At 73.1% G+C, this 43,767-nt stretch carries 41 protein-coding genes, 1 pseudogene and 1 riboswitch; of the genes and pseudogenes, 12 read left to right on the top strand and 30 right to left on the bottom strand.

From position 1 onward, the window contains the following. Positions 1–62: 62 nt before the first annotated feature. Positions 63–1,031, bottom strand: coding sequence for a M23 family metallopeptidase (locus ABTY59_RS35575; protein ID WP_352023283.1), 969 nt, complete (start codon positions 1,029–1,031; stop codon positions 63–65). Positions 1,032–1,033: 2 nt separating this feature from the next. Continuing rightward, a riboswitch (cyclic di-AMP (ydaO/yuaA leader) is annotated at positions 1,034–1,201 on the bottom strand. A gap of 373 nt (positions 1,202–1,574) precedes the next feature. Between ABTY59_RS35575 and ABTY59_RS35570 the strand changes: the two genes are divergently transcribed. After that, positions 1,575–2,396: a tyrosine-protein phosphatase gene (locus ABTY59_RS35570; protein ID WP_352023282.1), complete on the top strand. Its 822-nt coding sequence runs from the start codon at positions 1,575–1,577 to the stop codon at positions 2,394–2,396. Between the two features lie 16 nt (positions 2,397–2,412). On the opposite strand, the gene ABTY59_RS35565 is transcribed toward ABTY59_RS35570, so the two are convergent. From ABTY59_RS35565 to ABTY59_RS35480, 18 genes are all read right to left on the bottom strand, one after another. Beyond that, complete coding sequence (locus ABTY59_RS35565) at positions 2,413–2,568, bottom strand: DUF6126 family protein (protein WP_352023281.1); 156 nt, start codon at positions 2,566–2,568, stop codon at positions 2,413–2,415. A gap of 33 nt (positions 2,569–2,601) precedes the next feature. Beyond that, positions 2,602–3,231: a helix-turn-helix domain-containing protein gene (locus tag ABTY59_RS35560; protein WP_352023280.1), complete on the bottom strand. Its 630-nt coding sequence runs from the start codon at positions 3,229–3,231 to the stop codon at positions 2,602–2,604. A gap of 74 nt (positions 3,232–3,305) precedes the next feature. Next, positions 3,306–4,691, bottom strand: coding sequence for an aspartate aminotransferase family protein (locus ABTY59_RS35555; RefSeq protein WP_352023279.1), 1,386 nt, complete (start codon positions 4,689–4,691; stop codon positions 3,306–3,308). Next, entirely contained in the window at positions 4,688–5,713 is a 1,026-nt protein-coding gene (gene hpnH, locus ABTY59_RS35550) for an adenosyl-hopene transferase HpnH (protein ID WP_352023278.1), read from the bottom strand. The genes ABTY59_RS35555 and hpnH overlap by 4 nt, the downstream gene beginning before the upstream one ends. A gap of 7 nt (positions 5,714–5,720) precedes the next feature. Then, positions 5,721–6,371: a phosphorylase family protein gene (locus tag ABTY59_RS35545; RefSeq protein ID WP_352023277.1), complete on the bottom strand. Its 651-nt coding sequence runs from the start codon at positions 6,369–6,371 to the stop codon at positions 5,721–5,723. Continuing rightward, complete coding sequence (gene shc / locus ABTY59_RS35540) at positions 6,371–8,353, bottom strand: squalene--hopene cyclase (RefSeq protein ID WP_352023276.1); 1,983 nt, start codon at positions 8,351–8,353, stop codon at positions 6,371–6,373. The genes ABTY59_RS35545 and shc overlap by 1 nt, the downstream gene beginning before the upstream one ends. 107 nt (positions 8,354–8,460) lie before the next feature. Beyond that, on the bottom strand, positions 8,461–9,561 hold the full coding sequence (locus ABTY59_RS35535) for a polyprenyl synthetase family protein (protein ID WP_352023275.1): 1,101 nt from the start codon (positions 9,559–9,561) through the stop codon (positions 8,461–8,463). Continuing rightward, positions 9,558–10,886 (bottom strand): hydroxysqualene dehydroxylase HpnE, encoded by a 1,329-nt coding sequence (hpnE, locus tag ABTY59_RS35530; RefSeq protein ID WP_352023286.1) that lies wholly within the window; start codon positions 10,884–10,886, stop codon positions 9,558–9,560. The genes ABTY59_RS35535 and hpnE overlap by 4 nt, the downstream gene beginning before the upstream one ends. A 355-nt stretch (positions 10,887–11,241) precedes the next feature. After that, positions 11,242–12,189, bottom strand: a complete 948-nt coding sequence (gene hpnD / locus ABTY59_RS35525) for a presqualene diphosphate synthase HpnD (protein WP_352023274.1) — start codon at positions 12,187–12,189, stop codon at positions 11,242–11,244. After that, positions 12,186–13,094 (bottom strand): squalene synthase HpnC, encoded by a 909-nt coding sequence (gene hpnC / locus ABTY59_RS35520; protein WP_352023273.1) that lies wholly within the window; start codon positions 13,092–13,094, stop codon positions 12,186–12,188. The genes hpnD and hpnC overlap by 4 nt, the downstream gene beginning before the upstream one ends. Positions 13,095–13,396: 302 nt before the next feature. Then, on the bottom strand, positions 13,397–14,044 hold the full coding sequence (locus ABTY59_RS35515; RefSeq protein WP_352023272.1) for a TetR/AcrR family transcriptional regulator: 648 nt from the start codon (positions 14,042–14,044) through the stop codon (positions 13,397–13,399). Between the two features lie 113 nt (positions 14,045–14,157). After that, positions 14,158–14,943 carry an ABC transporter ATP-binding protein gene (locus tag ABTY59_RS35510; RefSeq protein ID WP_352023271.1) on the bottom strand — a complete coding sequence of 262 codons (786 nt, stop codon included), beginning with the start codon at positions 14,941–14,943 and terminating at the stop codon, positions 14,158–14,160. Continuing rightward, entirely contained in the window at positions 14,936–15,865 is a 930-nt protein-coding gene (locus ABTY59_RS35505) for an ABC transporter permease (protein ID WP_352023270.1), read from the bottom strand. Before ABTY59_RS35505 ends, ABTY59_RS35510 begins: the two co-directional genes overlap by 8 nt. A gap of 48 nt (positions 15,866–15,913) precedes the next feature. Further along, on the bottom strand, positions 15,914–16,759 hold the full coding sequence (locus tag ABTY59_RS35500; protein ID WP_352023285.1) for a glycosyltransferase family 2 protein: 846 nt from the start codon (positions 16,757–16,759) through the stop codon (positions 15,914–15,916). Between the two features lie 47 nt (positions 16,760–16,806). Next, positions 16,807–17,586, bottom strand: coding sequence for a CDP-alcohol phosphatidyltransferase family protein (locus ABTY59_RS35495; protein WP_352023269.1), 780 nt, complete (start codon positions 17,584–17,586; stop codon positions 16,807–16,809). Positions 17,587–17,596: 10 nt separating this feature from the next. After that, complete coding sequence (locus ABTY59_RS35490) at positions 17,597–18,658, bottom strand: iron-containing alcohol dehydrogenase family protein (RefSeq protein ID WP_352023268.1); 1,062 nt, start codon at positions 18,656–18,658, stop codon at positions 17,597–17,599. Further along, entirely contained in the window at positions 18,646–19,398 is a 753-nt protein-coding gene (locus tag ABTY59_RS35485; RefSeq protein WP_352023267.1) for a phosphocholine cytidylyltransferase family protein, read from the bottom strand. The genes ABTY59_RS35490 and ABTY59_RS35485 overlap by 13 nt, the downstream gene beginning before the upstream one ends. Further along, positions 19,395–21,209 (bottom strand): DUF5941 domain-containing protein, encoded by a 1,815-nt coding sequence (locus ABTY59_RS35480; protein ID WP_352023284.1) that lies wholly within the window; start codon positions 21,207–21,209, stop codon positions 19,395–19,397. The genes ABTY59_RS35485 and ABTY59_RS35480 overlap by 4 nt, the downstream gene beginning before the upstream one ends. A 390-nt stretch (positions 21,210–21,599) precedes the next feature. Between ABTY59_RS35480 and ABTY59_RS35475 the strand changes: the two genes are divergently transcribed. The 3 genes from ABTY59_RS35475 to idi all read left to right on the top strand — a co-directional run bounded on the left by ABTY59_RS35475 (position 21,600) and on the right by idi (position 24,757). Next, positions 21,600–22,541 (top strand): cation diffusion facilitator family transporter, encoded by a 942-nt coding sequence (locus tag ABTY59_RS35475; RefSeq protein ID WP_352023266.1) that lies wholly within the window; start codon positions 21,600–21,602, stop codon positions 22,539–22,541. A 198-nt stretch (positions 22,542–22,739) separates the two neighbouring features. Then, complete coding sequence (locus ABTY59_RS35470; RefSeq protein ID WP_352023265.1) at positions 22,740–23,984, top strand: bifunctional class I SAM-dependent methyltransferase/N-acetyltransferase; 1,245 nt, start codon at positions 22,740–22,742, stop codon at positions 23,982–23,984. Between the two features lie 152 nt (positions 23,985–24,136). Then, complete coding sequence (gene idi, locus ABTY59_RS35465) at positions 24,137–24,757, top strand: isopentenyl-diphosphate Delta-isomerase (RefSeq protein WP_352023264.1); 621 nt, start codon at positions 24,137–24,139, stop codon at positions 24,755–24,757. A gap of 88 nt (positions 24,758–24,845) precedes the next feature. Here the strand turns inward: idi and ABTY59_RS35460 are convergent, their stop codons facing one another. After that, positions 24,846–25,298 (bottom strand): ATP-binding protein, encoded by a 453-nt coding sequence (locus ABTY59_RS35460; protein ID WP_352023263.1) that lies wholly within the window; start codon positions 25,296–25,298, stop codon positions 24,846–24,848. 247 nt (positions 25,299–25,545) lie between these two features. Between ABTY59_RS35460 and ABTY59_RS35455 the strand changes: the two genes are divergently transcribed. Beyond that, positions 25,546–26,289, top strand: a complete 744-nt coding sequence (locus tag ABTY59_RS35455) for an enoyl-CoA hydratase/isomerase family protein (RefSeq protein WP_352023262.1) — start codon at positions 25,546–25,548, stop codon at positions 26,287–26,289. Positions 26,290–26,307: 18 nt separating this feature from the next. Here ABTY59_RS35455 and ABTY59_RS35450 read toward each other — a convergent pair whose 3' ends face one another. Both ABTY59_RS35450 and ABTY59_RS35445 read right to left on the bottom strand, forming a co-directional pair. Next, positions 26,308–26,952 carry a DJ-1/PfpI family protein gene (locus tag ABTY59_RS35450; protein ID WP_352023261.1) on the bottom strand — a complete coding sequence of 215 codons (645 nt, stop codon included), beginning with the start codon at positions 26,950–26,952 and terminating at the stop codon, positions 26,308–26,310. 13 nt (positions 26,953–26,965) lie between these two features. After that, positions 26,966–27,937 carry a GlxA family transcriptional regulator gene (locus ABTY59_RS35445; RefSeq protein ID WP_352023260.1) on the bottom strand — a complete coding sequence of 324 codons (972 nt, stop codon included), beginning with the start codon at positions 27,935–27,937 and terminating at the stop codon, positions 26,966–26,968. A 126-nt stretch (positions 27,938–28,063) separates the two neighbouring features. Here ABTY59_RS35445 and ABTY59_RS35440 point away from each other — a divergent pair, with 126 nt between their 5' ends. The 5 genes from ABTY59_RS35440 to ABTY59_RS35420 all read left to right on the top strand — a co-directional run bounded on the left by ABTY59_RS35440 (position 28,064) and on the right by ABTY59_RS35420 (position 33,338). Further along, on the top strand, positions 28,064–28,930 hold the full coding sequence (locus tag ABTY59_RS35440) for an SCO6745 family protein (protein WP_352023259.1): 867 nt from the start codon (positions 28,064–28,066) through the stop codon (positions 28,928–28,930). A gap of 130 nt (positions 28,931–29,060) precedes the next feature. Next, positions 29,061–31,478: a Tex family protein gene (locus tag ABTY59_RS35435; protein WP_352023258.1), complete on the top strand. Its 2,418-nt coding sequence runs from the start codon at positions 29,061–29,063 to the stop codon at positions 31,476–31,478. Positions 31,479–31,690: 212 nt separating this feature from the next. Next, on the top strand, positions 31,691–32,146 hold the full coding sequence (locus ABTY59_RS35430) for a DUF2690 domain-containing protein (protein ID WP_352023257.1): 456 nt from the start codon (positions 31,691–31,693) through the stop codon (positions 32,144–32,146). Between the two features lie 188 nt (positions 32,147–32,334). Beyond that, positions 32,335–32,784: a DUF2690 domain-containing protein gene (locus ABTY59_RS35425; RefSeq protein WP_352023256.1), complete on the top strand. Its 450-nt coding sequence runs from the start codon at positions 32,335–32,337 to the stop codon at positions 32,782–32,784. A gap of 101 nt (positions 32,785–32,885) precedes the next feature. Next, on the top strand, positions 32,886–33,338 hold the full coding sequence (locus tag ABTY59_RS35420; RefSeq protein WP_352023255.1) for a DUF2690 domain-containing protein: 453 nt from the start codon (positions 32,886–32,888) through the stop codon (positions 33,336–33,338). 72 nt (positions 33,339–33,410) lie between these two features. Here the strand turns inward: ABTY59_RS35420 and ABTY59_RS35415 are convergent, their stop codons facing one another. From ABTY59_RS35415 to ABTY59_RS35400, 4 genes are read right to left on the bottom strand one after another with little or no spacing between them, the layout of a single operon-like run. Then, a complete protein-coding gene (locus ABTY59_RS35415) occupies positions 33,411–33,812 on the bottom strand; it encodes a hypothetical protein (protein WP_352023254.1) in 402 nt (133 codons plus the stop codon). Continuing rightward, positions 33,809–34,537: a 2-phosphosulfolactate phosphatase gene (locus ABTY59_RS35410; protein WP_352023253.1), complete on the bottom strand. Its 729-nt coding sequence runs from the start codon at positions 34,535–34,537 to the stop codon at positions 33,809–33,811. The genes ABTY59_RS35415 and ABTY59_RS35410 overlap by 4 nt, the downstream gene beginning before the upstream one ends. A 28-nt stretch (positions 34,538–34,565) precedes the next feature. Further along, positions 34,566–36,203: an ABC-F family ATP-binding cassette domain-containing protein gene (locus ABTY59_RS35405; RefSeq protein ID WP_352023252.1), complete on the bottom strand. Its 1,638-nt coding sequence runs from the start codon at positions 36,201–36,203 to the stop codon at positions 34,566–34,568. A 13-nt stretch (positions 36,204–36,216) separates the two neighbouring features. After that, the gene (locus tag ABTY59_RS35400) at positions 36,217–36,666 is read right to left on the bottom strand and encodes a hypothetical protein (RefSeq protein ID WP_352023251.1); all 450 of its coding nucleotides are present in this window, start codon (positions 36,664–36,666) and stop codon (positions 36,217–36,219) included. A 42-nt stretch (positions 36,667–36,708) separates the two neighbouring features. On the opposite strand from ABTY59_RS35400, the pseudogene ABTY59_RS35395 reads away from it, so the two are divergent. Then, positions 36,709–36,907 (top strand): annotated as a pseudogene (locus ABTY59_RS35395) (FAD-binding protein); the annotation flags it as partial. A gap of 64 nt (positions 36,908–36,971) precedes the next feature. On the opposite strand, the gene ABTY59_RS35390 reads toward ABTY59_RS35395, so the two are convergent. The 3 genes from ABTY59_RS35390 to ABTY59_RS35380 all read right to left on the bottom strand — a co-directional run bounded on the left by ABTY59_RS35390 (position 36,972) and on the right by ABTY59_RS35380 (position 40,777). Next, positions 36,972–37,274: a hypothetical protein gene (locus ABTY59_RS35390; protein WP_352023250.1), complete on the bottom strand. Its 303-nt coding sequence runs from the start codon at positions 37,272–37,274 to the stop codon at positions 36,972–36,974. Positions 37,275–37,392: 118 nt separating this feature from the next. Then, positions 37,393–38,706 carry a M14 family metallopeptidase gene (locus ABTY59_RS35385; RefSeq protein ID WP_352023249.1) on the bottom strand — a complete coding sequence of 438 codons (1,314 nt, stop codon included), beginning with the start codon at positions 38,704–38,706 and terminating at the stop codon, positions 37,393–37,395. Positions 38,707–38,743: 37 nt separating this feature from the next. Then, positions 38,744–40,777, bottom strand: a complete 2,034-nt coding sequence (locus tag ABTY59_RS35380; protein ID WP_352023248.1) for a Xaa-Pro dipeptidyl-peptidase — start codon at positions 40,775–40,777, stop codon at positions 38,744–38,746. Between the two features lie 225 nt (positions 40,778–41,002). Between ABTY59_RS35380 and ABTY59_RS35375 the strand changes: the two genes are divergently transcribed. Continuing rightward, positions 41,003–42,574 (top strand): M1 family metallopeptidase, encoded by a 1,572-nt coding sequence (locus ABTY59_RS35375; RefSeq protein ID WP_352023247.1) that lies wholly within the window; start codon positions 41,003–41,005, stop codon positions 42,572–42,574. Between the two features lie 183 nt (positions 42,575–42,757). On the opposite strand, the gene ABTY59_RS35370 is transcribed toward ABTY59_RS35375, so the two are convergent. Further along, complete coding sequence (locus ABTY59_RS35370; protein ID WP_352023246.1) at positions 42,758–43,642, bottom strand: oxygenase MpaB family protein; 885 nt, start codon at positions 43,640–43,642, stop codon at positions 42,758–42,760. Between the last annotated feature and the right edge of the window lie 125 nt (positions 43,643–43,767).

The following is a 43,767-nucleotide window of genomic DNA, read 5'->3' as shown; positions in this document are numbered from 1 at the left end:
CCCGCGCCACTCCCCGGGGGCCCCCCCCCGCCGGGCGCCCCCCCCCGGGTGCTGAAGCGGCGTCAGATGCTCACGCCGTGCTGGCGCAGAGCGGCCAGCGGGTCGATGTCGGAGCCGTACTCCGGGCCGGTACGCATCTCGAAGTGCAGGTGCGGGCCGGTGACGTTGCCGGTCGCGCCCGAGAGGCCGATCTGCTGGCCGCCGGTCACGGTCTCGCCGGCGGAGACGGAGATCGAGGACAGGTGGGCGTACTGCGAGAAGGTGCCGTCGGCGTGCTGGATGACGACCTGGTTGCCGTACGCGCCGCCGTCGCCGGCGGAGTAGACGGTGCCGGGGCCGACAGCGACGACGGTGGTGCCGGTGGAGGCGATGAAGTCGACGCCGGTGTGGTAGCCGGAGGACCACATGGAGCCCGAGGCGCGGTACGGGGTGCCGATGCCGCCGCTGACCGGGGCGACCCAGCCGGAGGAGGAGGTCGTGCCGGCCGAGGAGGAAGAGGAAGAGGAGGAGGACGCCGGGGCGGACGTGGCGGTGTCGGCGGCGGCCGGGGCGCGCTCGCTGCTCCGGGACGCGCGCGTGCTGTCGCCGTTCTTGCCGGAGCCCTGCGTGCTCTTGTGCGTGGCCTTCGGCGCGGCGGCCTTGGCGGTGCTCTTCGCGCCGAGGGTGAGCTTCATGCCGGGCAGGATGAGCGAGGGGTTCTCGCCGACGACCTGGCGGTTGTCCGCGTAGAGCTTGTGCCAGCCGCCCGCTATGTGGTGCTCGGCGGCGATCTTCGACAGGTAGTCGCCCCGGACGACGGAGTACGTCTTCGGGGCGGCCTTCGCGGTGGCGGGCGCGGCCTGGACGGCGGCGGCCCTCACCTGGGCGACGGCGTGGGCGGGAGCGGCGGCCGGGGCGGCCTGCTCGGCGGCGTGGGCGCCGGTGGCTCCGAGGAGCGGGAGGGCGACGACGGCGCCGCCGGTACCGGCGGCGGCGATGCCGCGGGTGAGGCGGCCGGACTTGACGCGACGGTGCTTACCCTTGGCGGGCATGGCGAATTCCTCTCCGGCGCCTACGAGGTGAGCTGTCGGGTTCGGACTGGAGATGTCCGGCCGCGTTCTCACGCGGCTTCACCCCGAGCCGTCCTTCTTCGAACTTCTTCGAAGGGATCGGCGTACTACCTGGGTCCCCCGCTCCTGCCTCGTTCGGGTGAGTGCGGATTCCGGTCGGTGGCAGGATTCGGCGGTCCGTCCGGAGTGAGCGCGACGCTAGACGAGTGGGGTCGGCGCGAACAAGCCACGGTTTTCGGGTGCTCCGGGATTCCCTGATATCCGCCTGGAATTCCGGTCACCCTCCGTGGATGACGGTCCCTCGATCCCCTTTTCCCGGGGGGTATTTGGAAAAGACGATCAGGCACGGTCCGTCACGGTTATGACGCTGCTCACGCGCGGATCCCCATCTCCCCTGCAACCGGGGCGGGTTATGCCGAACCCCTCAATACGGACAGATCACCCATTCCCGTCCGAGGGGGTGCGCACCACGGCCCGGGACCGAGATGATTGCCCCAGGAACCGATCTACAGAACAGGAGCAGCCGTGACGCAGCAGCTGCCGCAGGTCCCGCCCGCCGAAGCCGCCGAGCCCGAGCTGACGGAGGTCCGCAACTTCCGGGACGTGGGCGGCCTGCCGACGACGGACGGGCGCGCCGTCCGCTCCGGCCGCCTCTTCCGCAGCGGTCACCTCGCGCACGCGACGGAGGACGACGCCGCCTTCCTCGCCTCGCTCGGCCTGCACACGGTCTTCGACTTCCGGAACGAGTCCGACCGGCGCGTCGAGGGCGCGGACGTCGAGCTGCCCGGCGTGCGGAACGTGAACATACCCCTCAACGACCCGGCCGACGGCAAGGAGTTCTGGAAGCTGGTGCGCGACGGAGAGACCGCGCAGTTGCGGGAGATCCTCGGCGACGGCAAGGCGGCCGCGCGGATGGCCGACTCGTACCGGAAGATGATCGTCGAGCGGACCCCGGAGCACAGCCGGATCCTCCACTCGATGGCGGAGGAGAGCGTCCCGGCCCTGATGCACTGCGCGGCCGGGAAGGACCGGGCCGGGCTCGCCATCGCGATCACCCTGCTCGCGGTCGGCGTCGAGGTCGAGGCGATCGAGGCCGACTACGTGAAGTCGAACGACCCGCACCGCCGCTACAAGGTGCGCCGCAGCTCCACCTCCCCGGACGCGATGTCGCCCGAGGTGATGGAGCTGCTGAGCCCGCTCTTCGACGCGCGGGTGGAGTACCTGCGGGCCGCCTTCGAGACGATCGAGGCGACCTGGGGCTCGGTGGACACCTACCTCGCCGAGGGCCTCAAGCTGGCCCCGGAGACCCGCGAGCGGCTGCGGGAGCGCCTGCTCACCGAGGCGTAGCCCCCGGGGGCACCCCCTACTGGTTCTGGCCGCCCAGCGTGAAGAGCAGGTAGAGGAAGCCGGCGAAGAGGTGGCCTGCGACCAGATAGGCGAAGAGGCGGAGCACGAGCCCCTTGGGGAACTTGCCTTCACCGCGCTCCTCGCCGGTGACGGGTGCGGACTTCTCGGACATGTCGGTCCTTTCCTGAAGAATCGTCACGGAACATCAGCGCCGGTGCGGGGTCCCGTCGCCGAGGCACAGCTCGGCGACGGGGCTCTGCATCAGAGTGTGGACGAAGAGCAGCTCGGCCCCGCCCGGGGTGGCCGCTCCGATCCGGTGCGGGGTCAGCGAGTCGAAGTGCGCGCTGTCCCCGGGGTCGAGGACGTGGACGGCCTCGCCGAGCGCGAGCCGCACCCGCCCCTCCAGGACGTGGATCCACTCCTCGCCGGGATGGACGCGCACGATGTCCGCCCGGGTGGCGTAGGGCACGTGGACCCGCAGGCACTGGAGGGCCCGGCCGGCGCCCCCCGCCTGGCGGTAGATCCAGCCGTCGGCCTCGACCGGCTCGGAGCGGCCCGCCCGCACGACCGGGTCGCGCTCGGGCGGCGCCTCCCCCAGGAGCTCGGAGACCGTCGTACCGTAGATACGGGACAGGGCGAGCAGCATCGGGAGCGAGGGCTGCCGGTTCCCGGTCTCCAGGCGCGAGAGGTGGGCCGGCGAGAGGCCGGCCCGCTGGGCGGCGGCCTCCAGGGTGAGTCCCCGGCGGCGGCGCAGGGCGCGCAGCTGCGGGGCGACGTCGGGCAGGACGCCGGGAGCGGCGGGGTCCGGGGAGGTCTCCCCGGGGACGTGGTCCATGGGTCCATTCCGCCAGGATCGTGCCTCTGAGGCAAGTTTCTTGCCTCAGAGGCAAAACCCTCGTCGAGATCCGGTCAGCGCTGCGCGACCGCCTGTCTGACCAGCGTCTTCCCGAAGTCCCACATCAGCCCGCCACCACCGTGGGCGTCGTCCATGACCGCGGTGAAGGCGGTGACGAACCGGTCCACGTCCGCCTCGTCGATGACCAGCGGCGGGATCAGCTTGATCACCTCCAGGTGGTCCCCGGAGACCTGGGTGAGGATCCTGTGCCGCTGGAGCAGCGGGACGACCACCATCTGGGCGAAGAGGCCCTTGCGGGCCGCCTGGAGCATCGTCCAGCGCCCGCGCAGCCCCAGCGAGGACGGCCGTCCGAACTCGATCCCGATCATCAGGCCGCGCCCGCGGATCTCGTGCAGCAGCTCGTACCGGGGCACCAGCTCCCTCAGCCGGCCCGCGAGCAGGTCGCCGATCCGCCGGGCGTGGGCGACGGTGCCCTCGTCCTCCATGACCGCGAGGACGGCGAGCCCGGCGGCCATGGCCTGCGCGTTCGATCCGAAGCTCGCCGAGTGGACCAGGACCCGGTCCATCGACGAGTACACCTTCTTGAAGATCCAGTCCTTGCCGAGGGTGGCCCCGACCGGCACGTAGCCGCCGGAGAGCGCCTTGGCGACGCAGACCAGGTCCGGCTCGACGCCCTCTTCGTGCTGGTAGGCGTAGAAGTCCCCGGTCCTGCCGAGGCCGGTCTGCACCTCGTCCGCGATGAGCAGCGCCCCGTGCCGGTGCAGCAGCTCCTGGGCGCCCCGGAGGAACCCGGGGGGCGCCTCGTGGACGCCCTTGCCCTGGATGGGCTCGACGACGAAGGCGGCCACGTCGCCCGCGCGCAGCTCCCGCTCCAGGGCGCCGAGGTCGCCCAGCGGGATCGCGGTGTCCGGCAGGAGCGGCTCGAAGCCCTCACGGAAGCCCTGCTCGCCGTTGACGGAGAGGGAGCCTGTGGTGAGCCCGTGGAAGGCGTGGGAGCAGTAGAGGACCCTCGGCCGCCCGGTGGCGTACCGGGCGAACTTGAGGGCGGTCTCCACGGCCTCGGTGCCGCTGTTGCCGAAGAAGACCCGGTCGAGGTGCGGGCTGTGGGCGAGCAGCCGCTCGGCGAGGAGTCCGGGCAGCGGCGGGCAGTCGAAGCGGGTGAGGTCGGCGAGCTGGGCGTCCAGGACGTCGTGCAGGGCCTTGCGGACGACGGGGTGGTGCCGTCCGAGGCCCATCACGCCGAAGCCGGCGAGCATGTCGAGGTGGTCGACGCCGTCGGCGTCCCAGAAGTGGGCGCCCTCGGCCCGCTCGTAGACCTTGTCGAAGCCGATGGTGTGCAGCATGCGGGGCAGCTGGTGGTTGAGGTACCTGGCGTGCAGCTCGTACCGCTCCGCGCCGCGCTCGGAGAGCAGCGCCCGCAGGTCGAACCCGCCGGTCATGACGTGGTGTTCCCGGAGACCGTCTCCCGCATCGCGCGCAGCGACTCCTTGAGGGAGCCCATGGTGGCGAGGACGGCTGTGGGCTCGTAGCCGCAGTGCGCCATGCAGTTGGCGCAGCGGGGGTCCTTGCCGCGGCCGTACTTGTCCCAGTCGGTCTCCTCGACGAGTTCGCGGTACGTGGGGACGTATCCGTCGCTCATCAGATAGCAGGGGCGCTGCCAGCCGAAGAGCGAGTAGTTCGGAATGGCCCAGGCGGTGCAGGGGAAGTCCGCCTTTCCTTCCAGGAAGTCCAGGAAGAGCGGCGAGTGGTTGAGGCGCCAGCGGCGGCGGTTCCCGCCGGCGAAGGCCTTCTTGAAGAGTTCGCGGGTCTGCTCGACGCCGAGGAAGTGCTCCTGGTCGGGGGCCTTCTCGTAGGCGTACGCGGGCGAGATCATCATTTCGTCGACCTGGAGGTCGTCGTTGAGGAAATTGAGCACCTCGATGATCGTCTGCGGGGTGTCGGTGTTGAAGAAGGTCGAATTCGTGGTGACCCGGAAGCCCCGCCGCTTCGCCTCCTTGATGGCCGCCACCGCCTCGTCGAACACGCCCTCCTTGGCGACGGACTCGTCGTGGCGCTCGCGCAGGCCGTCGATGTGGACGGCGAACGCGAAGTACGGCGACGGGGTGAACTTCTCCAGCTTCTTGCGCAGCAGCATCGCGTTGGTGCAGAGGAAGACGTACTTCCTCCGGGCCACCAACTGGCGCACGATCTCGTCGATCTGAGGGTGCATCAGGGGCTCGCCGCCGGCGATGGACACCATGGGGGCGCCGGACTCCAGGACGGCGCCGACCGCCTGGGCGACCGGCATGCGCTGCTTGAGGACACCCGCCGGGTGCTGGATCTTGCCGCAGCCCTCGCACTTGAGGTTGCAGGCGTAGAGCGGCTCCAGCTCGACGATCAGCGGGAACTTGTCCCGCTTGCGGAGCTTCTGTTCGAAGAGGTAGGTCCCGACGCGGATGGACTGACGGAGCGGCATGGCCATAACTCGTTCACCTCCTGGGGAGCAGCGAAGAACGGTGCCATTCGAGAAATGCGGGAAGGACGGCACGAAGAACACGGAAGGCTGATATTCCCCCGCGTACCGTGCCGATCCGCACCAGTTCATGTTCCGGAGCGTCCACGACCACCCGGACGGCCGCAACCGGGCGGGGTCCGAGGGACGTCGCGGTACGGAGCGTGGCGGCGGACTCCATGTCGACGGCGATCGCGCCGCCGGTCCGCAGGGCGGCCCGCTCGGGGCCGCGCACCACGTGGTCGGAGCCGATCAGCGGCCCGGTGTGGACGGCACGCCCGGGCACCGCCCGCTCCAGGGCCTTCACCAGGAGCTCGGTCCCGGTGCACGGGGTCGTGCCGTCGGCGGCCCGGGTCTCGTCCGCGACGATCAGGTCCCCGGGATGCATGCCGGGGGCGAGGCCCGCGCAGAAGCCGGAGGCGATGACCGCGGCGTCCCGCCACCCCTCCTCGCCGAGGACCCGCGACACGGCCCGCCGGGCCTTCTCGGGCCCCATGCCGGTGCGGAGCACGGTCACCGGCCCCGGTGCGCCGTCCAGGTCCCCGCGGCGCAGGGCGAACCGCTCGATGCCGAGCGCGCAGGCGATCAGCAGCGGCGGGGCGGCGCCCGGACCGGGTGCGAGGTCCATCAGTCCTCCTTGCGCGGCGCGGGGTCCCCGTACACGTAGCGTCCGAGCGCCGTGAGCGGGAACACCTGCCGGTACAGGTGGTAGTTGATGGAGAAGTCCCAGGGGAACCCGGTGCCGGTGAACTGGGGCTCGTCCCAGGAGCCGTCCTCCCGCTGGGTCGCGGTCAGCCAGGCGACGCCCCGCCGGACGGGCCCGGAGTCGCGCTCCCCCGCGGCGAGGAGGGAGATCAGCGCCCAGGCCGTCTGGGAGGCGGTGGAGGCGCCCCGCCCGACCCATCGCTTCTCGCGGTACGAGCGGAGGTCCTCGCCCCAGCCGCCGTCCTCGTTCTGCACCGAGCCCAGCCAGTCGACGGCCCGGCGGATCGCCGGGTGGGAGCCGGGCAGCCCGGCGGCGGCGAGCGCGGGGAGCACCGAGCCCGTGCCGTACAGGTGGTTGACGCCCCAGCGGCCGAACCAGGCGCCGTGCGGCTCCTGTTCGGCGAGGAGCCACTCGATGCCGCGGCGGGCGCGCGGGTCGTCGGCCATCCCCTCGTACCCCATCATCTCCACCACGTGGGCGGTGACGTCGGCGGAGGGCGGGTCGACCACCTCGCCGAAGTCGCAGAACGGCAGCCGGTTGGGGAACGGGCTGGTGTTGTCGGCGTCGAACGCGCCCCAGGCGCCGTTCCTCGACTGCATGCCGAGGGTCCAGCGGGCGCCCCGGGCGACGGCCGCCTCCACGCGCTCGGGGTCGGGGTGACGCACCCGGCGCAGGGCGAGCAGCACCTCGGCGGTGTCGTCGATGTCGGGGTAGTTGTCGTTGTGGAACTCGAACGCCCAGCCGCCCGGCGGGAGTCCGGGCCGTCGCACGGCCCAGTCCCCGGTGCGGGTGATCTCCTCGTCGAGCATCCAGTCCACGGCCTTGACCAGCGCCGGGTGGTCGGGGCTCAGCCCGGCGTCGGCGAGCGCGATGGTGGCGAGGCAGGTGTCCCAGACCGGCGACTGGCAGGCCTCGATCATCCGCGAGCCGTCCTCGCGCCAGATCGCGAACCGGTCGAGGGACTCCAGGCCCGCGCGCATGACCGGGTGCTGGAGGTCGTAGCCGAGGAGGTGGAGGGCGATGACCGAGTAGACGGCGGGGGGCTGGATGCCGCCCCAGCAGCCGTCGTTCTCCTGGCGCTCGACGATCCACCGGGCGGCGATGTTCATGGCCGTCCGGCGCAGCCCGCGCGGAGCGAGACGGTGGTAGACGTGCAGGGCCTTGTCGAGCCGCTGGAAGATCCCGTCCCAGCCGGTGGCCGGGGCGAGCGGCCGGGGCGGGTTCGGGCGCGCCGGGTCGGTGTGCAGCTCGTCCAGCGGGAAGGGCGCGGGCCGGACCGGGCGCTTCGCGGAGACCACGGTGAGCGGCACGATCGTCTGCCGGGCCCAGCAGCCGAAGTCGTAGATGTTGAGCGGGAACCACTTCGGCAGGAACAGCAGCTCGGGCGGCAGCTCGGGCAGGTCCTCCCAGCGCCACCAGCCGAAGAGGGCCAGCCAGATCCGGGTGAAGACCCGGGCGGCGGCGATCCCGCCGCGGGCGCGGACCCAGGCGGAGGCGCGGGCCATGTGCGGGGCATCGGGCGGGTCTCCCGCGAGGCGCAGGGCCACATAGGCCTCGACGGTGGCGGAGAGCTCGCCGGGCCCGCCGTAGAAGGTGGCCCAGGCCCCGTCCTCGCGCTGCTCGCGGCGGATGTGGAGGGCGGCGGCGCGGGTGGTGTCGGCGTCGAGGATGCCCAGGAACTGGCGGAGGAGCAGGTCCTCGGCGTCCATGGTGACGTTGGTCTCCAGGTCGCCCTTCCACCAGCCGGCCGCGTCCTGCCGGGCGAGCAGGTGCTCGGCGGCCCGGCGGGCGGCCCGCTCGGCGCGCTCGTCGAGCTCCTCCGGGGCGGTGGTGTCGTGCGTCGTGCTGGCCGAGGCCGCTCGGGGGCCCACGGCCCCGGCGCTTCCGTCGGTCGTCGCTGTCATGGCTTCCCCTTTGCGCAGTCGGTTCCTTCTGCTTCTACGGGTCTGCCGTCGGCCGGCGCCGGAGGGCGCCGGCCGGCGACCGCGAACTCATATCAGGGTGATGGTGATCATCTCTTCCGTACGACCACGAAGTCGGCCAGCGCGACGAGCTGGTCCCGCACGCGGGCGGGCATGTCCACCTCGTCCAGGGCCGCGATGGCGATCGCGTGCTGGCGGCGGGCCTCCTGGGAGGTCCACTCGCGTCCTCCGGCCTCCTCGATGAGGGCCGCGCGGGTGGCGAACTCCTCCTCGGAGAAGGTGTCGAAGTCGTTGGACTTGGCGTCCGCGGCGAGCAGCTCGCCGAGCCGCTCGGACGCCGGGCCGCCCGCGGCGAGGGCGGCGACGACCGGGAGGGACTTCTTGCGCTGGCGCAGGTCGCTCCAGGTCTGCTTGCCGGTGGCCACCGGGTCGCCCCAGATTCCGAGGAGGTCGTCCACGGCCTGGAAGGCGAGCCCGAGGTGGTAGCCGTACTCCTCCAGCTTGTCGGCGGTGCGGTCGTCGGCCCCGCCGAGGACGGCGCCGATGGAGACGGCGCAGGCGAGCAGGGCACCCGTCTTGTTGCCCTCCATCTCCAGGCACTCCTCGACGGTGACCCGCTCGCGGTGCTCGTAGGAGATGTCCTGGGCCTGCCCGTCGATGAGCTTGCGGCTGGCCGTGGTCAGCCGGCGCGTGGCGCGGCCGGCCTCGACGGTGCCGAGTTCGAGCAGGATCTCGTTGGCGAGGGCGAAGAGGGCGTCGCCGACGAGGATCGCCTGCGCGGGACCGTGCACCTTCCACACCGTGTCGCGGTGGCGGCGCTGCTCGTCGCCGTCCATCAGGTCGTCGTGGAGCAGCGAGAAGTTGTGCACGAGTTCCACGGCGACGGCACCAGGGACGCCGACCTCGGGCGCGGCGCCCGCGGCCTCGGCCGACAGCAGGGCGAGCGCCGGGCGGACGGCCTTGCCGCCGTCGCCGTCGGCGGGGTTGCCCTGGGCGTCGATCCACCCGAAGTGGTAGGCGGCCACGGTGTCCATGGGCGGCGCGAGGCGGTCGACGGCCGCCCGCAGCACGGGGGTGGACAGGGTCCGCCCCCGTTCCAGCAGTGCGGACACGTCCGCGGTGTCGACGGCCGGATGTTCCGGCTGCACTGTCGGCACGGTCTCTCCTCTTGTTCCGGTACTCACACTCATACCGCCTCCTGCAGCGGGTGGTCGTGGCGGCGGCCGAGGGCGGAGAGCGCGGCGCCCGCGGCGCTGAAACCACTGCGGACGGCACCCTCCATGGTCGCGGGCCAGCCGGTGGCGGTCCAGGCCCCGGCCAGATACAGCCCCGGGGCCCCGGTGCGGGCGCCGGGCCTGAGCCGGCCGACGCCCGGGGTGGGGGCGAACGTGGCCGTCCGCTCCCTGGTGACGAAGAAGTCGCGGATCCCGGCGCCGCGGGCGGCGGGCAGGAGCCGTTCCAGCTCGGGGAGGTACTTCGCGCGCAGGGCGGCGACGGGCTCGTCGATCTCGTCCTGGGCGGCGGACTGGGACACGGCCAGGTACTGGCCGCCGCCGGTGAGTCCGGAGGAGTCGGTGCGGTCGAAGACCCACTGCACCGGGGAGCCGAGCGCGGTGAAGAACGGCCGCTTCAGCACCTTGCGGTCGTAGACGACGTGCAGGTTGAGGATGGGCGCGGTGGCGATGTCGAGGAGCCGGTCGGGGTCGTCGAGGGCGCCTTCGGGCAGCAGGCCGTGGGTCTCGTGCTGCGGTACGGCGAGGACGACCGCGTCGGCCTCGATCCGCTCCCCCGGTACGTCGACGGCCCAGCGACCGTCGTCGGTACGGGAGATCCGCTCGGCCTTGGTGCGGAGCAGGGTGCGGACGCCGAGGGCGTCGAGCTCCTTCGCGGGCCGGGTGTCGTGCAGCTCGCCGAGCGGGACGTGCGCCCAGCCGATGTCGGCGGCGCCGGGCTCGGAGAGCAGGCCGGTCTTGAAGACCATCGCGGCGAGCCCCATGGAGGCCTGCGGGGCGGGGGCGTTGAGGGTGGGGATGCCGACGAGGTCCCACAGGGCCTCGACGGCCCGCGGGGACTGTCCGTGCCGGCCGAGCCAGGTGGCGAAGTCGATGCCGTCGAGCGCGGGGTCCGCGGGGTCGAGCTTCTTCAGGGCGAGCGCGGCGCGGCCGACGGAGGCGCGTTCGGCGAGGGAGAGGTGCGGGTAGGTGGCGAGGCTGCGCGCGAGGTGCAGCGGGACGGGCAGGTCGTCGCGGCGGATCCGGCCGAGCCGGGGGCCGCGGGGGTGTGCCACGTCGAGGACGGGGACGTCGAGGCGGTCCTGGAGGGGGGCGAGCCGGGCGGCGTCGACGCGGTCGAGGAACCAGCGGTAGGCGGTGCAGCAGCGCAGGTAGACGTGCTGGCCGTTGTCGACGGTCAGGTCGCCGCGGCGGAAGGAGAAGGCGAGGCCGCCGAGCCGGGGCCGTCCTTCGAGGAGGGTGACGTGGACGCCGCTCTCACCGAGCTGGAGCGCGGCGGTGATCCCGGCGAGCCCCCCGCCGACGACGACGGCACGGGGCCGCGAGCCCCCGCCCGCACCGGAGCCCGCGACGGTGCGGGAGTCCGCGCCGGAGCGGGAGTCCGCGTCCGCGCCGGTGCCGGAGGCCGCGCCCGCGCCGGACGCCGACCCGGTGCCGAACGCCGACCCGGTGCCGAACGCCGACCCGGTGCCGGACGCCGACCCGGTGCCGGGTGTGCCCGGCGGAGTGTTCCGATCGGTTGCTTCGTGGGTCACGCGGCCTCCGTTCGGGTCGGCGCGGTCGGATTGCGGGGTGCCTCGGGCAGGGACGCCGGAGCGGCGTCCCGGGTTGCCCGGCGGCTCAGGGCGCGGGGGCGCATCAGGCGCGCCCCCTCGTGCGGCGGGCGATGTGGCGGGTGTCGAGGCCGGAGAGCCCGCGCACCGCCACGTACGCCTTCTCCCGGCCCGGCAGCGAGACGCGGCCGCGGAGCACGGCCTCGGGGTCACGCTCGATCCGGTCGAGGAGGCGCCGGTAGATGCCGGCCATGGCGGCGACACAGGCGCCGCTGCGCCGGTCGAGCATGGGGAGGAGCCGGTAGCCCTCGGCGAACAGGGCGCGGGCGCGCCGCACTTCGAAGTGGACGAGTCCGGCGAAGTCCGCGCCGGGGGCGGGCGTGGCGCTGCCGAAGCCGTCCGAGCAGCCGAACTTGGCGAGGTCGTCGGCGGGGAGGTAGGTGCGGCCGTTCCCGGCGTCCTCGCGTACGTCCCTGAGGATGTTGGTGAGTTGCAGCGCGAGCCCCAGGGTGTCGGCGTACTCGGGTGCGCGGTCGGCGCCGTGGGCGCCGGGCTGCGTGCCGAAGACGCCGAGCGAGAGCCTGCCGATCGCGCCGGCGACGCAGCGGCAGTAGACCTTGAGGTCGTCCCAGGTCTCGTAGCTGGCGCCGCGCACGTCCATGAGGACGCCGTCGATGAGCTCGTCGAGGCCGTCGAGCGGGATCGGGAAGCGGCGCGCGGAGTCGGCGAGGGCGACGGCGACGGGGTCGGTGTCGTCCTCCTCGACCAGGCCCTTGCGGATGCGGTCGAGGACGTCACGGGTGGCTTCGAGCCGTTCCCGCTTCTCCCCGGGCGCGAGCGTGCCGTCGCCGATGTCGTCGACGCGCCGCGAGAAGGCGTAGAGCGCGGACATCGCGTGCCGCTTCTCGGCCGGGAGCAGGCGGATCCCGTAGGCGAAGTTGCGGGCCTGCTGTCCGGTGACCGCCTCGCAGTAGCTGTAGGCGGCCTGGACCGGTGCGGACGGCTGGTGCTGTGCCTCCACGGTCGCGCTCACCCCTCTTTCCGCGCCCGGAGCAGTACCGCTCCCGCCTGGCGCATCAGGCTCGGCTTGGTGGACTTCGGTGGGCCGGCCAGCACGTCGTACCCGGCGTCGGTGACGGCGTCGAGTGCCGCGAGCCCTCCGGCGGTGAAGCCGGCGAGGAGGAGGCGGAGCCGCCCGCGGACGCTGCCGACGAGCGGCGTGCCCGCGTGCAGGAGGGCGCGGGCCCGCTCGGCCTCGAAGGCGATCAGGGCGCGCACGGAGGCGCCGGCGGTGGGCGCGGCGAGGTCCCGCTCGGTGACCCGGAAGCGGTCGAGGTCCTCGGCCGGGAGGTAGATCCGGTCGCGGGCGAGGTCCTCGGCGACGTCCTGGAGGTGCTCGACGATCTGGAGGGCGGTGCAGATCTCGTCGGAGCGGCGGATCCGCTCGGGGGTGGCGGTGCGGGTGATCCCGAGGACGAGCCGGCCGACGGTGTTGGCGGAGAGCTCGCAGTACGCGAGGAGGTCGTCGTACGTCTCGTAGCGGCGGACCAGCTGGTCCTGCCGGTTGGCCGCGATGAGGCCGAGGAAGGGGGCCGGGGTGAGCCCGCAGCGGTCGACGGTGGGCTGGAGCGCGCGCAGCAGCGGATGGCGGGGGGTGGAGTCGAAGACCCGGTGGAGGTCGGCCTCGAAGGCGTCGAGGAGGGCGAGCCGGTCCTCCGCGGCCGCGGGGTCGACGCCGAGGTGGCGGGCGTCGGCGCCGCCGGGGGCGAGGTCGCCGTCGCCGATGTCGTCGACGAGCCGGGCGAAGCCGTAGACGGCCATGAGGTCGTCGCGCCAGGCGCGGGGCAGGAAGAAGGGGGCCACGGGGAAGTTCTCGTCCGCGGCCTTGCCGAGTGTGGCACGCGAGGAGGCGTCGGTGCGCGCCTGGGTCTCCGTCACTGGGCGCTTCCCGACGGAGGGACGGCGACACCCTCGTGGAGCTGGAGATTCTGCGTCATGGCCGTCACGTCTCCCGTTCTACACTGCCGATCCAATCCATCCTATTTCGGACACGCCGCCGAGCCCCTGCCCGTAGGGCCGCCGACCGGGGCCCGATGGCCGCGGGGTATCGCCCTACTTGCCGCGAAACAGACCGGTCCAGCTTACGTTGTACGACGACCTTCGCCATTCCGGGGTGCCGGGCGTCGCGCACCCGGTCCGTACGGGCGGTCAACTCTCCCGTACGACAGGGGAGTTCGGATTCAGCCGGCGCCCGAACCGGAGACGACCATGGCGAGGGTCGCCTCGACGGCGACGCTCCTGCCCTGGGCGGAGAGGCGACGCAGCGGGCCGTCGACCAGGAGGAGTGACAGTCCGTGCACGGCCGACCACGCGGCGGCGCCGGTGGCGGGGCGGGTGCCCGGCCGTGCGCCGCCGAGCGCGGCGAGCGCTTCGAGCGCCTCCCGGAGCAGGGTGAACGCGCGGATCTCGGGCTCGGCGGCCGGCCGGTCCGGCTCGGGGCAGCTGGCCGGGGCGGGGCGGGGGACGCAGAACGCGGCCCGGTAGAGGCCGGGCTTCTCGACGGCGAAGCCGACGTAGCCCCGGCAGAGGGCGGTGACGCGGCGCTCGGCAGCGAGGGCGGGGTCGTCGGCGCCGGGCTCGCGGGCGGCGGTCCGCTCCATGGACGCGGCCAGCTCCCGCCGGGCGTGCGCCTTGACGGTGCGGAGGAGTTCGCCGCGTCCGTCGAAGTGCCGGTAGGCGGCGGTGGGCGAGACGCCGACCCGGCGGGCCGCCTCGCGCAGGACGACCCGCTCGGGGCCCCCTTCGGTGGCGAGGTCGACGGCCGCGCAGATCAACGCGTTGCGCAGATCGCCGTGGTGGTAGGTCTTTCCCGCCGAGCTCGCTGCCATGGGCTCATCCTGCCCGAAGTTAACCGCATGAACATCCAGGGTGGGGGGTGCGACGCGCGGAAAACGGAAGAACCCCTACCGGATGAAATCCGGCAGGGGTTCCTCCCTCGGGCTCAGCGCGCGGTCTCGCGCTCGTACGCCTTGAGGACCTCGTCCGTGGGGCCGTCCATCAGGAGCTGCCCCTTCTCCAGCCAGAGCACCCGGTCGCAGGTGTCCCGGATGGACTTGTTGCTGTGGCTCACCAGGAAGACCGTGCCGGCCTCCTTGCGCAGCTCGCGGATCCGCTCCTCGGAGCGGATCTGGAACTTGCGGTCACCGGTCGCCAGCGCCTCGTCGATGAGGAGGACGTCGTGGTTCTTGGCGGCCGCGATGGCGAAGCGGAGCCGGGCGCCCATGCCGGAGGAGTACGTCCGCATGGGCAGGCTGATGAAGTCGCCCTTCTCGTTGATGCCGGAGAAGTCGACGATGTCCTCGTAGCGGGAGCGCACCTCCTCGCGGCTCATGCCCATGGCGAGGCCGCCCAGGATCACGTTGCGCTCGCCGGTGAGGTCGTTCATGAGGGCCGCGTTGACGCCCAGGAGCGAGGGCTGCCCGTCGGTGAAGACGCTGCCGCTCTCGGTGGGGAGCAGACCGGCGATGGCGCGCAGCAGCGTGGACTTGCCGGAGCCGTTGGAGCCGATGAGGCCGATGGCCTCGCCCCGGTAGGCGGTGAAGGTCACGCCGCGGACCGCGTGGACCTTGCGGACGCCCCGGGTGACCTCGGCCTTGCCGCGCCCGACGATGCGGCTGAGCGCCGCCGTGGCGCTGCCCTTGCCGCCGCCCCCGGTGTTGACCCGGTAGACGATGTGGACGTCGTCGCAGATGACGGTGGGGACGCCGCCCTGGTTCGTGTCAGCCACGTCCGTACCTCTCCTCGGCCTTCCAGAAGTAGACGAAACCGCCGATGCCGAAGAGCAGGGCCCAGGCGAGCGCGGTGATCCAGACGTGGTCCGGCAGGTTCTGCGCGCTGTAGCCCTCGATGAGGGCGTAGCGCATCAGGTCCATGTAGACGGCGGCCGGGTTGTACATGAGGATGTCCGCGATCCACGCCGGCTTGTCGGCGAGCATCGTCTGGATCGAGAACATCACGCCCGACGCGTACATCCAGGTGCGCATGATGAACGGCATCAGCTGGGCGAGGTCCGGCGTCTTGGCGCCCATCCTGGCCACGATCATGGCGAGGCCCGTGTTGAACACGAACTGCAGGACCAGCGCCGGGATCACGAGCAGCCAGCGGAGCGAGGGGTAGCTGCCGAAGAAGACCGCGACCGCCACGAGCACGATCATCGAGTACAGCAGCTGCTGGAGCTGCTGGAGCGAGAAGGAGATCGGGAGGGTGGCGCGCGGGAAGTGCAGGGCCCGGACGAGTCCGAGGTTCCCCGAGATCGCCCGGACGCCCGCCATGACCGAGCTCTGGGTGAAGGTGAACACGAAGATGCCCGTGACCAGGAAGGGGATGTAGACCCCCTTGGACATGCCCCGGCCGGCGTCCAGGATGAGGCCGAAGATCAGGTAGTAGACCAGGGCGTTCAGCAGGGGCGTCGCCACCTGCCACACCTGGCCGAGCTTCGCCTGGCTGTACTGGGCGGTGAGCTTCGCGGAGGAGAAGGCCAGGATGAAGTGGCGGCGGCTCCACAGCTCACGGACGTACTCGGCGAGACCGGGCCGGGCACCGCTGACCGAGAGGCCGTACTTCGCGGCCAGCGCGGCCGAGGACAGGCCCTCGTCGACGGACGGAGGCGCGCTCGTCGCGACCGCCCCGCCCTGGTGTGTGTCACTCACAGTCGAAACTTTCGTGTTCAAGATGCGCGGCACGTCGGTACCACGATGTCAGACGACCGGGGGGCGTCCCAGCCGGGTCAGCCGCCACACCGTACGCCACCTCATGGGGCGGCGCGGTCCGCAGGGGGTCGTCCAGCCGGCGCGGAAACCGCCGAGCCACGCCTTCAGCGCGGAGGGCGAGGGCCGCCGGGCCAGGGTGAGCAGGAGCCAGACGCCGAGATAGACCGGCACCAGGGGCGCGGGCAGATTGCGACGTGCCAGCCACACTCGGTTGCGGGCCACGTTGAAGTGGTACGAGGCGTGCCGGGACGGGGCTGTGGTGGGGTGCAGCAGCACCATGTCGGAACGGTAGTCGATCATCCAGTCGGCGTCGAGCGCGCGCCAGGCGAGGTCGGTCTCCTCGTGCGCGTAGAAGAACTCGTCGGGCAGACCGCCCACTTCGGCCAGGACCTTGGTGCGGACGGCGTTGGCGCCACCGAGGAAGGTGGTGACCCGCGAGGAGCGCATCGGGTCGGCCGAGCGGAGCCGCGGCACGTGCCGGCGCTGGGTGGCCCCGGTCTCCGGATCGGCGATCCGGAAGCTGATGATGCCGAGGCGCGGATCGGCGGTGAAGGCCTGCCGGACCAGCTCGGCGGTGTCCGTGTGGGCGAGCAGTCCGTCGTCGTCGAGGAAGAGCAGCACGTCGACGTCGGTGCCGCCGGGGCCGAAGGCCTCGATGCCGACGTTCCGGCCGCCGGGGATGCCGAGGTTCTCGGGCAGGTCGACGGTGCGGACCCAGTCGGGCACCCCGGTGACCGGGGTGCCCTGACCGACGACGACGACCTCGACCGGGTCGCCCTCCTGCTTCGCGATCGAGTCGATGAGCGCGCGCAGGTCGTCGGGGCGGTCGCCCATCGTGATGACGACGGCTCCCACCTTGAGCGGCGTACTCACGGCCGGCCTCACTTCAGCCTGCTGGAGACCATGATCGACACCAGGTGGAGCACGGTCTGGAGCAGCGCGATGCCGGCGAGGACGGCGACACCGAGCCGGGTGAAGAAGAGGTCCCCCCTGATCTGGTCCGCGATCGCCAGGACCACGATGAGCAGCGAGGCCTCGATGCCGAGCACGAGCCGGTGGAACTTGAGCGCGCCGGCGGCCCGGCGGGCCAGCGCCATGCCGGAGGAGCGCGGCTCGGACGCCGCCTCCTTGACCGGCGGCAGACCGCCCTGGTGGCGGGCGACGCCGACGAGGTCGGTCTCGGCCTTGATCAGGATGGCGCCGAGCGCGGCGAGCGTGCCCAGGAAGGCCCACAGCCAGTCGATCCGGCCCGAGCCCCACAGGTCGGCGGCGCGCAGGCCGAAGCCGACGAGGACGGCCGCGTCGCAGAGGTAGGCGCCGACCCGGTCCAGGTAGACCCCGGCCAGCGAGTACTGCTTCTTCCAGCGGGCCACCTCGCCGTCGACACAGTCGAGCAGCAGGTAGAGCTGGACCATGAGCGCGCCGAGCAGCGCCCCGGGGATCCCGGGCACCAGCAGCGCCGGTGCGGCGAGGACGCCCGCGAGCGTCATGACGTACGTGAGCTGGTTCGGCGTCACCTTGGTGCCGACGAGCTGCCGGGTGATCCTGAGCGAGATCTCCCGCATGTAGAGGCGGCCGCCCCAGTGCTCACCGCTCCGCCGGTCCTTCACACCCGGGGGGTGGACGACCGGGCGGAGCTCCGCCACCGAAGGCTTCCGCACGGGACGGACCTCAGCTACCGATGGATTTGGCATAGTCGGCGTACGCGTCCCTGATCTGGTCGTCGGACAGGTCGAGGTGTTCGAGGATGGTGAAGCGGCCCGGCCGGGTCTGCGGGGCGAAGGACACCGCCTGGACGAACTCGTCCGCGGTGAAGCCCATCTCCTCCGCCAGGACGGGCAGCCCGTGCCGGCGCAGGGTCTCGACCATCAGGACGGACGCGTCGCGGTCGCCGCGCAGGTGCATGGCGAAGGCCGCGCCGAGACCGCACTGCTCGCCGTGGCTGGCAGCGCGGGCCGGGAAGAGCAGGTCGAAGGCGTGGCTGATCTCGTGGCAGGCGCCCGAGGAGGGGCGGCTGTCCCCGCTGATCGACATGGCGATGCCGGACATCACCAGACCCTCGGAGAGGGTCACGAGGAAGTCGTCGTCGCCGACGCCGCCGGGGTGGCGGAGCACGGCCTCGCCGGCGCTGCGGGCCATGGCGGCCGCGAGGCCGTCGACCTTCTCGCCGGTCTCGCGGTGCGAGAGCTCCCAGTCCGCGATGGCGGAGAGGTTGGAGATCGCGTCGCCGATGCCGGAGCGGACGTACCGCACGGGGGCGTCCCGGATCACGTCGAGGTCGATGACCAGCGCGATCGGGGTGGGCACACCGTAGGAGCCGCGCCCGTTGTCGTTGTCCAGGGTGGAGATCGGCGAGCAGATCCCGTCGTGCGACAGGTTGGTGGCGATGGCCACCAGCGGCAGCCCGACCCGGGCCGCCGCGTACTTCGTCACATCGATGATCTTGCCGCCGCCGAGGGCGACCACGGCGTCGTACCGCTTGCCGCGCATGGCGTCGGCGAGCTTGACGGCCTCGTCGATCGTGCCGCCGGAGACCGGGTACCAGTCGGCGCCGGGCAGCTCGGGGGCGAAGTGGTCACGCAGCCTGAGGCCCGAGCCGCCGCTGATGGCGACGGCGATCTTGCCGTTGCTGGAGATCCGCTGGTCCGCGAGGAGCGCGGACAGGTCGTCCAGCGCTCCCCGGCGGATGTCGACGACGACCGGCGAGGGGATCAGCCGAGTCAGTACTGGCACGCGATCTCACGGCCCTTCGCGAGGTCGTCGTGGTTGTCGATCTCGACCCACTTGACGTCACCGATGGGCTCCACGTCGACGACGAAGCCGCGGTTGACGAGCTCCTGGTAGCCGTCCTCGTAGTAGAGGTCGGGGTCGCGCTCGAAGGTGGCCTTGAGGGCGTCGGCGAGCTCCTCGGCGGCCTCGGGCTCGATGAGGGTGACGCCGATGTACTCGCCGGTGGCGGTGGCCGGGTCCATGAGCTTGGTGATGCGCTCGACGCCCTTGCCCTCGGCGACGATGACCTTCATCTCCTCGTCGGCGAGCTTCTTCACCGTGTCGAGGGCGAGGATGATCTTCTGGCCCTTGCCGCGGGCGGCGAGCAGGGTCTTCTCGACGGAGACCGGGTGGACGGTGTCGCCGTTGGCGAGGATCACACCGCGCTTCAGGACGTCACGGGCGCACCACAGGGAGTAGGCGTTGTTCCACTCCTCGGCCTTGTCGTTGTCGACGAGGGTGATCGCGAGGCCGTACTTGGCCTCCAGGGCCTCCTTGCGGGCGTAGACGGCCTCCTTGCGGTAGCCGACGACGATCGCGACCTCGGTGAGACCGATCTCGGCGAAGTTCTTGAGCGTGCCGTCGAGGATGGTCAGCTCGTTCTCGGTGCCCTCGCCGGACACGGGCACGAGGGCCTTCGGAAGCGTCTCGGTGTAGGGGCGCAGACGCCGTCCGGCACCGGCTGCCAGTACGAGGCCGATCATGCTGTTTCTCCTTCGTCGTGAACGGCGGGTGCTCCGGAGGAGACCCAGAAGCGGATGGACTCCACGAGCACCACCAGCGCGACGGCGACCGCGAGCGCGGTCAGTGCCAGGGTGAAGTCGTCGCCGCGGTCCGCCAGCAGGGCGGCGAGGACGGTCACCAGGAGCGTGCGCCCCTCGTGTCCGCCGGTGACGCGCACCAGCCAGGCGGGCGGTGCGCCGGTGCCGCCGCGGATGCGGTACACCGTGTCGTAGTGATGGTAGGCGACCGCCGCGACCAGCCCGAATGCGGCGGGCAGGGCGTGCGGGGAGTCGGAGCGGGCCGCGAGCACCAGGACGGTGGTGTACTCGGCGGCCCGGAAGAGCGGGGGGACGAGCCAGTCGAGGGCGCCCTTGAGGGGGCGGTAGACGGCGGCGCCGGCGAACATCGCGTACAGGGCCGCCGCGACGACGGTCCCGGCGTCCCCGAAGGGCCGTCCGAGGACGGCGGGCAGCAGCACGCCCGTGGCGATCAGCGCGAGGACGAAGCCGGGGAGCATCCGGAGTCCGGCGCGGCCGAAGATCCGGCCCGCGATCCCCGCCAGCGGGCCCGAGTCCGCGAGGTCGGCCAGTGCCTGGGCCGCCCGGTCGGTCCGCTTCGCCTTGCGGGTCAGGGAGCGCAGGACGCGGCCGGCCGTGGTGTAGCAGGCGCCGAAGGCGCAGCCGATGATCAGGGCCCAGAAGACGATCCGGGGGGTGGTGAGGGCGGTCAGGACCGCGATCATGGCCCAGCGCTCGCCGATCGGCAGGATGATCATGCGGCGGGCCCAGACCGTCCAGCCGACGCTGTCGAGCCGGTTGGAGAGGGAGGCCGTGGGGCTGGTGTTGGCCGTCGCGTCGTGGTTGGCCTCGTTGAACGAGAAGTCCACGACGTGCCGGCAGGTCATGAGGACCATCGCGCCGAGCGCGAGGGCCCAGACGTCGTCGCCGTTGCGGGCGGCGCCGAGCGCGAGGCCCGCGTAGAAGGCGTACTCCTTGGCGCGGTCGAAGGTGGCGTCGAGCCAGGCGCCCATCGTGGAGTACTTGAGCGCGTAGCGGGCGAGCTGCCCGTCGGTGCAGTCGAGGACGAAGGAGACCAGGAGGAGGACGCCGGCGGCGACGTAGCCGCCGCGCTCGCCGGTGGCCGCGCAGCCGGCCGCGATCAGCGCGGTGAGCAGCGAGGCGGTGGTGACCTGGTTGGGGGTGAGGCCGCGGCGCGCGCACCAGCGGGCGATGTAGCGCGAGTACGGGCTGATGAAGAAGGTGGTGAAGAAGCCGTCGTGGGCCTTGACGGCGGAGCGCAGCCGTACGGCCTCGTCGTCGACGGCGTCGACGGCGGCGCGGGCCTCGTGGCGGGCCTCCGCGTCGGTGGGCACGGTGGCGACGAGGGTGCCGAGCTGGGGCCGGTGCACGGCGACGCCGTCGGCGTCGAGGGCCTCGGCGAGCGCCTCGGTGAGGCCGTCGGTGAGCGTGCCGGTGCCCGCGGGCCCGGTGGCCGCGGAGACGGCGTCGAGGGCGCGGGAGAGCGCGGGGCGGGCCTCGCGCTGCGCGGCGAGGGCGCCGGGGGCGGCGGCCGCGGGGAACCGGGGGTCGGTCAGGGTGAGGCGCAGGGCGTGCAGGTGACCGACGAACCGGGGGTCGACGAGCGCGACGCGCTCGCCCGCCGGGACGGCGGCCAGCAGGGCACCGGCCTCCTCGGCGCCGGAGGCGATCCGGACGTCGAAGCCGAGCGACCGCAGATCTCCGTCGAGCGAGGATCCGGGTGCCGGCGGGCCGGTGAGGATGGCGGTCGACAGACGAACTCACTCCTTGGAGCTGACGGAGGGGCCGGCGGGGCCATGGCGGCCCCGGGCGCGGCGGTGCGGCCCGGCACCGGGCGGCGACACGTCGGCTGAGGCTATCGGATGAACGGAAGGCGAGTTCACCGAGGCTTCTCCGGCAGGACTCCCCCGGGACCGTCCGTGTCCGTCCGGCTGCGCCGCGTCCCGCGGAGATCATCATGGGCGATCGGCGGCCCACCCCACAAACCCCGGCCGGAGGGGCCGGTGGCCGGATCTTCCCCCTTCGACGTCGTCGCAGGTCAGAGCATATGACAACGGTGTTCAGTACCGTGTTGCACATACCCCCCACCCGTAGTTCACTTGCGAATCGGGGCACCACACAGGACACGACCGGGAGGCCTTGTCATGGGGGCTGGACACGACCACGGGCACAGCCACGGCGGCCCGCCGCCGACGGGTACGGCGGGCGCCGCCTACAGGAACCGACTGCGGATCGCGCTCGGCATCACGCTCTCCGTGATGGTGATCGAGATCATCGGCGGTCTGGTCGCCGACTCGCTCGCGCTGATCGCCGACGCGGCGCACATGGCGACCGACGCCGTGGGTCTCGCGATGGCGCTCCTCGCGATCCACTTCGCGAACCGGCCGCCCTCGGGGAACCGCACCTTCGGCTTCGCGCGCGCCGAGATCCTGGCGGCGCTCGCCAACTGTCTGCTGCTGCTCGTCGTCGGCGGTTACGTGCTGTACGAGGCGATCCAGCGGTTCCTGGAGCCGGCCGAGACCAAGGGCGGCCTGGCCATCGCGTTCGCGGTGGTCGGCCTGGTGGCGAACGTGATCTCGCTGTCGCTGCTCATGCGGGGACAGAAGGAGAGCCTCAATGTGCGCGGGGCGTATCTGGAGGTGCTCGCGGACGCGCTGGGCTCGGTCACCGTGATCGTCGCGTCCGCGATCATCCTGGCGACGGGCTGGCAGTACGCCGACCCCATCGCCTCGATCGTGATCGGCCTGATGATCGTGCCGCGCACGCTCAAGCTGCTGCGCGAGACGCTGGACGTGCTCCTGGAGGCGGCCCCCAAGGGCGTCGACATGGCCGAGGTGCGGGCGCACATCCTGGCCCTGCCGGGCGTCGAGGACGTCCACGACCTGCACGCCTGGACGATCACCTCCGGGATGCCGGTGCTCTCCGCGCACGTGGTCGTCGACCAGGCCGAGCTGGACTCGGTCGGGCACGAGAAGATGCTGCACGCCCTGCAGGGCTGCCTGGGCTCCCACTTCGACGTGGAGCACTGCACGTTCCAGCTGGAGCCGGCCGGGCACGCGGAGCACGAGGCGAAGCTCTGCCTCTGAGGCGGACCGCCTGCTAGTCTTTTCGTACGAACGCGTGTGGAGAGGAGCTGAGGTTGATGACCGTCGCGATGGAGGCTGCCCAGTGCGGCAGCGCCCGGTCGTCCCTCAGCCTCCGGGTCTCCGGCTGACCTGATCCCGGTCCTTCCCACCGGTACGTCACGTCGTCGGCCGGGGCCCTTTCACCCAAGGGTTTCCACGTTGTCCGACAACGCTCTGCACGACTCCTTCTTCGCCCTGCACCACGGTCTGCCGCGGCAGGGTCCCGGTTCCGACACCACCACCCGTCGGCTCCTCGCGCTCGCGGGGACGCTGCCCGAGCACCCGCGCGTGCTCGACCTGGGCTGCGGCCCCGGCCGCTCCGCGCTGCTCCTCGCCGCCGAGGCGGGCGCTCGGGTGACGGCCGTCGACACCCATGAACCGTTCCTCGCGGAGCTGCGGGAGACCGCCGCCGCCCGCGGGCTCGACGGCTCGATCCGCACCCTGAACGCCGACATGGGCGCGCTGCCCTTCCCCGACGGCTCCTTCGACCTGGTCTGGGCCGAGAGCTCGGTCTTCGTCCTCGGCTTCGACCGGGCCCTCGCCGCCTGGCGCCGGCTCCTCGCGCCGGGCGGCACCCTGGTCGTCACCGAGTGCGTCTGGACCGCCGAGGAGCCGGGCCCGGTGGCCCGCGCCTTCTGGGAGGAGCACTACCGGCTCCGTACGGTCGCCGGGAACGCGGCGGCGGCCGTCGAGGCCGGCTACCACGTCCTGGGGACCTTCCCGCAGCCCGACGGCGACTGGGACGAGTACTACGTCCCGCTCGCCGCGCACGCCGACGCGGCCGACACCGCCGTGCCCGGCATGGCCGAGGCGGTGGCCGGGGCCCGCACCGAGATCGCGCTGCGGCGCGAGCACGGCTCCGACTACGGGTACGCGGGCTTCGTCCTGCGGCCCGCCGACCCGCGCTGGACCACCCGCCCGGAGCGGGCCGGGGACGTCGAGGCGGTCCACGCGCTGGTGGCCGCGGCCTTCGGGTCCGACGCCGAGGCCGAGCTGGTCGAGGCGCTGCGCTCCGACGCCGCGTGGCTGCCCGGCCTGTCGTACGTGGCCGAGGCCCCGGACGGCACGGTCGCGGCGCACGCGCTGATCACCCGCTGCCTGGTGGACGGCGTTCCGGCGGCCGCGCTCGCCCCGGTCTCGGTCGCTCCCGCGTACCAGCGGACGGGCGCCGGGCAGGCCGTCGTCCGGGCGGTCCTCGACGCGGCCCGGCTGGGCGGCGAGGAGCTCGTGCTGGTGCTGGGCCACCCGGAGTACTACCCCCGGTTCGGCTTCGTACGGGCGTCCGAGTATGGAATCAAGCCAGGTTTCGAGGTCCCCGACGAGGCCATGATGGCGCTCGTCCTGGACGATTCCACGCCCGTCCCGCGGGGCACACTCGCCTATCCGGCACCTTTCGGGGTGTAGTGCCCGGTCGTGTCCGCTCCGCTCCCACCGCACCGGCTGTACGCCGGTGCGGTGGGAGCGGCCACGTCCGGCCGCCGAAGTACGGACAAGCCGGTTTTGTACGGCAGACTGTGGTGGCCCCCACGGGCCGAGGACCGATGCGAAGGATGGGTATGCCGACCACACCAGCCACCGCGGCTCAGATCTCGCCGGAGATCACGTCGAACGGTGTCCAGCCGTCCGGAGTGCCGGCGCCGATCATGCTCGAACTGGTCGACGAGGAGGGGAGGACCATCGGCACCGCGGAGAAGCTCGCCGCGCACCAGGCGCCCGGGCAGCTCCACCGCGCCTTCTCCGTCTTCCTCTTCGACGAGTCGGGCCGGCTGCTGCTCCAGCGGCGGGCGCTCGGCAAGTACCACTCCCCCGGCGTCTGGTCGAACACCTGCTGCGGCCACCCCTACCCGGGCGAGGCGCCCTTCGCCGCGGCCGCCCGGCGCACCTTCGAGGAGCTCGGTGTCTCGCCGACGCTGCTCGCGGAGGCCGGCACCGTCCGCTACAACCACCCGGACCCGGCCTCGGGGCTGGTGGAGCAGGAGTACAACCACCTCTTCGTGGGCCTGGTGCAGGCCGCCCCGCGGCCGGATCCGGAGGAGATCGAGTCCACCGCCTTCGTGACCGCCGACGAGCTGGTCGAGCGGCACGCGGCCGTGCCCTTCTCCGCCTGGTTCATGACGGTCCTGGACGCGGCGCGGCCGGCGATCAGGGAGCTGACGGGTCCGTCCGGCGGCTGGTGACCCCCGCCCGCACAGCACGTCTCCCGGCCCCGGTGCCATCGGGGCCGGGGCCGTTCCGCCCGGGGCGCGGCGCCCCCCCACGGGACCGTCAGAGGGGCCCGAGGGGCAGCGCCGCCCAGATGATCTTCCCGCCGCTCGCGGTGTGCTCGACGTCGCAGGCGCCGCCGGACTCCTGGGCGATCTCGCGGACCAGGAGGAGTCCCCGGCCGCCGGTCTGCCCCCAGTCCGCCTCCAGGGCCTTGGGGCGGTACGGGTGGTTGTCCTCGACGGACACCCTGACCCACTCCGGGCCGATCGCGACCTCCACCGCTATCTCGGGGGAGAGCAGCGCCGCGTGCCGCACGGCGTTGGTCACCAGCTCGGAGACGATCAGCAGCAGGCCGTCCATGATCTCCTCATGGACGGGGACTCCCTGACGGACCAGCAGGTCGCGTACGGCGTGCCGGGCCTGCGGGACGGAGACGTCGACCGCCGCGGCGGTGAAGCGCCAGACTCCTTCGTAGGACGGTTGCCGGGCGGGCACACCTCCGTGGGTGTCCACGGTCCCGTTCCCACCCTCGTGCTCGATTCTCGCCACGGATCGAGTCTTGGCAATGCGCGGGGGCAGACCGGCCTACTGACCAGAAGTCGACACTTATCGGCTGCTTTCTGATCGGCCGAGTATGCCAACGTCAGTTGTTCGACCATTCCTGTGCGTTTCCTGAGGGCCCCCGAGAAAAAGACCCCGAGGACGTACAGGCGCGGGCTTCCTGATCGTACGTTCGGGCCCTGCGGATAGCATCCGGCCCATGGAGCCGCAGCTGAAGGACAGCGCCACGGACGGGATCGCCACCGTCGTCATCGCCAACCCCGTCAAGCGCAACGCGATGAGCGCCGGGATGTGGCGCGCCCTGCCCGGCGTTCTGGAGCGGCTCGCCGCCGACCCCGCCGTCCGGGTCCTGGTCCTCACCGGCGAGGGCGACACCTTCTGCGCCGGGGCGGACATCTCGGCGCTGCGGGAGCCGGGCGACGAGCAGCAGACCCTCGCGGTACGGGCCGAGGAGGCGCTCGCCGCCTTCCCCAAGCCGACGCTCGCCGCCGTCCGCGGCTTCTGCGTCGGCGGCGGCAGCCAGCTGGCCGCGGCCTGCGACCTGCGCTTCGCCGAGGAGGGCGCCCGCTTCGGGATCACGCCCTCGAAGCTCGGCATCGTCTATCCGTCCTCCTCGACCCGCAGGCTCACCGCCCTGGTCGGCCCCTCGACCGCCAAGTACCTGCTGTTCTCCGGCGAGTTGATGGAAGCGGAGCGGGCGCTGCGGACCGGCTTCGTGGACGAGCTGCACCCGGCGGGCGCGCTGGACAAGCGGGTGGCCGAGTTCGCCCGGGTCCTGGCCTCCCGCTCGCTGCTCACACAGGCGGCGGCCAAGGAGTTCGCCGACGGGCGCCTGGACCGGGACGCCCACTGGGCGGAGCAGGCACGCGGCAGCGGCGACACCGCCGAGGGCGTCACCGCCTTCCTGGAGCGCCGCGCGCCCCGCTTCACGTACGGGCTCTGAGCCCCGGCGGGCCTGCCCTCAGCGCCCCTGGGGGAGGTCCTCCGTCCGCACGCTCCGCCACCGCGCGACGATCGCCGCCGGGGCCTTCTCCGACGAGCCCGCGTCGTACGGCGGCTGGGGGTCGTACTCGGTGAGCAGCTGGATCGTCTGCGCGGTCTCGTCCCCGGCGATCCGGCCGAGCAGGTGCAGTGCCATGTCGATGCCGGAGGAGACGCCGGCGGCCGTGACGTACTTGCCGTCGAAGACGACCCGCTCGCCGGTGGGCTCGACGCCGAGCGCGCGCAGTTCGTCGAAGGCGAGCCAGTGGGTGGTGGCCCGGCGGTCCTTCAGGAGTCCCGCCGCGGCGAGGATCAGCGAACCGGTGCAGACCGAGGTGGTCCACGTGCTGGTGGCGTCGGCCGTACGGAGCCAGTCGAGGGTCTCCGGGTCGTGCAGGGCGACCCGGGCGTCGGGGCCGCCGGGGACCAGGACGACGTCCGGGCGCGGGACCTCGGCGAGGCTCCGGTCGGCGACGAGCGCGAGGCTGCCCTGGTCGTTGCGGACGGGGCCCGCCTCCTTCGCCACGAAGACGGTCTCGGCGCCGGGCAGCCGGGCGAGCAGCTCGTACGGGCCGACGGCGTCGAGGGTGGTGAAGCGGTCGTAGAGCAGGACGGCGATCTGCATGTGCGGGTTCCTCTCAGGTGGGTGAGACGTGGAAGCGGCGGCGGTACTCCGCGGGACCGGTCCCCAGGGCCTTCAGGAAGGCGCGGCGCATGGTCTCGGGCGTGCCGTAGCCGGAGGTGCGGGCGACCTCCTCGACGCCGCGCGAGGTCTCCTCCAGGAGGCGGCGGGCGTGTTCGAGGCGGATCCGGTCGACGTAGCGGCCGGGCGGGACGCCGGTCTCCGCGTGGAAGGCGCGGGCGAAGTGGCGGGGCGAGAGGCGGGCGCGGGCGGCGAGCGCCTCGACCGAGAGGTCTCCGGCCGGGTGCTCGCTGATCCACTGCTGGAGGTCCCGCAGCGGTTCCCTGCGGGCGGTCTGGGCGGACAGCTGGGCGCTGAACTGGGCCTGGTTGCCGGGGCGGCGCAGGAACACGACCAGGTGCCGGGCGACGGTGAGCGCGACGTCGCGGCCGTGGTCCTCCTCGACGAGGGCGAGGGCCAGGTCGATGCCGGCGGTGACCCCGGCGGAGGTGGACAGCCGCCCGTCCCGGACGAAGATGGGGTCCGGGTCCACCTCGACCCCGGGGTGGCGGCGGGCGAGGTGCTCGCAGGCGGTCCAGTGGGTGGTGGCCCGGTGGCCGTCGAGGAGCCCGGCGTCGGCGAGGAGCAGCGCCCCGGTGCACACGGAGACCAGCCGCTCGGCCCGCGGGGCGTGGACGCGGAGCCAGTCGACCAGGGCCGGGTCGGGCGCGCGGGTGCCTTCGCCGCCGGGGACGACGAGGGTGTGCGGCGGCCCGTCGGCGACGGCGTCGTCGAGGCGCGTGTCGGGGAGCAGTCGCAGTCCGCTGTGCGTGCGGACAGGTCCGCCGTCCAGGGAGGCGGTGCGGAGCGGGTAGGCGGAGGGGTCCCCGGCGGCGCGGGCCGCACCGGCGAACACCTCGACGGGGCCGGTGACGTCGAGGCTCTGGACGTCGTCGAAGAGGACGACGAGGACGGGTCGCTGCGTCATGGCCCCATCCTTCGCGGGCCCGGGGGCGTCCGCAACGACGCGGACCCCACCTTTCCTGCCATGGGCGCTCCCCGGGTTCGGCCCGGCCGTTCCCGTCGTACCGACCAGTCGGTAACGTGATGCTCCATGACGACTGCCCTCCCCCCGCGCGCCGGACGGCGCTGCCACAACGCCCTCAACCCCCTGCACTCCACGCTGTACTTCTCGCCCGACCTGGACCGCGAGTTCACCGCCCTCGGCGTCACCGACCGGAGCGCGATGCGGCTCGCCGCCCGGAGCGCGGCACTCGGCGCGGTGGGCGCGGGCACGGTCGCCGCGACCTTCTACAACTACGACCACGCGTTCCTCGCGCGGCACCTTCCGGCCGTCTGGGAGACCGTCTCCCCCGCCGAGGCCCTGGACGCGCGGCTGCGGACCGTCGACGCGACCCTGCGCCGGCTGCTCGGCGACGAGGCCGTGGCCTCGCCGGAGATGGCCGAGGCGGCGGAGCTCGCCCTGCGCGCCACCGAGGCCTGCACCCGGCACGCCCGGCCGCTCTACTCGGCCCACGCCGACCTGCCCGTGCCCGAGCGGCCCCACCTCGCGTACTGGTGGGCCGCCACCCTCCTCCGCGAGCACCGGGGCGACGGCCACCTCACGGCGCTGCTGTCCGCGGGGCTGGACCCCGTCGAGGCCCTCGCCTCGCACACCGCCACCGGCAAGGGCATGGCCCCGCGCTGGGTCCTCGGCACGCGCGGCTGGCGGCGCGAGGACTGGGAGGCGGCCACGGAGCGGCTGCGCGAGCGCGGGATCCTCGACGCCGACGGCGAGCTGACGGACTCGGGCACGGCCCTGCGCGCCGAGCTGGAGGAGCAGACGGACCGGCTGGACTCCGCCCCGTACGAGCACCTCGGCGCGGCCGGGGTCGAGCGGCTCACCGAGCTGGGGCGCGGCTTCCTGTTCGCGGCGGCCGCCGCGGGCGCCTTCCCGGCGGACCTGGTCGGCAGGGGCTGACGGGGTCCGGCGGGGTCCGGCCCGGGTGGGCCGGGGACGCGCGCGGGACGGGTCGGTTACCGCGTCCGGGTGACCGACCCGGCAGAATGCACTCGCAAGCTTGAGGCACGAGAAGGCGAGTCGGGACACCGTGACGACGTCCATCGAAGCAAGGATCGCCGAGGAGCTCGGCGTACGCGAGCGACAGGTGAAGGCAGCCGTCGAGCTCCTCGACGGCGGTTCGACCGTGCCGTTCATCGCGCGCTACCGCAAGGAAGCGACCGAGATGCTCGACGACGCGCAGCTGCGCACCCTGGAGGAGCGGCTGCGCTATCTGCGCGAGCTGGAGGACCGCCGGTCGGCGATCCTCGATTCGGTCCGCGAGCAGGGCAAGCTGACGGAGGCGCTGGAGGCGAGCATCCGGGCCGCCGACACCAAGGCGCGCCTGGAGGACATCTACCTGCCGTTCAAGCCGAAGCGCCGGACGAAGGCCCAGATCGCCCGTGAGGCCGGTCTGGAGCCGCTGGCCGAGGGCCTGCTCGCCGACCCGTCCGTGGAGCCCGCGGCCGCCGCCGCGGCCTTCGTGGACGGCGACAAGGGCGTCGCGGACCCCGCCGCGGCCCTGGAGGGCGCGCGGGCGATCCTCGCCGAGAAGTTCTCCGAGGACGCCGACCTCATCGGCGAGCTGCGCGAGCGCATGTGGGGCCGCGGGCGCCTGGTGGCGAAGGTCCGCGACGGGCAGGAGGAGGCGGGAGCGAAGTTCGCCGACTACTTCGCGTTCGCCGAGCCCTTCACCGCGCTGCCCTCGCACCGGGTGCTCGCCATGCTGCGCGGCGAGAAGGAGGACGTCCTCGGCCTGGAGCTCGAACCGGAGGAGCCCACCGAGGGCCCCTCATCGTACGAGGGGATCGTCGCGGGCCGCTTCGGCGTCGCCGACCGGGGCCGCCCCGGGGACAAGTGGCTCCAGGACACGGTCCGCTGGGCCTGGCGGACGCGCATCCTGGTGCACCTGGGGATCGATCTGCGGCTGCGGCTGCGGACGGCCGCCGAGGACGAGGCGGTCCGGGTCTTCGCGGCGAACCTGCGGGACCTGCTGCTCGCCGCTCCGGCCGGCACCCGGGCGACCCTGGGACTCGACCCCGGTTTCCGCACGGGCGTGAAGGTCGCGGTCGTCGACGCGACCGGCAAGGTGGTCGCCACCGACACGATCTACCCGCACGTCCCCGCCAACAAGTGGGACCAGGCGCTGGAGAGGCTGGCGCGGCTCGCGAAGGAGCACGCGGTCGAGCTGGTCGCCATCGGCAACGGCACGGCCTCCCGCGAGACCGACAAGCTGGCGGCCGAACTCCTCGCGAAGCACCCGGAGTTGAAGCTGACCAAGGTGATGGTCTCGGAGGCGGGCGCCTCGGTCTACTCGGCCTCCGCCTTCGCCTCGCAGGAACTCCCGGGCCTGGACGTGTCGTTGCGCGGCGCCGTCTCCATCGCCCGGCGGCTCCAGGACCCGCTCGCCGAGCTGGTGAAGATCGACCCGAAGTCGATCGGCGTCGGCCAGTACCAGCACGACCTGGCCGAGGTGAAGCTCTCGCGCTCGCTCGACGCGGTGGTCGAGGACTGTGTGAACGGTGTCGGCGTGGACGTCAACACCGCCTCGGCGCCGCTGCTCTCGCGGGTCTCGGGCATCAGCTCCGGGCTCGCGGAGAACATCGTCGCGCACCGCGACGCCAACGGCCCCTTCCGCTCCCGCCGGGCGCTCAAGGACGTCGCCAGGCTCGGCCCGAAGGCGTACGAGCAGTGCGCGGGCTTCCTGCGCATCCGGGGCGGCGACGACCCGCTGGACGCCTCCTCGGTGCACCCGGAGGCGTACCCCGTGGTGCGCCGGATGGTGAAGACGACCGGCGGCGAGGTCGCGGCGCTGATCGGCGACACGGGCACGCTGCGCTCGCTGCGGGCGGACGACTTCGTCGACGAGACCTTCGGTCTGCCGACGGTGACGGACATCCTGCGCGAGCTGGAGAAGCCGGGCCGTGACCCGCGTCCCGCGTTCCGCACGGCCACCTTCAAGGAGGGCGTGGAGAAGATCGGCGACCTGGCGTCCGGGATGGTCCTGGAGGGCGTGGTCACCAACGTGGCCGCGTTCGGCGCGTTCGTGGACGTCGGTGTGCACCAGGACGGCCTGGTCCACGTGTCGGCGATGTCGAAGACCTTCGTCAAGGACCCGCGTGACGTGGTGAAGCCCGGCGACGTGGTCAAGGTGAAAGTCCTGGACGTGGACATCCCGCGCAAGCGGATCTCGCTGACGCTGCGGCTGGACGACGAGCCGGGGGCCGAGGGCCAGGGCGGTTCGCCCCGGCGCGAGCGGGGCGAGCGCGGGGATCGGGGCGAGCGCTCCGGCCGTCCGCCGCAGCAGCGCCAGGGCGGTGGCCGCCAGGCCGAGGGCGCTAACCGGAATGATCGCGGCGAGCGGGGTGGCCGGGATCGTTCGGCGGCGCCCGCGCCCGCCAACAGTGCGATGGCGGACGCGCTGCGCAAGGCCGGCCTGCTGGGCGAAGGCGACCGCAAGCGCCGATAGAACACCAGGTCGGAGCTGGTTTCCGAGCCGCCGCCGCGGGGCCGTCCCGGTGACTCCCACAGGGGTCGCGGGGGCGGCCCCGCGGCGTCGGACAGCCCCGACGAGGTGGCGCGAATTAAACCATTGACGCGCACAGAACAGCCGACCATGATCAGCTTCGGCCTCCACGGGGGGGCGCAGTCTCGTCCTGATTCTGTGGAGGTTCCACGTCCATGAAGCGCATGATCGCGAAGGTGGCGACGGTCTCGGCCGCCGCGATGACCATGGCCCTCGTCCCGCTCGCGGGCACCTCGTACGCCGCCGGCTGCTCCGGTGCCGGCTGTGACAACCGCGGCCCCGTCTCCATGGGCTGTGACGGCGACGCCGTCACCAAGGGCAGCGCGACGTCCCGCACCCACTCCGGCCTGAGGGTCGAGCTGCGCTGGTCCCCCACCTGCCAGGCCGCCTGGGCCCGGGTCACCGCCACCGGTGAGCAGTGGTACGAGCGGTACGGCGTCATCGAGAAGTGGTCGGGCTACGGCACCGGGTTCCAGCGCAGCCTCCAGGTGACGTTCCCCAACCCGGGCACGGACTGGACCAACATGCTGGGCGGCTCCACCTCCTACTACCGCGCCTGCATCAGCGCCCCCGCCGCCACGAACGAGGTGGACTGCACCCCCTTCTGGTAGACCGGCCCCGGCGAACGGGTGAGCGAGGCCACAGCCCACCGGGCTGTGGCCTCCTGCTGTGGGGCGCCGCGAAAACCGGAGGAGGTCGCCCGATTTACCCGTTGACGCGCTCAGATCAAGCCACCATGATCATCTCCGGCCTCCTCCGGAGGCACGAACTCTTCCTTGCTCCTGGAGGTCGCACGTCCATGAAGCGCATGATCGCGAAGGTCGCGGGCATCTCCGCCGCCGCGATGACCATGGCTCTCGTCCCGCTCGCGGGCACCTCGTACGCCGCCGGCTGCACCGGCGCCGGCTGCGACAACCTCGGCCCGGTCTCGCAGGCCTGTGACGGCGACGCCGTCACCAAGGCGTCCGTCTCCGACGGCATCGACAAGGCCGAGCTGCGCTGGTCGCCCAAGTGCCAGGCCGCCTGGGTCCGCGTCACCGACCCCTACGGCCCCGACAACTGGTGGGACCACCTCGGCTACATCGAGAAGCACAACGGCTACGCCGGTCCGCTCGTCCGCAGCCTCTCGGTCAAGATCCCGGACCCGGGCTCCGACTGGTCCAACATGCTCGGCGGCAGCGGCTACTACTACCGCGTGTGCCTCAAGGACACCGGCACGGGCGACGTCACCTGCAGCCCCTACTGGTAGACCCGGACCCCCGCGTCCGCAGGAACGCGGCCACGGCCCGACGGGCCCTGGCCGCGCGTGAAGTCCCCGACACACCCTCCCCCCGGAAGTGGCATCCCCTGATGAAGCGCATCCTCGCGAAGATGGCCGGCGTGTCCGCCGCCGCGATGACCATGGCCCTCGTCCCGCTCGCGGGCACCTCGTACGCCGCCGGCTGCACCGGCGCCGGCTGTGACAACCGCGGCCCCGTCTCCATGGCCTGCGACGGCGACGCCGTCACCAAGCAGACCGCGTACGCCGACGGCAGCCTCAAGGCCGAGCTGCGCTGGTCCCCCGCGTGCCAGGCCGCCTGGGTCCGCGTCACCGACCCCTCCGGCCCCAACGCCTGGTGGCCCAAGTACGGCTACATCGAGAAGTGGTCGGGCTACGGCACCGGCTTCCTCCGGAGCCTTGAGGTCGAGTTCCCCGACCCGGGCAGCGACTGGTCCAACATGCTCGGCGGCAGCAGCAACTACTACCGCGTCTGCATCAAGGACTCCGGCACCGGCCAGATCGACTGCAGCAACTTCTGGTAGACCGCCGACCCCCGCGTCCGCGTGAAGCGAGGCCACGGCCCACCGGGCCGTGGCCTCCTCGCGTACGCCCGGCTACGGCAGGAAGCGCAGCGCCCAGTCGGCGCGGTTCGCGACCGAGAGGTCCTCGTCCTCGGTCATCGGCTGCAGGACACGGCGGGCCGCCTTCGGATCCGCCTGGACCAGCTCGACGATCTCGGCCGCCAGGCCGTCCTGGTCGTCGCCGAGGTCGACGGCGGAGGCGCGGATCAGGGCCGGAAGGGCGTCCGGGCCCCCGAGGGCCGCGAGGACGCCGCCGAGGAGCTCACGGGCGTAGGCGTTCCGCTCCGTGAGGGCACGGTCCAGCTCCGCCTGGAGGCGCGGCAGGAGCGCGGCGTCACCCGAGGCCGCGATCTCGTCGGCGAGGTCGATCGTCTCGTCCACGTCCGCGTCCAGATCGTCCAGCATCTCGGTCAGCCGGGTCAGTAGGTCGGTCATCGTGCCTCCTGGAAAGCGCCCTCCACGAGGACGGGTACGGTCGCCGAGTGGTCGATCTCGGCGGCCACGGCCACGTCCTGCGGAAAGCCGTACTCGTACAGTTCACGGCCCGAGCCGCAGCCGTGCAAGGCGGCGACCGGGTCCTCGGTCGCGTCCCACAGCGTCGCCGCCGCGGTCGCCTCCGGGGTCAGGGTGTGGGTGCCCCGCAGCGCGGAGAGCACCGCTCCGGCACCGAGCAGATCCTCCAGCGCCGGGCGCAGCGAGCCGTCGGGCCACCGCTCGCCCGAGGCGACGACGGCGAGCGGGCGGTCCGCCGTGCCGTATCCCAGGTCGCGGAGCAGGCGCGCCACCGCCGAGTGGTTGCGCAGGGAGGCGGCGACGACGGCCGCGCCGCCCGCGGCGGCCTCCGCCGCGATGGTGGAGCCGTTCGGGGACGGCAGGACCAGGCGCGGCGGCCTCGGGGCGGCGCGCAGGGCCGCCGGGGACAGCGACCACGGATGCGCTTCGGTGGCCTCGCGCCGGCCGACGGCGAGCACGGCGTCGTTCTCCCGTGCGTGCGCGACGGCCGTGGCATCCCTCCAGCGGTACGGGAGGACGGCGGTGCCGCCCTCCACGGCGACGCCCACGGAGGTGGTGAAGGACAGCACGTCGACGACGACCACGCACGCGGCCGCCGGGGCGAGGACCCGTGACTCGACGGGCCCCCAGCCGAAGGAGACCGTCATCGCGGGCACCGTGGGCACGGAACCGGCATCAGAGCTCGGTCACCTTCCCGTCGGCGACCTCGACGCGACGGGTGGTGCGGACCGCGTCGAGCATGCGCCGGTCGTGGGTGACGAGCAGCAGCGTGCCGGTGTACGAGTCGAGGGCGGACTCCAGCTGCTCGATGGCCGGCAGGTCCAGGTGGTTCGTCGGCTCGTCGAGGACGAGCAGGTTCACGCCCCGGCCCTGGAGCAGGGCCAGCGCGGCGCGCGTCCGCTCGCCCGGGGAGAGCGTGGTGGCGGGCCGCATGACGTGGACGGCCTTGAGACCGAACTTGGCGAGCAGCGTGCGGACGTCGGCGGGCTCGGTGTCGGGCACGGCCGCGCAGAACGCCTCCAGGAGCGACTCCGTGCCGTGGAAGAGCTTGCGGGCCTGGTCGACCTCGCCGACGACGACGCCGGAGCCGAGGAACGCGTCGCCGGAGTCCAGCGGGAGCCGGCCGAGGAGGGCGGCCAGCAGGGTCGACTTCCCGGCGCCGTTGGCCCCGGTGACGGCGACCCGGTCGGCCCAGTCGATCTGGAGGGTGACGGGTCCGAAGGCGAAGTCGCCGCGGCGCACCTCGGCCTCGCGGAGGGTCGCGACGACCGAGCCCGAGCGGGGCGCGGCGGCGATCTCCATGCGCAGCTCCCACTCCTTGCGGGGCTCGTCGACGACGTCGAGGCGTTCGATCATGCGCTGGGTCTGCCGGGCCTTCGCGGCCTGCTTCTCGCTGGCCTCGCTGCGGGCGTTGCGGCCGAGCTTGTCGCCGTCGGTGGCCTTGCGGCGGGCGTTCTTGACGCCCTTGTCCATCCAGGACCGCTGCATGTGGCCGCGGGCTTCGAGGGCCGCCTTCTTGCCGGCGTACTCCTCGTACTCCTCGCGCGCGTGGCGCCGGGCGGTGTCCCGCTCCTCCAGGTAGGCCTCGTAGCCGCCGCCGTACAGGGTGATCTGCTGCTGGGCGAGGTCGAGTTCGAGGACCTTGGTGACGGTGCGGGTGAGGAACTCGCGGTCGTGGCTGACGACGACCGTCCCGGCGCGCAGCCCCTTCACGAAGGACTCCAGGCGCTCCAGGCCTTCGAGGTCGAGGTCGTTGGTCGGCTCGTCGAGCAGGAAGACGTCGTAGCGGGAGAGCAGCAGCGAGGCGAGGCCGGCGCGGGCGGCCTGACCGCCGGAGAGTCCGGTCATCGGCTGGTCGAGGCCGACGGTGAGGCCGAGGGAGTCGGCGACCTCCTCGGCGCGCTCGTCGAGGTCGGCGCCGCCGAGGTCCAGCCAGCGCTCCAGGGTGGTCGCGTACGCGTCGTCGGCGCCGGGCGTGCCGTCGACGAGCCCCTGGGTGGCCTCGTCCATGGCGGCCTGGGCGGCGGCGACGCCGGTGCGGCGGGCGAGGAACGCGCGCACGGTCTCCCCGGCGCGCCGCTCGGGCTCCTGCGGGAGGTGCCCGACGGCGGCGGTGGGCGGGGAGAGCCGCAGCTCGCCCTCCTCCGGGGTGTCGAGCCCGGCGAGCAGCCGCAGCAGCGTCGACTTGCCGGCGCCGTTGACGCCGACGAGGCCGATGACGTCGCCGGGGGCGACGACGAGGTCGAGCCCGGCGAAGAGGGTGCGTTCGCCGTGGCCGGCGGCGAGGTCCTTGGCGACGAGGGTGGCAGTCATCAGGGAACGAATCCTAGGCGACGCGGCGACACGCCGAGGATGCGAGGAGCCGGAGCAGCACGGACCGGTAGGCCGGGCCGTGGAAGCGGTACGGGCCGACGCCGGGGTAGCCCTCGCGCGCGAGGTCCACGGCGGGCCCCGTCTGCCAGGCGAAGTCGCGCCAGACGACGTCGCCGCCGTCACGGGCGACGACGGCGGTCACCGCGCCGCAGCCGGGATCCTCGCAGTCGGGGCAGGAGTGGATCACCTGGCGCGTGCCGTCGGCGAGGAGGAGGCGGTGGGCGCGCTCGGGACGGACGGTGGGCGGGAGGTCCGCCGCGAGGGGCGAGACGGTGTCGAAGCCGTCGGTCTCGTCGAGCCGGTGGAGCAGCGGCCTGCCGTCGACGAGGAAGTCGTGAGCGGGGTGGTCGCCGCCCGGCGCGGCGGCGGGGACGAGGTCGAGGGGCGTGTACGGGACCGGCATGACTCCAGTGTTTCCCCGTTCCGTGGCCGGGCCGTCCCGGAAATGTCCCGGTCCCGGTACGGTCCGGACCGCCGCCGGTACGGTCCGGACCTGACGGGCGACGAAATCGTGGCGGGTGGCGGGGTCGTGGGCCTCGCGACGGCGACGGTACTGGCCTTGGCGCGGGCTGCGGGTGCGGATCTGGTCACGGGAATCCGTGACGGGGACGACCTCGACGGTGGCGGGCGCCCCGTGGTGGCCGGGAACGGCCGCGGGGCGGTCGCCGTCCTTTCGGATGGCAACCGCCCCGCGTGACGCACCGACCGCTACTTCCAGAGCGGCGGCCTGCTGCTGTCGTCCGCGTCCTCGCAGGCCCTGGCCTGGCGCTCCAGGGCGTCGGCGCGGGCGAAGGCCTTGCGGGCCTCCGCCGTGGCGCCGAGGTGCTTGAGCTTGTTGCCCCGGTCGCGCTCCTTGTGGGCCTCGGCCCGCAGCTTGCCGACGTTGCAGGTGATGGGCTTGGCGGCGGCCGGCTCGGCGGTCACCGTCTGTCCGAACAGCACGCCCCCGGCGAGCAGCGTGGTGGCGAGCAGGCCCGTGAGGGCACGGCGCGCGGGCTTGGTGTGGCGCATGGCGGTTCTCCAACTTCAAGGCCTTGTGGGCCTGTTCGAGGCATGGTCAGTACCAGCAGGTAACTTTACCTCGGCAAAAATCGCATTCACGCCACACCGGACCGCGGTCACCCGATCGTCAACACCTCTCCACAGGACTCCCACTGACGAGGTGATAGGTCGCCCGCGCGTCCAGGAGCAGCGGGACGAGCGCGCGCTGCGACTGGCGCAGCGGTACGAACGCCCCGGCGCCGTCCGCCCGCACGGTCACGCCGTGCAGGGCGAGTTCGTCGCCGGCCTCGGCGTACTGCGCGGCGGACAGGCGGTAGCCGCACGGCGGGTCGGCGAGGATCTCGGCGGGCTCGGCGGGGTCGTTGTCGGCGCCGCCGAGATAGACCGGGCCCCGGTCCGCGAAGCCCGCGCTCCTGGCGAGGGCGGTGGCCGCCGCGAGCGGTCCGCGCCGCTCGTCCAGATAGGCGAAGGCCCCCTTCAGGGCGGCGTGCTGGGTGGCGACGCGGCGGCGGTGGTTGAGCGCCGGGTCGTCCTGCTCGGCCTGGTCGAGAGCGTCCACCCGGGTCTCGACGAGCAGCCCGGCGGAGTGCTTGACGCCGGCCGTGTTGCGCAGGATCCGCTCCTGGCCGTCACCGGCGACCTGCTTGACCGGCTCGCCCGTGAGGGGATCGGTCCAGATGCCGTAGATCCCGCTGCTGTACCCGGCGAGTCCCGCGGTGGGCCGGACGTACGACTCCGAGAGCGTCCTCGACTCCGCGTGCACGCGCGGATCGGTGTCGAGGCTGCGCGGCCAGAGGGCGAGCAGGTCCTTGTCGTAGAACCGGGGGGTGGCGCCGTACTCGTGGAGGTCGTACACGAGGGCGGGCCGCCGGTCGCGGATGACGGCGGCGACCGCGCGCGCCTCGGCGGTCCGCAGGGCGATGTGGTCGCGGTTGACGTCGACGCCGTCGCCGTTGCCGCGGGTGTCCGCCTCCCGGCCGTCGGGATTCGCGGTGGGCACCACGAGGAGGGTGGTGCGGGCGAGGAACCGGCGGGTCTCCCGGTCCTGGGCGAAGGCGAGGTCGCGCACCGTGCTCAGACAGGCTTCCCGGCCCGCCGGCTCGTCGCCGTGCTGACTGCACACGAGCAGCACGGTCGTGCGCGCGTGGTCCGCGCCGAGGGTGGCGAGCCGCAGCGGACGGCCCTGCCCGGTGGTGCCGATCCCGCGCAGCGACACCCGGTCGCTGCCCCGGTCGACCGCGGCGAGGAACGCGGCCTCCTCGGCCTCGGTCGTCCACCGGGCGCCCCGGCTCTCCTCGAATCCGGTGCGCGGAAGGGCGGGCGCGGGCGCGCTGTCCGCCGCCTTGGCGGGAACCGTGACGAGCGGCAGGGCGAGGGCGGCGGCCCCGACCGCGAGGGCGAGCGTCCGCCGGGAACTGCGGCGCCTGACAGGGGGGTTCATCGGCGGCTCCGGATCGTGACGGGTGCGGTACGGGGGTTCATCGGCCGGCTCCTGGACGCACGGCCTCCGCCGGGCCGGGCAGTCGGGGTCCCGCGACGGCGGCCGGCGGGACCGGGCCGGTCAGGGAGGGGACGGGGGCGGCGGACGGGACGGCCGGGGCGGGCCCCGTCGTCGCCCGGTCGAAGGCCGCGGCGCCCCCGACCAGGGGCAGCCGCGCCCAGGTGCGGGCCAGGTCGAGGGTGAGCGTCGGCCTGGTCGACGGGGGGTCGAGGAGGTCCCTGTCGGTGCCGCCGACGATCAGCGCGAGCCGGTGACCGGCCGGGACGACGTGGTCGGTCGCGGCGAGGTCGAGGGTGAGGGTGTACGCCCTTCCGGGGGTCAGCGGGCGCCCCTCGCGCGGGTCCGCCCAGGTCCCGAGGTCGGCCCAGCCGCGGCTGACGACCGTGTGGCCGACGTCCGCCGTGCGGGCCGCGGTCTCCTTGAAGCAGGCGCTGTCGCCCGGGGTGCTCGCGCCCCAGCAGCTGCGGTCGGTGAGCGTGGTGATGCCCTCGCCGGCCGCCGCGTAGTCCCGGATCGTGGCGGGGCCGAGGTCCACGAGGACGGCGGAGAGGTGCGCGGTGGAGGTGGTGGGGGTCGCGGTGACCGTCACCTTCGAGGACCCGGAGATCCGCAGGTCCCGGGCGAGCGGGCGGGTGACGAACCCGGCCTTCTCGGGGGTCGCGTCGTCGATCCGGGCGGCCCAGTCCAGTTCGCCCAGGCCCGGGTCGTCGGTGAAGGTCGCGGTGGCGCCGGGCGCGGTCGGGGCGCGGCCGAGCGCGCCGGGTCCCGGGGCCTCGCCGGGGGCGGGGCGCAGGGTGGTGGCCGCGGTGGTGCGCGGCGGCCACTGGCGGTCGGTGGTCCAGACGTCGGGGGCCCGCTCGATGTCGGCGACGGGCTCGCGGTCGACGCCGTTGTCGTAGCCGAGGAGGTAGTGGTCGAACCAGCGGTGCAGGGTGCGGACCCAGTCGGCGCGGCGGAAGTCGAAGGGGTCCACGTGGCCGGTCTGGGAGAGCCAGATCTTGCGCTCCACGCCGTGTGCGGCGAGCGCTTCCCACCACTGGCCGAACTGTCCGGCGCGCACGTTGAGGTCCTGCTGCCCGTGGACGACGAAGACGCTGGCCTTCACCTTGCCGGCGTCCTTCACGTGGTCCCGCTCGGTCCAGGCCGGGGTCCAGTCGCCGCTGTACGGGGTGGCGGCGGTGATCCGCTCCTGGACGGCGGCGCAGCGGCCCTGCGCCTCGGGGCTGTTCACGTACTCCGAGAGCCAGCTCGGGTTGGCGTCGTAGAGCGGGGCGCCCTGCGAGTGGAAGTAGTCGTACCAGGAGGAGATGGCGCCGATCGGAACGATCGTTTTCAGCCCTTCGACGCCGGTGGCGGCGACGCCGTTGGCGATGGTGCCGTCCCAGCTCTTGCCGATCATGCCGACGTTCCCGGTGCTCCAGGCGGTGGCGCGGGCCGGGGTGCCGCCGGTGCGGGAGGTGTAGCCGCGGGCGCGGCCGTTCAGCCAGTCGACGACGGCCTTGGCCGACCGGACGTCGGAGCGTCCGCCGACGTCGTCGCAGCCGTCGGAGCGGTTGGTGCCGGCGAGGTCGACACCGACGAAGGCGTAGCCGCGCGGGACGAAGTAGTTGTCGTAGAAGAGCGGCATCTGGACGGGGGCGCCCTCGGCGTCGTACGTCTTCTTCTGGCCCTCGTTCCCGCGTCCGCAGCAGGAGTAGTACGGACTGGCGTCCATGATCACCGGCACCTTGCGGCCCGCCGCGGCGGGCTCGCGGGGGCGCACGATGTCGACGGCGACCCGGTCGGCGCGTCCGTCGCCGTCGCCGTCGAGGCCGGTGTCGACCCAGACCGACTCGCGGACGGCGTCGGCGTACGAGTGGACCGGGCGGGACTCGCGCACGGGGGGCGAGACCGGTTCCGGCCGGGCTCCCGCGGGGGTGACCAGGGTGGCGAACAGGGCGGCCGTGGCCGCGGACACGAGGGTTCCGTACGTCAGTCGGGCTCCGCGGGTTCTCCGCTTTCGCATCGGCATGCGCCGGAACGTACCCCGGTCAACTCCCGTGCAAAAGAGCGCCGGAGGCAATCAGGGGGGATTCGGGGGCATTCCGGTGACGGGCGGGTTCATGTCGGCCGAATGGCGATCGTGTGACAGGGGGTCCTCTGGACGTGACGGTGCGTCGCGGGGCTGAATAGGGTCCGAACTAAGGACCGACGACCACCCGCGCGTCTTACGTTTCTTATGACTTGGGGAGCACCCGTGCACCGCAGAATCATCGTTCCGAGCGCCCTCGCGGCCTCGCTGCTGCTGGCGATCCCGGCATCGGCGGCCTCCTTCACCCCCGGCGCCCCGGGCATCGGCGACTCCTACTACCCCACCAGCGGCAACGGCGGCTACGACGTCTCGCACTACGACCTGCGCCTGACGTACCAGCCGGCCACGGACCTCCTGGAGGGCACGGCGACGATCCTCGCCACCACCAAGCAGGACCTGTCCCGCTTCAACCTGGACCTCGGCCTGAAGGTCAGCGAGATCCGGGTGAACGGCCGCCCGGCGAAGTTCGCCACCTCGGGCGACCACGAGCTGGAGGTCACCCCGGCGAGCCCGCTGGCCAGGAACACCCCGATCTCGGTGGTCGTCCGCTACGCGGGCAAGCCCTCCGAGTTCAAGATCGACGGCTGGTCGGCCTGGGCCCGCACCCCGGACGGCGGCGTCGCCGCGCAGGAGCCGGACTCGGCCGTCTGGTGGTTCCCGTCCAACGACCACCCGCTGGACAAGGCCACGTTCGACGTGTCGATCGCCGTGCCGGACGGCACCCAGGCCATCAGCAACGGCGTGCTGCAGTCCCAGTCCTCCCGGCTCGGCTGGACCCGCTTCAACTGGCGGTCCAACAAGCCGCAGGCGACCTATCTGGCCACGCTCGCGGTCGGCAAGTTCGACATCACGACGGACAGGACGGCGAACGGGCTGCCCGTCCTCAACGCGTACAGCAAGGACCTCGGCGACAACGCGGGCGCCGCGCGCGCCTCGGTCGAGCGCACCACCGAGGTGGCGGAGTGGCTGGAGTCGGTCTTCGGGCCGTACCCCTTCAACTCCCTCGGCGGCTACGTGCCGAACGTGACCAGCGGGTTCGCGCTGGAGACGCAGACCCGCCCGTTCTACAGCCCGCGTCAGTTCGCCAACGGCGCGAACGTGTCGGTGGTCGTCCACGAGCTGGCCCACCAGTGGTACGGCGACAGCGTGTCCGTCCGCGACTGGAAGGACATCTGGGTCAACGAGGGCTTCGCCCGCTACAGCCAGTGGCTGTGGTCGGAGAAGGAGGGCGAGGGCACGGCCCAGGAGCTCGCGGACTACGTGTACGCCACGCGGCCCGCCGACGACCCCTTCTGGACGGTGAAGCCGGGTGACCCGGGGGCGGAGAACCAGTTCCACATCGCCGTGTACGACCGGGGCGCGCTGGCGCTCCAGGCACTGCGCAACGAGATCGGCGACGAGGACTTCTTCGCGATCCTGAAGGGCTGGCCGCAGGAGTTCGCCTACGGCAACGCGCGGGTCGCCGACTTCGTGAAGTACGCGGAGCGGATCTCCGGCAAGCCGCTGGCCGGGCTCTTCGACACGTGGCTGTTCCAGCCGACGAAGCCGGGCGCCCCGGAGGCGAAGGGGGCGGGCCTCTCCGCCCCCGCCACCGCGTCCGCCTCCGCCGCGCCGTCGGCCCGCTCCGCCGCGAAGCCGGCCGAGCCGGCGAAGCCCGTGCAGCCGAAGTCTTGGAAGAAGATCGCGGCGACGAACACGATCCACGAGCACGAGACCGGTCACCCCACCGGGCACTGACCCCGTACCCGCGCCACCCCGGCCCGCCGGGGCCCGGCCCCCGATCCCACCGGGATCGGGGGCCGGGGGCGTCTCCGACGAGCCGGGGCGGCGCCTCGGCGACAGGGGCCGCCCGGTCGTCCTGCGGCGCGCCCGCCGCGTACGGCCGCTTCCTCGCGACCCGCGCCGCGGCGGGGCCGTTCGTCAGCGTCGGGTGTGGCGGGCGGCCTCGCGGGCCCGCCTCGCCAGGGGCAGGTAGCGCAGGCGCTCCGGCAGGACGGGGACCACGGCGCGGACGACGCGGGCGAAGCGACGCAGGGCGCGTTCCTGCTCGTCCGTCCACTCCAGGCCGATGGCCTCCCGCGCGTCCGGCGGCATCAGGCCGACGGTGAGGAAGGCACGCGCCCGGAGGAAGGGCCGCCGCAGGACGGGCCAGAGGGCGCGCAGGGCGAGCCGGAGCGGCAGGGGGCCCCGGTCGGGGGCGGGCAGCGGCAGATCGGTGTCGAGCAGCTCCCGTACGACGGTGGTGGCCTCGATCTCCTCGGCGAGGACCTTCCGGTAGTACGGCCAGAACTCCTCGATCGTCTGCGGCATGTCCCGGTCGTGGATGCCGAGGATCCTGCCGACCCGCAGCCACTCGGCGTACAGCTGGCGCTCCTGCGCCTCGGTGAGCGGGCGGGCGAGGAGGCCGAGCCCGTGCCGGTAGACGGGGAAGCCCGTGGCGTGCACCCAGGAGTAGTAGGCCGGGGTGAGGGCGTGGTAGCGGCGGCCGTGCGCGTCGGTGCCCTGGATCGTCCGGTGCAGCTCCCGGAGCCGGCGGCCCTCCCGCGCGGCCTCCTCCCCTCCGTAGATCCACAGCTGGAGCGAGCGCAGGGAGCGCTCGCCGCGCCCCCACGGGTCGGTGCGGAAGACGGAGTGGTCGTCGACACCCGCGCCGATCGCGGGGTGGGCGACCTGGAGGGTGAGGGCGGCGGGCAGCATCAGGAGCGCCCTGACGTCCCCCGCGACGCTCCACAGCACTCCGCCGACCGGCGGCGGCAGCGGGTCGTGACCGGCGGGGGCCCGGTCGAGCGGCTTCCTGTGCTCCATGGCCTTCTCCTCCTGTGTCCAAGGCTGCACCCATGACGAAGGGGCCGTCACCCGGGCGCTGCGAGCAGATGTGGGGCGACGTCTTCGGCATGTGCAAGGACCGCTTCGGCATCACCTGGATGGTC

Origin of the sequence: Streptomyces sp. NPDC096079 (genome assembly GCF_040303145.1) — a bacterium.
GTDB lineage: Bacteria > Actinomycetota > Actinomycetes > Streptomycetales > Streptomycetaceae > Streptomyces.
Note: the sequence above shows the minus strand (reverse complement) of the source record. Positions and strands in the feature narration are given on the sequence as shown.

Coding starts and splice junctions, on each gene's coding strand:
- ABTY59_RS35575 (WP_352023283.1), bottom strand. CDS start 1,031: ATGCCCGCCAAGGGTAAGCACCGTCGCGTCAAGTCCGGCCGCCTCACC.
- ABTY59_RS35565 (WP_352023281.1), bottom strand. CDS start 2,568: ATGTCCGAGAAGTCCGCACCCGTCACCGGCGAGGAGCGCGGTGAAGGC.
- ABTY59_RS35560 (WP_352023280.1), bottom strand. CDS start 3,231: ATGGACCACGTCCCCGGGGAGACCTCCCCGGACCCCGCCGCTCCCGGC.
- ABTY59_RS35555 (WP_352023279.1), bottom strand. CDS start 4,691: ATGACCGGCGGGTTCGACCTGCGGGCGCTGCTCTCCGAGCGCGGCGCG.
- hpnH (WP_352023278.1), bottom strand. CDS start 5,713: ATGGCCATGCCGCTCCGTCAGTCCATCCGCGTCGGGACCTACCTCTTC.
- ABTY59_RS35545 (WP_352023277.1), bottom strand. CDS start 6,371: ATGGACCTCGCACCCGGTCCGGGCGCCGCCCCGCCGCTGCTGATCGCC.
- shc (WP_352023276.1), bottom strand. CDS start 8,353: ATGACAGCGACGACCGACGGAAGCGCCGGGGCCGTGGGCCCCCGAGCG.
- ABTY59_RS35535 (WP_352023275.1), bottom strand. CDS start 9,561: ATGAGTGTGAGTACCGGAACAAGAGGAGAGACCGTGCCGACAGTGCAG.
- ABTY59_RS35515 (WP_352023272.1), bottom strand. CDS start 14,044: ATGGCAGCGAGCTCGGCGGGAAAGACCTACCACCACGGCGATCTGCGC.
- ABTY59_RS35500 (WP_352023285.1), bottom strand. CDS start 16,759: ATGGGCGACCGCCCCGACGACCTGCGCGCGCTCATCGACTCGATCGCG.
- ABTY59_RS35485 (WP_352023267.1), bottom strand. CDS start 19,398: ATGATCGGCCTCGTACTGGCAGCCGGTGCCGGACGGCGTCTGCGCCCC.
- ABTY59_RS35475 (WP_352023266.1), top strand. CDS start 21,600: ATGGGGGCTGGACACGACCACGGGCACAGCCACGGCGGCCCGCCGCCG.
- idi (WP_352023264.1), top strand. CDS start 24,137: ATGCCGACCACACCAGCCACCGCGGCTCAGATCTCGCCGGAGATCACG.
- ABTY59_RS35455 (WP_352023262.1), top strand. CDS start 25,546: ATGGAGCCGCAGCTGAAGGACAGCGCCACGGACGGGATCGCCACCGTC.
- ABTY59_RS35450 (WP_352023261.1), bottom strand. CDS start 26,952: ATGCAGATCGCCGTCCTGCTCTACGACCGCTTCACCACCCTCGACGCC.
- ABTY59_RS35445 (WP_352023260.1), bottom strand. CDS start 27,937: ATGACGCAGCGACCCGTCCTCGTCGTCCTCTTCGACGACGTCCAGAGC.
- ABTY59_RS35440 (WP_352023259.1), top strand. CDS start 28,064: ATGACGACTGCCCTCCCCCCGCGCGCCGGACGGCGCTGCCACAACGCC.
- ABTY59_RS35430 (WP_352023257.1), top strand. CDS start 31,691: ATGAAGCGCATGATCGCGAAGGTGGCGACGGTCTCGGCCGCCGCGATG.
- ABTY59_RS35425 (WP_352023256.1), top strand. CDS start 32,335: ATGAAGCGCATGATCGCGAAGGTCGCGGGCATCTCCGCCGCCGCGATG.
- ABTY59_RS35420 (WP_352023255.1), top strand. CDS start 32,886: ATGAAGCGCATCCTCGCGAAGATGGCCGGCGTGTCCGCCGCCGCGATG.
- ABTY59_RS35415 (WP_352023254.1), bottom strand. CDS start 33,812: ATGACCGACCTACTGACCCGGCTGACCGAGATGCTGGACGATCTGGAC.
- ABTY59_RS35410 (WP_352023253.1), bottom strand. CDS start 34,537: ATGACGGTCTCCTTCGGCTGGGGGCCCGTCGAGTCACGGGTCCTCGCC.
- ABTY59_RS35405 (WP_352023252.1), bottom strand. CDS start 36,203: ATGACTGCCACCCTCGTCGCCAAGGACCTCGCCGCCGGCCACGGCGAA.
- ABTY59_RS35400 (WP_352023251.1), bottom strand. CDS start 36,666: ATGCCGGTCCCGTACACGCCCCTCGACCTCGTCCCCGCCGCCGCGCCG.
- ABTY59_RS35390 (WP_352023250.1), bottom strand. CDS start 37,274: ATGCGCCACACCAAGCCCGCGCGCCGTGCCCTCACGGGCCTGCTCGCC.
- ABTY59_RS35385 (WP_352023249.1), bottom strand. CDS start 38,706: ATGAACCCCCCTGTCAGGCGCCGCAGTTCCCGGCGGACGCTCGCCCTC.
- ABTY59_RS35380 (WP_352023248.1), bottom strand. CDS start 40,777: ATGCCGATGCGAAAGCGGAGAACCCGCGGAGCCCGACTGACGTACGGA.
- ABTY59_RS35370 (WP_352023246.1), bottom strand. CDS start 43,642: ATGGAGCACAGGAAGCCGCTCGACCGGGCCCCCGCCGGTCACGACCCG.